The sequence below is a fragment of the Pseudomonas sp. zbq_18 genome, from assembly GCF_043102245.1.
Classification (GTDB): domain Bacteria; phylum Pseudomonadota; class Gammaproteobacteria; order Pseudomonadales; family Pseudomonadaceae; genus Aquipseudomonas.
Genome location: NZ_JBICIT010000022.1, coordinates 334,747 through 378,279, shown reverse-complemented (window position 1 = coordinate 378,279; position 43,533 = coordinate 334,747). Strand labels below are relative to the sequence as shown.

Below are 43,533 nucleotides of genomic sequence, written 5' to 3'. Positions count from 1 at the left end.
GTCATCATCCCGCGCGACCCGCAGTCCGGCCAGCCGACCGGCCAGCGCGTGCACAAGCCGCTGATGATCACCAAGGTGTTCGACAAGTCCTCGCCGCTGATCTTCAACTCCCTGACCTCCGGTGAGCGCCTGTCCAAGTGCCGCCTGGAGTGGTACCGCACCAGCTCCACCGGTACCCAGGAGCACTACTTCACCATCGAACTGGAAGACGCCGTGATCGTCGACGTGCAGTCGCGCATGCCGAACTGCCAGGACCCGAACATGGCCCACTTCACGCACCTGGAAGACGTCTACTTCACCTACCGCAAGATCGTCTGGACCCACGAAGTGTCCGGCACTTCCGGTTCGGATGACTGGCGTTCGCCGATCTCCGCCTAAGCAACGGAGATCCGGGGCGGGGCGTTTTTGCCCCCTGCGTCACGGCAACGCCGTGGCGCATCCCCGACAATGCCCGGGCTCGCAGGTACGCGAGCTGCCCCATCGGCCAGCGCGACTGGCCGATGCCCGTTCGGCAGAAGGAAACACGGATGTTCGCGCCCGCCAATCAGACCCATTTCAGCCTGAGCCTGCCTGCTGTCGAGCACGATTTGCAGGTGCTCGAATTCACCGGCCATGAAGCGCTCAGCCAGCCCTTCGTGTTCGAGCTGACCCTGGTCAGCGAACGCCCCGATCTCGACCTCGACGCCCTGCTCGGCCAGCCGGCCTTCCTGAGCCTGGATGCCCAGGGCAACGGCATCCACGCCCTGGTGCACAGCGCCGCGCAAGGCGACTCCGGCCAGCGTCTGACCCGCTACCACCTGACCCTGCGCCCGCAGCTGGCCTGGCTCGGCCACCGCACCAACCAGCGCATCTTCCAGCACCTGACGGTGCCGCAGATCGTCGCGCAAGTCTTGAGCGAGCACGGCATCCTCGACGGCAGCGGCCAGCGCTTCCAGCTCGGTGCGGTCTACCCCGAGCGCGACTACTGCGTGCAGTACGACGAGACGGACCTGCACTTCATCCAGCGCCTGTGCGAGGAAGAAGGCATTCACTACCACTTCCAGCACTCGTCCGAAGGCCATGTGCTGGTGTTCGGCGACGACCATACCGGCTTTCCCAAGCTGGCGCGCACCGCCTACCAACAGGACAGCGGCCTGGTGGCGGACGACCCGGTGATCAAGCGCTTCACCCTGCGCCTGGCCACCCGCACCAGCCGCGTCACCCGCCGCGACTACGACTTCGAGAAGCCACGCCTGCAGCTGGAGGCCGCCCACAAGGGCGACGCCAAGCCCGACCTGGAAGACTACGACTACCCCGGCCGCTTCACCGAACGCGCGCGCGGCAAGCATCTGTCCCAACGCGCCCTGGAGCGCCACCGCAGCGACCATCAGCTGGCCGAGGGCGAGAGCGACCAGCCGCTGCTGCGCACCGGCCACTTCCTCAACCTCGGCGAGCATCCGCGCAGCGACTGGAACCAGCTGTGGCTGCTCAATGAAGTGCACCACGAAGGTAAACAACCGCAGGTGCTGGAAGAGTCCATAACCAGTTTTCTCGGTGGCCGCAAGGAAGAAGGCCAAGCCGACGACGGCTTCAACCAGGGCTACCGCAACCGCTTCAGTGCCACGCCATGGGACATCCCCTACCGCCCGCCGCTCGACCACCCCAAGCCACGCATCCTCGGCAGCCAGAGCGCCGTGGTCACCGGGCCGAAGGGGGAAGAAATCCACTGCGATGAATATGGCCGCGTGAAAGTGCAGTTCCACTGGGACCGCATCGGTGCGGCCGACGACACCACCAGCTGCTGGCTGCGTGTCAGCTCCAGCTGGGCCGGCGACCGCTACGGCAGCATCGCCATCCCGCGCATCGGCATGGAAGTACTGGTCACCTTCCTCGAAGGCGACCCCGACCAGCCCCTGGTCAGCGGCTGCCTGTACCACGCCGAGCATGTGGTGCCCTACGACCTGCCGGCGAACAAGACCCGCACGGTGTTCAAGACCCTCAGCTCACCCGGCGGAGGCGGCTACAACGAACTGCGCATAGAGGACAGGAAAGGCCAGGAGCAGATCTACATCCACGCCCAGAAGGACTGGGACGAGAACGTCGAGCACGACCAGAAGATCCGCATCGGCCATGAGCGCCACGACACCGTCGAAGCCAACAGCTACACCGAGCTCAAGGCCGAGGAGCATCGCACCACCCACCTTGATCGCAAGACCGAAATCCGCGCCAACGACCACCTCACCGTGGCCACCACCCAGCACGTGAAGCTGGGTACGGGGCAGTTCGTCGAGGCGGGCAACGAGATTCACTACTACGCCGGCAGCAAAGTAGTCATCGACGCCGGCATGGAGCTCACCGCCAAGGGCGGCGGCAGCTGGCTCAAGCTCGACCCCAGCGGCGTGACCCTGAGCGGCGCGACTATCAAGATGAACTCGGGGGGCTCGCCCGGAACGGGTAGTGGCATTGCCATCCTGCGCCCCGGGGCTCTGCTGCAGGCAGATGCCGACAAGGCCGGCGCTCTACTGACCCCGGCGCAGATACAGACCCTCAAGCGCAACGCGCCCTTCTGCGAGGAGTGCGAGAAGTGCAAGGGAGGTGCCTGTGCCATCTGAAACGCTTTCCCCCCGGGACTGGCTGGAGGCGGAATGGCGGGATGGGCAGCGTCTCTATGTGGTTATGGGTAATGCCAGCGAGGCCAACCCGCTGCAGACCTATTATCAACAGGACAACGTCAACCTGCCGCTGCCGATCTGGAGCGGCACGCCCTACGCCAGCTGGCAGGAAGTCATGCCCTATCTGGGCGAGCTGGAGATCGACAGCCAGTTTCTCGACTGGGTCAATGAGGCCCCGACGAAGGACTGGGGTTGGCTGGCTCTCTCGCCTCATGAACCGAGCCTGGTCCTCGACCATCTGCGCAGCCTGACCCAGGTGTTGCTGCCCGATGGCGCCGAGGTGTTCTTTCGCCACTGGGACGGCCGCTATTTCCTGCCCACGCTGGAGCATCTGGGTGACGAGATCACCGCCATTCTGCCGGTGTTCTCGAGCTATTGGGTCAATGGCTACAGGGTTCAGGTCGCAGCGCAACTCATCCACGCAGCCAAGGCCTACCCCTGGTGGCAGGTTCCGCCAGGACTAGTCAACGCACTCATGCAGGAAGATCCCAGCACGCTGGTCGACAACCTCATGCAGTGGCTACTGGAAGAGCACCCCACGCATTACTTTTCGCTTCCCGCGGCCAACTTGAAGCACAAGGTTGAACGCCATGTGCGCAGCAACCCCATGGATGAATTAACCAAGGAGCGCCTACTGGCGCTGCTGGCAAAGGACGCCTCGTGATGATGCAAGAAACAACGATTGCCAAGTTTCTATTCACGCTCCACGGCTTGTACGCGGAGAAGCCCGATGGCAAGCGGGTGATCGATGAGTTCAGGAAGAATCTGCTCGACAACTACAAGACCTTTGCCGAGGACTGGAAGACGGCGTGGCTGCTGGATGTAGAGCAGCAACTCAAACTGACCGACAGCGCCGGCAATGAAGTCCTGTCACTCAGCCGCGACAAGGACAATAAGCAGGTGCAGCACTACGCCACCTGTCCGGTCAACGGCAAGCTCAACCTCCTGCACCGCTTCGAAACAGCCTCTTTCGTGCCGATCGGCAATACGCCCTACGAACTGGAGGAAATCACCGGCCTGTTTGGCGGCGCACCGCAGAAATTCAGCGGCAAGCTCGATGCCGACGGCAAGGCATCCATTGCCGGCTGTACGCCCAACAAGAACTACCGGGTGCGCTTCTACCCCAATGTCGGCCAGGCCGAGCTGGATGCCCTGTACAAGTCTTATGAAGGCGTGATCGGCCAGCTCCACGCCTGGCTCATGCAACAGTGGTCGAGCAGCATCGATGCGCATTGGCTGATGATGTCGCCCGTTGGCGATCCACGCCGCCTTGCCGAAATCAACCAAGCATTTCTGGCCGGCACGGGTCACGCGATGATGAACATCATCGACGACGTGAAGAACCTGATCCACATGCTCGCCAATCTGGATGAGTACAAGCAGAAGCTGCTGGAATTCATCTCCGAAGCGGACTTTCAGAAGATCAAGCAACAGGCCAAAGAGCTGCTTCATACAGCAATGCTGATGCTGCATGACGAGCCACTGCTGTTCTTCTACGCCAGCACTATCGTGTGCTGGATAAGCCTGATGCCTCCCGTTGAAGTCGCCGAAATGTATTCAACGCTGGAAAGCGGCATCCTGCTTAATGTCCTACTGGGCATCGTTCTGTCTGGCGGCATGGGCATCGCTTTCCGGCTCTCGGTCAAAGGCTTGAAAACCGCGAGCAAGGGCAGCAAAGCCCTGCTCAACAGCATGCAGGAACTGATCGACCTGAGCCGCGGTTATCCGCTCGGTGCCCATGCCCAGACGGCCAAGCCACTCATCGCCAGTGGCACGGCGGTGGTGAACAGTTCGGCCAAAATCCCCCTGCGGATACAGAGCGCCCCCCAAGGCATCGACGAGACGATTGAAGATGCAGTGAGCGTGGTTCGCGGCAAGAAGAAAGACGGTTTTCGCGTAGGCAAAAGCGAATCAGTGGACGATGCTTCCGCCCCCTCCAAGACCCCCAATGACAAGCCCGCGGACCAGGCCGACAAGACCTGCACCAACAACTGCCCGGTGTCGATGGTCACGGGCGAGGAGCTGCTCACCCTCACCGACGGCACCCTGGAAGGGTTGCTGCCTTTCGCCTGGGACAGGCTCTACCGCACCAGCGCCGCGGAGCTCGACTGCGGCCTGGGGTTCGGTTGGAGCCACAGCCTGGCCCAACGCCTCGACCTGGAAGGCGAGAGCCTGATCTGGACCGATCACGAGAATCGCCGCACCAGTTTCCCAATCCCCAGCGAACAGCGCCCAGCGATCACCAATCGCCTGTCCCGCGCGGCCATTTACCTGGGCCAAGACCCTGCTGAACTGATCCTGGCCCAGGCCGGCAAGACGCCGCGCTTCTATCACTTCCGCCGCGATGCCCAGGGTGGCTACCTGATCGCCATCAGCGACGCCTATGGCAATCGCCTCGCACTCAGTCGCGATCTGGCCGGACGCCCGCAGCGCCTCAGTGGCGCCGGGCGTGCCCTGCTGCTGCGCTACGAGGGCCGCCGCATCGTCGCCGTGGATTACCAGATCCAGCGTCCGGCGGAGAACGAGGAGGACAGCTGGCACAGCGTGCAGACCCTCAGCCGCTATCAGTACAACGAGCTGGGCCAACTCATCGCCGCCAGCAACGCCCTGGGTGAGACCGAACACTATCGCTACGACAGCGAGCACGTGATTCTCGAGCGTCGGCTGGCCGGCGGCGCGGCCTTCTACTGGGAGTGGCAGGGCCAGGGCAAGCAGGCGCGCTGCGTGCACCACTGGGCCAACTTCGGCCAGATGGACGCTCGCTATGTCTGGGGCGACCAGGGCAGCGTCACCGTCGTCAACGCCGACGGCAGCGAGGAAACCTACGTCCATGACCAGAATGCTCGCCTGGTACGTCAGGTCGATCCGGACGGCGGCGAGACGCTGCGCAGCTACGACGACAAGGGCCAGCTGGTCGCCGAGCAGAGCCCGCTTGGTGCGATCACCGAATACCGCTACAACGAAACCGGGCACCTGGAGGCCCGGATTCCCGCAGAGGGCGAGCCGGTTCACTACAGCTACTTCGACGGCCATGTGCATAGCGTGCGGCGCGGCAAGGCGGTGTGGAAATACGAGCGCAACGAGCAGGGCGATATCACCACCCAGATCGACCCGCTCGGACAGTGCACTGGCTACCGCTACGATGCCCGCGGCCGCTTGCTGGAAATCCGCCATGCAGATGGCAGCCAGCACTTGCTGGTATGGAACGCCCAGGGCGAACTGATCGAGGAACAACTGCCTGCCGGCGGCATCCGCCGCTATCGCTACGACGCCTTCGGCCGCCAGATCACCCGGCTGGACGAGCATGGCGCGCTGACCCAATACCAATGGGACGCCGTCGGCCGACTGGCCCAGGTCACCCTGCCCGGCGGCGCCAGCCGCGCCTACAGCTACAACGCCTACGGCAAGGTCACCAGCGAGCGCGACGAGCAGGGTCGGGTCACCCGTTACGAGTACGCCGACGGCCTGCACCTGGTCAGCCGCCGCATCAATCCGGACGGCAGCCAGCTGCGCTACCGCTACGACAATGCGCGCCTGCTGCTCACCGATATCGAGAACGAGCGCGGCGAACACTACCGTCTGGACTACCACCCCAACGGCCTGATCAGCCAGGAGACCGGCTTCGACGGGCGCAGGACTGCCTACCGCTACGACCTCGCCGGTCACCTGATCGAGAAGAAGGAGTTCGCCGAGGACGGCAGCGAGCGAATCACCACCTACCAGCGCGACAGCGCCGGCCGCCTGCTGGTCAAGACCCTGGCCGATGGCGAACAGATCCACTACGCCTACGACGGCCTGGGTCGCCTGATCAGTGTCGACGACGGGCAATGGCCGCTGGCCTACGCCTATGACCTGCGCGATCGCCTGGTCGAGGAGCACCAGGGCTGGGCCACCCTGCGCTACGAGTACGACGCCCTCGGCCAGCTCGGCCACTGCCGCCTGCCCGATGGCAGCCGCCTCGACTACCGCTACCGCCCGGGCGGAGAGCTGGAAGGCATCGACCTCAATGGCCAATCGCTGAGCCGTCACCAGTTCGAGCAGGGCCGCGAGCGCTATCGGCGCCAGGGCGCCCTGCTCAGCGAATACGATTACGACGAACAGGGCCGGCTGCAGGCCCATCGCCTACGCAATGAACAGCGCCAGCTGCTGCGACGCCAATACCACTACGATGCCAGCGGCAACCTGTCCGCCATCGAGGACTCAAGCAAGGGCAACCGCAGCTTCCACTACGACCCACTGGACCGCCTGGTGGTGGTGCGCGGCGACCTGCCCGAGAGCTTCGCCCACGATCCCGCCGGTACCCTGTTGGCACAGAACACGGCTACCCCTGAGGGGCTGGCCAACGTCCAGGGCAACCGCCTGCTGATGCAGGGCGACAGCCACTATAACTACGACGCCTTCGGCAATCTGGTGCGCGAACGCCGTGGAGCCGGGCAGAAGCTGGTCACCGAGTACCAGTACGACAGCCAGCATCGGCTCATCGCCGCCAACCTGCCGGATGGCCGCCGCGTGCAGTACCGCTATGACGCCTTCGGTCGACGCATCGCCAAGACGCTGGATGGCCAGACCACCGAGTTCCTCTGGCAGGGCGAGCGCCTGATCGCCGAGAGCGGCCCGGCGCACTACCGCAGCTACGTCTACGAACCCGGCACCTTCCGCCCCCTGGCATTGCTGCAGGGCGATGGAGAGTCCGCCAAGCCCATCTATTACCAACTCGACCACCTGGGCACTCCGCAGGAACTGACCAGCGCGGGGGGGCAGATTCTCTGGTCGGTGAAATACCGGGCCTACGGCAGCCTGGCCAAGGTGGAAGTCGAGGAAATCGACAATCCGCTGCGCTTCCAGGGCCAGTATTTCGATGCCGAAACGGGGCTGCACTACAATCGCCATCGGTACTACAACCCTGGTACGGGTTCGTTTTTGACTCCGGATCCGATCAAGCTGGCTGGGGGGCTGAATAACTACCAGTACGTGCCGAACCCGACAGGATGGGTTGATCCGCTGGGTTTACACACGACCCCAGGTCAATGCCCGGCGACAGATCAAAATTCGAATAGCCAACCAAACACTGAAGAACAAGTACCATCAGCTCCAACTCCTGAGCGCGGCTATCACAATGAGGTCTATGGGCCTAAGCCAGTAAAGCCTCAGGAGGCAACAGACAAGTGGGATGAGTTTCTAGGCCCCGGGCCACACACAAACATACACCCGAGGACTGGTCAGCCTGATCCTGACAGGATTGTTTCTGCAGATGGCAAACGTAGCATTCGCTATGGGGATCATGAAATGACGAGCAAACCAACAAAGCATCATTACCATGAAGAGACTTGGACTCTAGACCTGCAAAATAATGTAATGAATGTAGATAACACTGTGATTCGTGTGCCACTACCTAAGAGCCAGCCATGATAATTCAGATAAATAGTGTTCATAGCTCTGACTCTGGGCTCGTAGTCAACTTTACATCTCCAATCGGTTCCGCTTCGGCAGTTTGGGTTGGGGCTATTCCAAAAGAAAGAGAAAGCCACGATGTAGAAATCAACTTTGAAGAAGACTTCATCTGGGGGAAAAACATATGGGGAGCCGCTGCGGCGCCCAGCATAAAGCCCTTATTTGACTGTGGCGCCAGTATTACTGCGGAGCTACTGTATTACGATAGTGATGGCTGTGCCGCTATTAAGCTAGGAGGATTAGTGACCTTAATCGAAGTATCGGGAATACCCAAAGATCTACCGAAATCAATAAAATTAGAAGCTAACCTCGTAAAGATTTACCCAACAAATATATAGCTTGTGGCGGCACGCAGATATTCTGCCAGCAAAAAACTTGAGGAAAGCACCAACCATCTAACTATATGCTTAGGGTTAATGTCAGTGAATCAGAACGAACTATATGATGTAGCCGTACGCTGCGGATTTAAAATATTGCAATTTTCAGACCATCCGAATTTTTTATCCTGGTCTATTACTATCAAAAAAGATGAGAAGAATTCGACAAGAAAATCTCTCACAAAATGTCTGATCATGAGAAGCTCAAACAATGCGAGGCATGGCTGTTAGCCGTGAGGTAAATTTCACGCCAAAGACTAATGAAGCACTACTACGTCGTTGCAGAAAAAGATCCCTATCCAGCAGAGTCCCACAGTTCCGAGTGGCCAAAAGTCATAGGTTATAGCTTCGTGCATCGATCCTTCCTATTCATGGAAGGAAAAGGGCATGGCCTCATGGGGGCGGAGATTCGTCAAGACACCACAGCGCTGGCCAGATGGCGAGATATCTTCGTCGAGCTGAATGCCGAGTGGTTTCTGGACTTGCTGAAACTGAATACATTCAGCGATGAGAGCGAGTTTCTTACGAAGTTGACGCCCCTCATTAGCCACCCGCCAAAAATCATTACTTACTAGCCCATGCCGCACTTCCAAGAATGGAAACCGTGAACAAGCCCCTCATCGGCGCACTCGTCGTGTTCGCTTTTTCGATTCTCTGTTTACTGCTCGGCGGCGCGGGTGTTGCCGGGGCCGTCACGGGTGGAGGGCAGGTCAGTGGGGCGGTCGACGTGCTGTTCTTCTTCGCCAAGCTGTTGCTGGGACGGGCGCTGTTTCTCGGCCTACTCGGGTTGATTCGCTCGCCATCGCACTGAGGGCTGCGCTGGATCAACACCTGGCGGTGCGCTAGCGGGCACCATCTGCGCCCGTTTTCAGATGCCCGTGCCGCCATGCCTTTGCTCTCAGCTCCCGAACTCCTCTGCCCCGCCGGTACCCTCAAGTCCATGCGTTATGCCTTCGCCTACGGCGCCGATGCGGTGTATGCGGGGCAGCCGCGTTACAGCCTGCGGGTACGCAACAACGAATTTGATCATGCCAATCTGCAGATCGGCATCGATGAAGCGCATGCGCTGGGCAAGCGCTTCTACGTGGTGGTCAACATCGCGCCGCACAACGCCAAGCTGAAGACCTTCTTGCGCGACCTGGAGCCGGTGGTGGCGATGGGGCCGGATGCGCTGATCATGTCTGACCCTGGCCTGATCATGCTGGTGCGCGAGCATTTTCCCGAGATGCCGATCCACCTGTCGGTGCAGGCCAATGCGGTGAACTGGGCCAGCGTGGCGTTCTGGCAGCGCCAGGGCCTGACCCGGGTGATTCTGTCCCGCGAGCTGGGTTTGGAGGAGATCGAGGAGATCCGCCAGCAGGTACCGGGCATGGAGCTGGAGGTGTTCGTTCACGGCGCGCTGTGCATGGCCTATTCCGGACGCTGCCTGTTGTCCGGCTACATCAACAAGCGCGACCCCAACCAGGGCACCTGTACCAACGCCTGTCGCTGGCAGTACCAGGCGCATGAGGGCCAGGAAGACCCGCTGGGCGCCATCGTCAAAAGCTGCCAGCCCACCCTCGGTCAGGGCGCACCGACCGAGCGGATGTTCCTGCTGGAAGATCACACCCGTCCCGGCGAGCTGATGGAGGCCTTCGAGGATGAACACGGCACCTACATCATGAACTCCAAGGACCTGCGCGCCATCCAGCACGTCGAGCGGCTGACGCGCATGGGTGTGCATTCGCTGAAGATCGAGGGGCGCACCAAGAGTCACTTCTACGTGGCGCGCTGCGCCCAGGCCTATCGCCGCGCCATCGACGATGCCGTGGCCGGCCGGCCCTTCGATCCGAGCCTGATGGATGATCTCGAATCGCTGGCCAATCGTGGCTACACCGAGGGTTTCCTGCGCCGCCATGTGCATGACGCGTATCAGAACTACCAGCGCGGCAACTCAGTCTCGGAGCGCGCCCAGTTCGTTGGCGAGCTGACCGGCGCACGGCGTGGCGAGCTGGCCGAGGTGAGGGTGAAGAACCGCTTCGTTGTCGGTGACCGCCTGGAGCTGATGACGCCGCACGGCAACCTTGGCTTCATTCTCGGCGCGCTGGAAAAGGCCGACGGCAGTAGCGCCGATGTCGCCCCCGGCGATGGCCATACCGTCTACCTGCCATTACCGGCGGACATCGACCTGCAGCACGCCCTGCTGCTGCGCCAGTTGGCCTGAGATCCGGGCCTGCCTATACTGCGCGCCCTCGCAGGAGAGCGAGGCGCCGCATGCGCCTCCGCCGAAGGCGCAAACTCCCATGATCGCTCAGGCCCAGCACTGCGAGATTCCGACATAGCCGTCTGGAGAGCGGTCGCCATGCGCGACCCACCGAAGGGGCAAGCGGCCGCGCCGCGCAAACTCTCAGGTAAAGAGGACAGGGGGAGAGGCACTTACAGGCTTTTGCAAAACTGTCTGCGTTGCCTGGCCGTTGTTAAAAGCAGCCTCAAAGTGCTCATTTACAGCTCGTAAATTGCGCTTTTGACTCACTACGTTCGCCCTACGGGCCAGCCTGCGGCTGTTACTCCGCGGCGCTACGTTTCGGCTGTTTTTGCCTAGGCCAGGCTGCCTCGATAACGTTTTGCCAATGCCTGCCAACGCAGGAGTTCTGTGTGCTGCTCTACGTCTATCTGATTGCCATCACCGCCGAAGCCATGTCCGGCGCGCTCGCCGCCGGCAAGCGCAACATGGATCTGTTCGGCGTCGCCCTCATCGCCTTCATCACCGCCCTCGGCGGCGGCACCGTGCGCGACATCCTGCTGGGCAACTTCCCGGTGGGCTGGACCCAGCATCCCGGCTACATCTACCTGACCATCTGCGCCGGCCTGTTCACCATGCTCATCGCGCGCTTCATGCACCACCTGCGCCGGCTGTTTCTGCTGCTCGATGCCATGGGCCTGATCGCCTTCACGGTGATCGGCTGCAACGTCGCCCTGGAACTCGGCTATGCCCTGCCGGTGGTGGTGATGGCCGGGGTGATCACCGGCGTGTTCGGCGGCATCCTGCGCGACATCCTCTGTAACCGCCTGCCCCAGGTGCTGCGCCACGAGCTGTACGCCAGCGTTTCGCTGCTGGTCGCCCTGCTCTACCTCGGCCTGCGTCACCTCGGTGTCGACGAGGATCTCAACCTGCTGGCCTCCTTCGCCAGCGGCCTGGTCCTGCGCCTGGCGGCGATCCGCTGGCACTGGTCGCTGCCGGTGTTCTCCTACGCGCCGGGGCGCTGGAACGGCTGAGAACCTGTTCACGATCTCGCGAGCTAGAGATGAACGGTGGCGAAAACGGCCGAGGGCGCGGAGTTTACGAGTGGTAAATGAGCAGCCCGAGGCTGTTTTCAACGCCGTTTAGCCGACGCGCAGCAGATCGTGAATAGGTTCTGAGCCGGTCTCACTGCTCCAGCCCGCGCCGATGCAGGATGTCATCCAGGGTGCGGCTGACCGCCGTGCAATTGCGCACCATCTCGATGCGCTCCCAGGTGGCGCGTTCGCCCTCGCGGATCAGCCGTAGCATGGCCTGGCGTGACGGTGGCGCCAGCAGGCGCAGCGGATGGTCCCAGCGGTTGCGCAGGAAGATATTGATGTCCGCCGTGTAATCCTGGGCCAGCACGCCGTAGCTCAGGTGCTGGATCATGTTCAGCGCCGGCGACTTGAAGCGCAGGTGGTCGCGGCTGACCTTGAGCATCTCGGTGGTGGCGTTCTTGACGATCCGCCGCTGGTAGTTGAACACCTTGCGCAGCGCATTGCCCGGCGCGTCCGGGTCCGGGGTGATGGCCAGTGCCGCCGGGTTGGTCATGCTGGCGATGAAGTGGTTGACCCCGTACAGGCGGGTCAGGCGCTTGGCCGGCAGGTCGTCGACGAAGGAGCCATCGATCCAGCGCAAGTCCGGCAGATAAGGCACGGTCTCGCCCTTGGCATTGCGGCACTGCAGGGTCACCGGCGGGTAGATGCCGTAGATGGCGCAGGAGGCCATCACCGCCGAGCGGATCAGCACGTTGGGCGAGGTGATGGCGTTGAGCAGGCGCGGCGCCTGCTCCGGCGCCAGGCCGGTGACGGTGATGTTGAGCTTGCGCCCGGCCAGGGCGAAGGCTTCCTGGAAGGTCAGATCGGGAATGATCTTGCCCAGGTATTCGCGCAGGTTGTTGGCATCCATCGGCTGGTTGCGGCTGGCGAAGGGCGACAGCGTGGGGCGGATCGACGAGGTCTGGTCAACCTCGTGGTGCAGGTTGTCGATGCCCAGGCGGTGCGACAGTTCCTCGTCGGTGTGGGTACAGGCGGTGGCGGCGATGATCGAGCCGGCGCTGGAGCCGGAGATGATGTCCGGCAGCAGATCCTGCTCGAACAGTGCCTTGACCACCCCGGCGTGGAAGAAACCGAGCACCGCCCCACCGCTGAGCATCAGCGCCGAGCGGCCGTAGCAGTGACCGGCGCGGATGAAGAAATCTTCCTTGTCGTGCTGCGAGATGATCGACTCGTCGACCTCGTCGATGTCCTGCAGCGCGCCGCACAGTTCGCGAACAAACTGGTGGATCAGGTTCTTGGTGCCGAACTTGGCCTTGTTGTACAGCGCCGGCTTACCCATGCCACCGACGTTGCCGTGGATGCCCTCGTTGAGGGTGAACAGCAACTGGTGATAGTCCTGGCGAAAACGCAGGTCGCGGATCAGGTCCAGGCGCTGACGGATCGAGCGGTAGTCATAGCTCTTGCTGGCATCCGAGCTTTTCCAGTCGCTCATGCCGCTCTGCTGATCGAAGGCCGTGGCCTGCTCCACCCACTCGGCATAGTTTTTCGCGGCATCCATCTTCTTCAGCAGCTGCCGCGATTGCAGTCGTGCAAAAACCATCTCGTTCACCTCCCGGCTGGGTTCATTCACGGTGCTCACCGGCCACCGCGCCGGCGACGCTCTTGCGGCGACGGGCAGCGCTGGCGCGCGGTGCGGGCTGGCGGGTACTGGTAGCCGCTACAGGCTCAGCCCCCGCATTCAGGGCCTGCTGGGCAGCTTGCGTTTCCTGCTGCTCGGCCAGTTTCAGGTACTGCTCGGTGGAGGCTTCGATGCAGCCGATATAGAAGTCCATGTCCGCCATCACGCTGCGGTCGGCCAGCACGCCGAGGTTGATGTTGTCGTAGATGCCGGTGATGCCGTGGCTGATGGCCATGCCGTCGCACACCGGCACCAGCGGGAAGATCGACAGAATCCGCGCCCCGGCGAAGTAGCGCGGCACGGTGCCGGGGATGCCCGGCACGTTGGTGATGATGGTGTTGATGAAGGGTACACGGCTCAGCAGGCGGGTCTTGGCCTGCACCCAGGCGGCCATGGCGCGTACGGAGGGTGGCACCAGCTCACCGGCGGAGTTGCCCAGGTCATACAGCACATCCTTGGCCAGCGGGATACCGCGCAGCGTTCTGCGATGCACCGCGGCCAGCCGGGTAATCGGGTCGTCGATATCGGTGCCGATGGCGATGTACATGGCCGAGATCATGTTGCCGCCATCCTTGCGCGTCTCTTCGGCACGCAGCGATACCGGGCACATCGACACCAGCGAGCCCTCGGTCGGCAGCTTGTCGTGCTTGAGCAGGTAGCGCCGCAGGCCGCCACCGATGATGCTGATGATCACGTCATTCAGCGAGGCGTCAGGGTTGAGCTTGCGGATGCGCTTGAGGTCCTGCAGGCGCCAGACATGCCCGCCATAGGCGCGGTGCGGCGATACCGCCGTGTTGAACAGCGTCTGCGGCACGCGGCGCTGTTCCGGGCGGGCGTCGCCGCGCAGCTGGGCAAGCAGCTCGACGCTCTTCTGGGTAACACCAAGACCGGCCTTGAGGCTGCGCAGCGACTGGCCGATCAACCGCGGCGTGGTGCGCGCCCACATCTCCAGCGGCGTCGGCACACGCTCGACGTACTCGACGTTGCTGCGCTTGCCGAACTCGTGCTGCGGCGTGTCTTCCATCAGCGCGGTGCTCAGCTCCAGCGCCGACTTGCCGTCGACATAGGCGTGGTGAAAGCGGATCAGCACGGCGAAGCTGTTTTCCGGAACGCCCTTGACGTTATTCAGCCCCTCGATGATGTAGATCTCCCAGGGCGCGCGATCCATATCCAGCGTGCGCGACATGGTGCGCGCGGTGAAGATGCACAGCTGGCGCCAGTCCCCTGGCTGCGGCAGGCCGACATGGCGTACGTGGTATTCGAGGTCGAAGCTTTCGTCTTCCAGCCAGTAGGGGTCGTCGAGACGCAAGGGTGCCTGGGCCAGACGGCGGCGGAACATCGAGGTGGTGTTCAGGCGATCGCCAACGTACTGGAGGATTTCCTTGTAGCGTACGATGCCGTTGGGCGCGGCACTCTGGTCGCATAGCCAGAGGCTGCCGATGACCATCGGCTGGTTGGGCGTCTCGAAGTAGAAAAAGTGCGAGTCCATGGGGCTGAGCTGTTTCATCTGCGTTCCTTCTCACCTGATCACGACGGGAGCCATCGTTCGCGCAACGACGCGACGCGCCCGGCGGCAGGGCCAGAAAAAATGGCGCTGCGCAGGCGGCGTTCGCTCGGCAATGAAATTGTTGTTATCGATGGCAGGACAGCGCTCGACGAGTGCTGCACATTCGAGGCTAATCGGCAAAACGGCAGTCGTCAGCCCGCGCCGCTGTCAGGGCCTGAAAATAGGTATTTCGAGGGACAATTTTCGCCAGCACTCATACTCGCAGGGCCGGCATAGCCGGCTCAGCTCATCTCCACCTGGGCCTGCAGCAGCTCGGTGAATTGCGCCGCCGGTAACGGCCGGCTGATCAGGTAACCCTGGATCTCGTCACAGTGCTGCGCCTTGAGGAAATCCATCTGTGCCTGGGTTTCCACGCCTTCGGCCACCACCTTGAGCTCCAGACCGTGGGCCATGGCAATGATGGCGCGGGTGATCGCCGCGTCCTCGCCGCCGGCAGCCAGGTCGCGGACGAAGGTCTGGTCGATCTTCACGTAGTCCACCGGGAAGCGCTTGAGGTAGCTGAGCGAGGAGTAGCCGGTGCCGAAGTCGTCGATCGCCAGCTTCACCCCCAGGTCGCGCAACTGCTGGAAGGTGATGATGACGTTCTCGACGTTGTCCAGCAGCTGGCTTTCGGTCAGCTCCAGCTCCAGCAGGTGTGCCGGAAGCGCGGTTTCGTCGAGCACCTGGCGCACCAGAGCGATCAGATTGCCCTGGCGCAGTTGATGCACGGACAGGTTGACCGATACGCGCAGGTCGGCCAGGCCCTGGCACTGCCACTCACGGGCCTGGCGGCAGGCCTGGCGCAGGACGAACTCGCCGATCGGTGCGATCAGCCCGGTTTCCTCGGCCAGCGGAATGAATTCGCTGGGCGGCACCAGTCCCAGGTGCGGGTGTCGCCAGCGCACCAGCGCCTCGGCGGCATTCAGGCTGTCGTCGGCCAGGCACAGCTTGGGCTGGTAGAACACCTCCAGCTGGCCGTCGTCGATCGCCTTGCGCAGCTGGGTCTCCAGCTGCAGGCGCTCCAGGGTGCAGGCCTGCAGGTTGTCGGTATAGAACTGGAAGGTGTTGCCGCCCAGGTGCTTGGCGTGCTGCATGGCCATGCCGGCCTGGCTGATCAGCGCAGACAGCTCGCGGGCGTTGTCCGGCAGCAGGCTGATGCCGATGGAAGCGCTGACCAACAGCTCATGGCCGCCGACATCCATCGGTGTACGCAGCTTGCTCAGCAGGCGGCTGGCGGTGCGTGCCAGGGCAGAGAGGCTGCCGTGGGCGTCGAGCAGGATGGCGAATTCGTCCCCGGCCAGACGGGCCACGGTATTGGCTTCCGGCACGGCCTGATTGAGGCGCCGCGCCATCTGCCGCAGCAGCTGATCCGCCACTTCATGGCCGAGGCTATCGTTGAGCAGCTTGAAACGGTCCAGGTCGATATGCAGCAGCGCGATCTGGGTCTCGCTCTGCCGCGCCCGCTCGCAGGCTTCGTGCAGGCGCTCGCGGAACAGGCTGCGATTGGCCAGGCCGGTAAGTTCGTCGTAGTGCGACAGGTAGCGCAGGCGTTCCTCGGTCTGGCGTCGCTGCGACAGGTCGGAGAAGAAGCCGACGATATGGCTGACCCGACCCTGGCGATCATGCTCGGCATTGAGCTGCAGCCACTGCGGATACAGTTCGCCGTTCTTGCGCGACTCCAACAGCTCGCCACGCCAGCTGCCGTGCAGCGCCAGCTGCTCGCGGATCAGCTGGTACTGGCGCCGCGCCTCGCGGCTGCTGACCAGGGTCGCGACGCTGCGCCCCAGCACCTCGTCCTTGCGATAGCCAGTAACGTCGCTGAAGGCCTGGTTGACCGACAATATCAGGTAATCGGCATCGAGAATGACGATGCCCTCGCTGGCCGCCTCGAACACCGTGGCCGCCAGGCGCTGCTCCTCGTCCTGGCGCTTGCGTTCGGTGATGTCGCGGCGGGTGCCGAGCATGCGCAGCACATGACCCTGGGCATCGCGCTCCACGGCGCGGCCGCGGTCCTCAACCCAGCGCCAGCGGCCGTCGCTATGACGCACCCGGTATTCCACCGCATAGCCGTCGCTGCGCCCCTTGAGGTGCTCGACCAGGGCACGCCGCAACAGCGGCACATCGTCCGGGTGCAGGCGCGGCCTGAGGTGGCTGAGCACACCCTTCACCTCGTCCTGGCGCATGCCGAAGATGCTTTCCAGGTGGCTGTGGTGCACTTCATCGGTCTGCAGGTTCCAGTCCCACAGACCCAGTTCGCTGGCCTCCAGGGCCAGCGCCAGGCGCGCCTCGCTCTTGCCCAGGGCATGACTGGCATCATCCAGCTCCAGGGTGCGCTGGGCCACACGGATCTCCAGCTCGTCATGGGCCTGACGCAGCTCGGACTCGGCACGCCGGCGCTGCTCCACTTCACGGGCCAGCTCCAGGTTGAGACCTTCGGCACTCTCGCGGGCCTGTTCCAGGCTTTCGATCAGCGCCTGATTCTGGAAACGCTGCAGCAGGCCGCGCTGGACCAGGCGATTGACCTGCCAGGCCACCACCCACAGGCTCAGCAGCAGGATCAGGCCGAGCAGGCCCCAGCCCTGACGGCTCAGCTCATCGCCCAGCAGCAGATAGGCGATGGAAGGCAGCAGGCAGGGCAGGGAAAACGCCAGAAAGGCCGACAGGCTGACGGCGTAGGCCACGCTGGCGGACAGGATCGCTCCGGCGATCAGCCCGTAAACCACGGCCTGCAGCAGAAACTGGTCAGCCGGCACCAGGAAGATCACGGTGAAGGCCAGGCTCAAGCCAGAGAGGCCAGCACCGACCAGGAACATGCGCCGCCAGTGCGGATTGGCCTGGCGCGCAGGTGTCGCCGCATTGAAGGCGGTCATCTGGATCAGTCGCAGCACCGCCAGCAGCACCACCCAGACCAGCCAGCCGGCCAGCAGCAGACTTTGCTGACCCTGCCAAAGCAGGCCGGCACAGGCCAGGGCACCGAGCAACATGAACAGCGTAGGCACCTGGGAACCCAGGTACAGCATGCGCGTGCGCTCCACCGCGATATCGGTGGCAAAGCGCTGAAAAATGACCTGAGAGTCATCCGCCGCACTACTGGCGGGAGCCTCCCGATGTGGCTGAGTCATAGGCGGTTTTCTTGTAATGGTGTGCCTGACGTCGGCCGAGCATACCCGAGCTAGAGCGCCTGCCCAAGCCTGAAGCTGGCTTTTTAATGGCACCCCTCGACGAGCGGCGAACAGTTGTTCACTGACCAGCCAGCCATTTCCGGTCACGGTTTGCCGCCCCTCCGGCCGGCCCGTAGAATGCCGCGATGCATAACGATCCCGCCACTTTCGACCCCGAACTCCTCCTCGCCTCCCTCAACGATGCGCAGTGTCAGGCCGTGGCCGCCCCGCTCGGCCGCCAGCTGGTGCTGGCCGGCGCCGGCTCGGGCAAGACCCGCGTGCTGGTGCACCGCATCGCGTTTCTCATCCAGTTCCTCGGCGCCTCGCCCTATTCGATCCTGTCGGTGACCTTCACCAACAAGGCCGCCGCCGAGATGCGCCAGCGCATCGAGCAGCTGCTCGGGCTGAACCCGGCCGGCATGTGGGTCGGCACCTTCCACGGCCTGGCCCACCGCATCCTGCGCGCACACTGGCAGGAAGCCGGGCTCAGCGAGAACTTCCAGATCCTCGATTCCGACGACCAGCAGCGCCTGATCAAGCGGGTGATTCGCGAGCTGGGCCTGGACGAGCAGCGCTGGCCGGCTAAGCAGGCGCAGTGGTTCATCAATGGGCAGAAAGACGAGGGCCTGCGGCCGAAGAACATCCAGCACGGCGGCGACCTGTTCCTCGCCACCATGCTGAAGATCTACGAGGCCTACGAAGCGGCCTGCGCGCGCACCGGGGTGATCGACTTCGCCGAGCTGCTGCTGCGCGCCCTCGACCTGTGGCGCGACAAGCCGGATCTGCTGGCGCACTACCAAAAGCGCTTCCGCCACATCCTGGTCGACGAATTCCAGGACACCAACGCCGTGCAGTACGCCTGGCTGCGCTTCCTCGCCAAGGGTGGCGAGAGCCTGATGGTGGTGGGCGACGACGACCAGTCGATCTACGGCTGGCGCGGCGCACGGATTGAGAATATCCAGCAGTTCTCCAGCGACTTCCCCGATAGCCAGATGATCCGTCTGGAGCAGAACTACCGCTCCACCGCCGGCATTCTCAAGGCCGCCAACGCGCTGATTGCCAACAACAGCGGACGCCTGGGCAAGGAGCTGTGGACCGACGGCAGCGACGGCGAGCCGATCAGCCTGTACGCCGGCTTCAACGAACACGACGAAGCGCGCTACGTGGTCGAATCCATCGAGGACGCCCTGCGCAAGGAAGGCCTCAAGCGCAGCGAAATCGCCATTCTCTACCGCTCCAACGCTCAGTCGCGGGTGCTGGAAGAAGCGCTGCTGCGCGAGAAGATTCCCTACCGCATCTACGGCGGCCAGCGCTTCTTCGAGCGCGCCGAGATCAAGAACGCCGTGGCCTACCTGCGCCTGCTCGACGGCCGCCACAACGATGCCGCGCTGGAGCGGGTGATCAACGTACCGACCCGTGGCGTCGGCGAGAAGACCGTCGAGGCGATCCGCGAGCACGCGCGCCACAGCGAGCTGTCGATGTGGGCGGCGATGCAGCAGCTGATCGCCGGCAAGGCCCTGCCCGGCCGCGCGGCCGGCGCCTTGGCCGGCTTCGTCGAGCTGATCGAGAATCTGGCGGCGAAGGTGCTGGATATGCCGCTGCACCTGATGACCCAGACTGTCATCGAGCAGAGCGGCCTGCTGGCCTGGCACCAGGCCGAGAAGGGCGAGAAGGCCCAGGCGCGCGTGGAGAACCTGGAGGAACTGGTCAGCGCCGCGCGCAACTTCGAGAACGAGGAAGACGACGACCTCGGCCCGCTGGCCGCCTTCCTCACCCACGCCTCGCTGGAAGCCGGCGACACCCAGGCCGAGGAGCACGAGGACTGCGTGCAGCTGATGACCCTGCACAGCGCCAAGGGCCTGGAGTTCCCCCTGGTGCTCCTGGTTGGCCTGGAAGAGGGGCTGTTCCCGCACAAGATGAGCCTGGAGGAGCCCGGCCGCCTGGAAGAGGAGCGCCGCCTGGCCTACGTCGGCGTGACCCGCGCCATGCAGCGCCTGGTCATGACCTACGCCGAGACCCGCCGCCTGTACGGCAGCGAGACCTACAACAAGGTGTCGCGTTTCGTCCGCGAGATTCCCGCCGAGCTGATCCAGGAAGTGCGCCTGTCCGGCAGCGTCAGCCGCCCCTACAGCACCCCGGCACGCAGCATGAGCGGCGGCTCGATGTTCAGCGGCGCGGCCGTGCCGGAGACCCCGTTCAGTCTGGGCCAGGCCGTGCGCCACAGCCTGTTCGGCGAGGGCGTGATCCTCAATTTCGAAGGCAGCGGCGCCCAGGCCCGCGTGCAAGTGAATTTTGCCAGTGAAGGCAGCAAATGGCTGATGCTGGCCTACGCCAAGCTGGAAGCCGTTTAACCCCTGACAATCACCCAACAAGGAGCCCCCATGATCCGCCGCCCCCTGATGCTGCTCGCCGGCGTCCTCGCCGCCCTCGGCCTCGCCGCCTGCAAGGAAGAAGACAAATCCGTGCAGCAGGCTGTAGCCGCCCCTGTGCAGCAGCTGCAGTGGAAGATGGTCACCGCCTGGCCGAAGAACTACCCAGGCCTGGGCACGGCGGCCGAGCGTTTCGCCGAGCGGGTCAAGGTGATGAGCGGCGGGCGCCTGCAGATCAAGGTCTACGCCGCCGGCGAACTGGTGCCGGCGCTGGAAGTATTCGACGCGGTGTCGCAGGGCACCGCCGAACTGGGCCATGGCGCGGCTTACTACTGGAAGGGCAAGGTGCCGGCCGCGCAGTTCTTCACCGCCGTGCCGTTCGGCCTGTCCGCCAGCGAGATGAACGCCTGGCTCAGTCAGGGGGACGGCCTCAAGCTGTGGAGCGAGGCCTACGCGCCGTTCGGCGTGAAGCCCCTGGCGGTGGGCAATACCGGCATGCAGATGGGCGGCTGGTTCAATACCGAAATCGACTCGCTGGACGACCTCAAGGGCCTGAAGATCCGCATGCCGGGCCTTGGCGGCGAGGCGCTGAGCCGGCTCGGTGCGACCACCGTCAACCTGCCCGGTGGCGAGGTGTTCACCGCCCTGCAGACCGGCGCCATCGACGCCACCGACTGGGTCAGCCCCTACAACGACCTGGCCTTCGGCCTGCACAAGGCGGCCAAGTACTACTACTACCCGGCATGGCAGGAGCCGCAGGCGGCGCTGGAGCTGCTGATCAACCAGAAAGCCCTGGACGCCCTGCCGGACGACCTGGAAGCCATCGTCGAGGAAGCCGCCCGCGCCGCCAACCAGCACATGCAGGACGACTACGTGTACAACAACGCCCGCGCCCTGGAGCAGCTCAAACAGCAGGGCGTGCAGCTCAAGCGCTTCCCCGATGAGGTATTGGAAGCGCTGCGCCAGCAATCCGCCGTGGTGCTTGGCGAGCTGGCCGCGCAGAACGAGCTGAACGGCCGCATCTGGGCCTCCATGCAGGCCTTCCAGGCCCAGGTCGCGCCGATGCACGCGCTGGCCGAGAAAGAGCTGTACGACTGGCGCTAAAGCGGCAGTCTCTGGATTGAGCTGTAGGCTGGGTAGCGCCCAGCCAGTTCCCACGCTTCGTGGGAGCGGCTTTAGCCGCGATACAGGCAAGATCGCAGTCGCCCCAATCTCGGCCAAGGCCCCTCCTACGGCTCGCCCTGTGTGGTCGTAGGCCGGCCATCCGTCAGCTCCCGTCAGCCCGGCGCCTGGGCTGACCATACTGTCGAGCGGAGGTACTCACATGCCGCGCTCGACCCCATCCGCCACCCAGATTCTCGATAAAGCCCTCGACCTGGCCGACGTCTGCGGCTGGGAGCGTCTGCACCTGCACGAAGTGGCCGATGCCCTGGGCTGTGACCTGGCCGCCATCGCCCGGCACTACCGGCAGAAGGACGATCTGGTCGAAGCCTGGTTCGATCGCGCCGACCAGGCCCTGCTGGCCCGCGCCAAGGCGGCCGACCTGGCCATGCTAACGGCCGAGAAACGCCTGGAAGAGTTGCTCATCGCCTGGCTGGGCGCGCTGGCGCCCCACCGCGCGGTGACCGGGCAGATGCTGCTGTACAAGCTGGAACCCGGCCATGTGCATCTGCAGGTCGGCGGCTTGCTGCGCGTCAGCCGCACCGTGCAGTGGTGGCGGGAAGCGGCGCGCAGGCAAAACCTGCACCTGAGCCGCATCGCCGAAGAGAGTCTGCTGACCGGCGCCTACCTGCGGACCTTCGTGCACTGGCTGCGCCATGCCGAGGAAGACCCCGCCGACCTGCGCGCCCTGCTCCGCCGTCAGCTGCGTCGTGCGCCACTGGGCTGGCTTCTGCGTGGCTGACCAACAAGCCTGCACATAAATCCGGAAACATTCTGTGGCTGGTCAGGGTCACTGCTCTGCGGCAGCATGACGCGCGAACCATAACCTCAGCGGGATTGCCCCTCATGCAGCGTTTCCTCAGTATCGCCCTGGCCCTGTGCCTGGGTCTGACCTTCAGCCTCCAAGCCGACGCCAAGCGTCTGGGCGGCGGCAAGTCCTTCGGCTCCGCGCCGACTCACCAGACCCGCCAGGCCGACGCTCCCAGCGCCAGCCAACCGGCCGCCACCAGTGGCGCCGCAGCCGCAGCAGGGCGCGCTGCACCAGCCGCCAGCGGTGCCTCGCGCTGGCTCGGCCCGCTGGCCGGCATCGCCGCTGGCGGCCTGCTCGCCTCGATGTTCATGGGTGACGGCTTCGAAGGCTTCCAGTTCTTCGACTTCCTGATCCTCGGCCTGCTGGCTTTCGTCATCTTCAAGCTGTTCGCCGCCCGTCGCCAGGCGCAGAGCCAGGGTCAGCCCGCGGTAGCCGGCGGCATGCAGCGGCAGATGCCGCAGCAGCCGATCTTCGGCAGCAGTGGCGGTGCCGCCCCGCGTCCGGCGTTCAACGCCCCGGCCTGGTTCGACGAGCAGCGCTTCCTGGCCGCTGGCCGCGAACACTTCCTGGCCCTGCAGCAGCACTGGGACGCCAACGAAATGGACAAGATCGCCGAGTTCGTCACCCCGTCGATGCTCAGCTTCCTGACCAGCGAGCGCGCCGACCTGGGCGACGGCTTCCAGTCCACCTACATCGATGACCTCGACGTGCAGCTGGACGGCATCGACGAGCTGGCCGACAAGACCGTCGCCACCCTGACCTTCCGCGGCGTGGCCAAGACCTCGCGCTTCGACCAGGGCGAGTCGTTCAGCGAAAGCTGGCGCATGGAGCGCAGCAACGGCGACAACCAGCCCTGGCTGGTGGCCGGTATCCGCCAGAACGGCTGATCCTGCACACGCTGAAGAACCCGGGCCTGGCCCGGGTTTTTTATTTCCGCCCCCGGCCAGGCAAAACGTTAAGCCACTCGCATTCCATCGATTCGCCACCGCAGCGTCATCATTTCGTCGTTAACGGCCGCTAGCGTCATGGCTCCGTCGCATCTCCTCCGCAGAAGGATCCGAACGATGAGCCTTGATGACCAGAACACCGCGCTGTTTGGCAACGGCGATGAGCCGCTCAGCAACCACTCCGCCAACCCGCACATGAGCGAGCTGATCGACCAGCGCCGCCGGCAGATCCTCGCCGGTGGCGCGGCCATCGGCGCGCTGGGCTTCCTCGGCGTGCTGCCACAGGCGGTGGAGGCCGCCGAGCACGGCGCCAAGCTGCCGTTCAAGAAGCGCAACCGCCTGCCCTTCGAGGCCCTGCCGGTCAGCCGCACCGATACCATCACCGTGCCGGCCGGCTACCGCGCCAGCGTCATCCTGCCCTGGGGCACGCCGATTTCCGGCAGTTTCCCGCCCTTCCTCGAAGATGCCAGCAACAGCGCCCAGGACCAGGCCGAGCAGGTCGGCATGCACCACGACGGCATGCACTTCTTCCCCGCCGACGGTCGCCGCGGCGGTGGCCGGCACTCCAGCCACGGCCTGCTGGTGTTCAACAACGAGTACATCGACGCGCCGCTGCTGCACCCCAACGGCCCGACCGCGGTCAACGGGCTGCGCACCGTGGCCGAGGAAGTGCGCAAGGAAATCAACGCCCACGGCGTGACCATCGTCGAGATTCGTCGTGATCGCTTCGGCGACTGGCAAGTGGTGCCCGGCCGCTACAACCGCCGCATCACCGCCGCCACGCCGATGCAGATTGCCGGCCCGGCCCGCGGCCACGCCCTGCTCAAGACCCGCTACAGCCCCGACGGTACCGCCACCCGTGGCACCCAGAACAACTGCGCCAACGGCTACACGCCCTGGGGCACCTACCTGACCTGCGAAGAGAACTGGGCCGGCTATTTCGCCAGCCGCGACAGCGACCTGCCGCGCGAGCTCAAGCGCTACGGCCTGCGCAGCAGCAGCCGCTTCGGCTGGGATACCCTGCCCGGCGACGAGTTCGAGCGCTTCGACGCCACGCGCAAGGCCGCCGATGCCAGCGGCGACTACCGCAACGAGCCCAACCACTTCGGCTGGATCGTCGAGATCGACCCGTTCGACCCCACCTCCACGCCGGTCAAGCACAGCGCCCTCGGCCGCTTCGCCCACGAAGGCCTGATCTTCGCCCCGGTCAAGGCCGGTCGCCCGCTGGTGTGCTATTCCGGCGACGACTCGCAGAACGAGTACATCTACAAGTACGTCAGCCGCGGCAAATACCTGCCGATCCTGCGCCAGCCAGGCCGCCTGCTCGATGACGGCACCCTCTACGTGGCCCGCTTCAATGGCGATGGCAGCGGCGAGTGGCTGGCCCTGGACCTGCGCGACAAGGCCTTCCAGGCTGCCTGCAGCGCCGCCGGGGTGAGCTTCGCCGACCAGGGCGAAGTGCTGATCAACACCCGCCTGGCCGCCGATATCGTCGGCGCCACCAAGATGGACCGCCCGGAATGGGGCGCGGTCAACCCGGACAACGGCGAGGTCTACTTCACCCTCACCAACAACAGTTCGCGCACCGTCGCCGACGCCGCCAACCCGCGCGCCGCCAACCCCTACGGGCACATCATCCGCTGGCGTGAGAACCGCAGCGACCATGCCGGCACCCGCTTCCGCTGGGACATCTTCCTGCTCGCCGGCCCGCAGTCCGACAGCCGCGGGCCGGATGGCCAGCCGCTGGACGAGCGCAACATCCTGGCCAGCCCGGATGGCCTGTGGTTCGACCCGGACGGCCGCCTGTGGATTCAGACCGACATGAGCGGCAGCCAGCTGGCCAGCGGCCCGTTCGGCCATAACCAGATGCTGGTGGCCGACCCGCGCAGCGGCGAAGTGAAGCGCTTCCTGATCGGCCCGATCGGCGCCGAAGTCACCGGCATCAGCGCCACACCGGACTTCCGCACCCTGTTCGTCAACATCCAGCATCCGGGTGAAGGCTCCACCGCCACCAACCTGCTCAGCAGCTGGCCGGACGGCCCCGGCCGCCGCCCACGCTCGGCCACCGTGGTGGTCACCCGTGAAGATGGCAAGCGCCTGATGTAAGGCTGGAACGGCGCTAGACGACAAGGCCGCGCTCAAGCGCGGCCTTGTCATTGAAGAACGTAGCCCGGATGCAATCCGGGAAGCAGGCAGCGTTGCTCCCGGATTGCATCCGGGCTACAGCTGGCCGCTTCGCGGCCCTCGGGTCGTTGAGCAGGCCGGGAAAGCCAGACGCAGCCTTGCCCGTTCAGTCGTCCAGCACCACCTGCAGGCTGATCTCGGCATTCAACACTTTCGACACCGGGCAGCCGTTCTTGGCGGTTTCCACCGCCTGCTCGAAGGCGTCGCGGTCGGCGCCGGGAATGCGCGCCCTGAGGCTCAAATGCACGGCACTGATGACGAAGCCGTCGTCGGTCTTGTCCAGCGTCACTTCGGCTTGGGTGTCGATGCTCTCGGCGATCATCCCGGCTTCGCCCAGCTCCTTGGCCAGGGCCATGGAGAAGCAGCCGGCATGGGCCGCGCCGATCAGCTCCTCGGGGTTGGTGCCGGGCTGGCCCTCGAAGCGGGTGTTGAAGCCATAGGGCGTCTCGCTGAGGGCACCGCTCTCGGTGCTGATGCGGCCCTTGCCGTCCTTTATGCCGCCCTGCCAGTGGGCCGAAGCCGTCTTCTTGATGCTCATCGCGTGCTCCTCTCAAGCCGTGGGTGTACAGCTTGAGAGGGCATGAGCCGTGCGCAAGTTCGCTTTACTTTCCGCGCAGGTTGGCGGCGATCTCGAAACTGCGCAGGCGCTGGGCGGGGTCGTACAGGTCGCAGGTGAACATCAGCTCGTCGGCGCCGGTCTGCTCCAGCAGCACCTCCAGGCGCGCACGGATCTTCTCCGGCCCGCCGATGGCCGCCAGGCCGAGGAAGTCGCCGACCGCCTGCTGCTCGTGCGGCTGCCAACGCCCGACCATGCTGTCCACCGGCGGGCGCAGCACCAGGCTCTGCCCGCGGATCAGGGCGAGGATGCGCTGGTAGGCGCTGGTGGCGAGGAATTCGGCTTCCTCATCGGTCGGCGCGGCGATTAGCGGCACGCCGATCATGGCGTAGGGCTTGTCCAGCACGGCCGAGGGCTGGAAGTTCTCGCGGTAAATGCGCAGCGCCTGGTGCAGGTAGCGCGGCGCGAAGTGCGAGGCGAAGGCATAGGGCAGGCCCTTCTGCGCCGCCAGCTGGGCGCTGAACAGGCTGGAGCCGAGCAGCCAGATCGGCACTTGGCTGTCCACGCCGGGCACGGCGATGACGCTCTGCCCGGGCTGACGCGGGCCGAGCAGGCGCTGCAGCTCCTCGACATCCTGGGGGAAGTCGTCCGGGCCGCCGAGACGGTCGCGGCGCAGCGCGCGAGCGGTGGCCTGGTCGGCTCCCGGCGCGCGACCCAGGCCCAGCTCGATGCGGCCCGGATACAACGCGGCCAGCGTGCCGAACTGCTCGGCCACCACCAGCGGCGCGTGGTTCGGCAGCATGATGCCGCCGGAACCCAGGCGCAGCGTCGAGGTATTGGCCGCCAGGTAGCCAAGCAATACGGCGGTGGCGGAACTGGCGATGCCTTCCATGTTGTGGTGCTCGGCTACCCACATGCGCGAGAAGCCGAGCTGTTCCACGTGTCGGGCCAGGTCGAGGGAGCGCTGCAGGGCGGGCGCGGCGCCGAGATCGTCATCGCGCATGGGCGCCAGATCGAGTACGGAGAGTGGCGTAGTGGACAGCTTGCTCATCGGGAGCCTCCTCGGGTCAGACCTTGTATATGGGGGCCGGAACGCAGATGGCAAGCCGGCGTCCCTCTCAAGGCTAGCGAAAGGCGCTCAGGGCCACGGCATCTCGCCCTTGAGTACCTTGGCACTCAGCTCCAGGCTGGACTCGCCCGGCAGACGCGGATAGCGGCGCTGCATGGCTTCGATCAGCGCGGCGGCGTTCCGGGCCTTAGCCAGCTCCACTTCCAGCGTCTTGAGGTAGGCGCGGGTAAAGCGCAGGGCGGCCAGGGTGTGCGGCACCTCGCCCAGGTAATGGCCGGGTACCAGCACCTGCGGCTGTAGCGCCTCGATCTGGTCGAGGCTGGCCAGCCAGTCGCGGCGCGATTGTTCAGTCTGGGTATCGGCCGTCCAGACATGCTCGCCGGCATCCACCAGCACGCCGCCGACCACGGCCTTGAGCGAAGGAATCCACAGGCTGGTGCGCGCGGGATCGACACCGACCAGCTGCAGCTCATGGCCCTCCAGGTTCAGGCTATCGCCCTGCAACGGCTCGGGAATGATGACCCGGCTCGGCGCAGTGTCCTTGAGGATCGGCCCCCAGTAGGCCAGCTTGCCGGCCTGGGTGGCGCGGATATGTTCGACGGTGGCGGCGCTGGCCAGCACCCGTGCCTCGGGGAAGGCCTCCTTGAGAGTCTGCAGGCCGAAGTAGAAATCCGGGTCACCGTGGCTGATGTAGAGGGTGGTCAGGCGCTTGCCGCTGGCCTTGACCAGCTTCACCAGTTCGGCGGCCTCGCGGGTGGAAAACTGCGCGTCGACCAGCAGCGCTTCATGCTCGCCAGTGATCAGCGTGGAACTGACCGGAAACACTGCGGCCTCGCCCGGGTTGTACACCTGCAACTGCAGCGGCGCGGCCTGGATCAGGCTGGCGGCGCCGAGCAGGGCAACGCCGAGAAGGGAACGAAGAGACATGCGAACCTCGGGATTGAAGTGGGACGAGGCGCATCTTAGTTGCTCGAAAGCGCGCAAAAAGCCCGCTAATCTGCGCATATCTATTGCACAAATCGAGCTAATCATGGATCGACTCACCGCCGCCCGGGTTTTCGTCGAAGTGGTCGAGCGCGGCAGCCAGACGGCAGCCGCCGAGCACCTGGAGATGTCGCGGGCGATGGTATCGCGCTACCTGGGCGAACTGGAAAGCTGGATCGGCGCACGTCTGCTGCACCGCACCACACGCAAGCTAAGCCTGACCGGCCTGGGTGAGGAGCTACTGCCACGCTGTCGCGCCATGCTGGAGCTGGCCGACGAGCTACAGGATGCCGGGCAGCGCGCTAGTGACGACCTCAGTGGCACCCTGCGCATCGCCAGCAGCCAGTCGTTCGCCCAGGCCTGGCTGGCGCGGGCGGTGGCGGCGTTCGTCGAACGGCATCCGCGCGTGGCCATCGACCTGCAGGTCAGCAACCTGGCGGTCAATCTGGTGGAGGAGCGCATCGACCTGGCCGTACGCATCACCAACCAGCTCGACCCCAACCTGATCGCCCGCCGCCTGGCCACCTGCCACTCGGTGCTGTGTGCCGCGCCGAGCTATCTGGCGCGCCACGGCACACCGCAGCAGCCACAGGAACTGAGCCAGCACAACTGCCTGACCTACGCCTACTTCGGCCGCAGCCTGTGGCAGTTCGAGCGGGATGGCGAACCCCTTGGCATCGCGGTGGGCGGCACCATCAGCGCCAACGAGTCCACCGTGCTGCTGGAGGCCACCCTGGCCGGTGCCGGCATCAGCCTGCAGCCGCTGTACTCGGTCGCCCCGCTGCTGCGCGCCGGGCGGCTGCAGGCCCTGCTGCCGGACTACCGGGTGGAGGCACTGGGCATTCATGCCCTGTATGGTTCGCGCCGGCAGATGCTGCCGGCCCTGCGTGCCCTGCTGGATTTTCTCGCCGCACGGCTGCAGGCCGATCCCGAGTGGGATCAGCTGCTAACCCAGGCTTGAGAGCGAGCCTCAGCTGTTGCTGATGCGGAAGCCGACCTTGAGGTCGACCTGGTAGTGCGCCACCTTGCCGTCGACGATATGACCGCGGGTCTCGACCACCTCGAACCAGTCCATGTTGCGCACGCTCTTGGCGCATTCGGCCAGGGCGTTGGCGATGGCATCCTCGATGCTCAGCTTGGAGGTGCCGACGATTTCGATCTTCTTGTAGGTGCGGTGGTCAGACATGCGCTGTTCCTCGGGCGGATGGATGCCTGTCTGAGGCTAGTCGAGATTCAGCCGCCCAGCTCCCGACCCAGCCACTGCGCCAGGCGCTCGGCGCGGCTGTCGCGGCTGCGCCCCGGCACCCACAGCGCCAGGCGCGCCGGGCTTTCGACAAAGCCCCAGGGCGCGACCAGGCGACCGGCGGCGAGGTCGTCGGCCACCAGCGGCTGCGGCGCGATGGCCACGCCGAGCCCGGCGGCGGCGGCCTCCAGCAGGTAATACAGATGCTCAAAGCCCTGGCCCTGGCGCAGCGCCGCCGGGTCCAGGCCCTGGGCCTGGGCCCACTGCGGCCAGGCCTGCGGGCGCGAGGCGGTGTGCAACAGCGGCTCGCCGAGCAGGGCGGCGGCGGGACGCTCGGCCAGTTCGGCGAAGCGGGCGTAGCGCGGGCTCAGCACCGGGCCGATGCGCTCTCGGGTCAGCTCAAACACCTGCATGTCCGCCGGCCAGGGCGGCGTGGCGAAGCACAGGGTGGCGTCCACCCCGGGGCGGCGCGGGTCCAGCTCGCCCTCGCTGGCCGACAGCTGCAGGCGCAGCTCCGGCAGCTCGCGGTTGAGGCGATCCAGGCGCGGAATGAACCAGCGCGCCAGCAGGCTGCCGGGGCAGCCGAGCACGAAGGGCGCGTCGTCCTGGCGTTGGCGCAGCTCGGCACAGGCGCCGCGCAGGCGCTCGAAGGCATCGGAGGCGGCATCGCGCAGACGCACGCCGGCATCGGTGAGTTTTACGCCACGGCCATCCTTGACGAACAGGGCCAGGCCAAGCTGTTCCTCCAGCGCACGGATTTGCCGGCTCACCGCGCCATGGGTAACGCTCAGTTCTTCCGCCGCCTGGCTGACACTCTGCAGGCGGGCAGCGGCTTCGAAGGCACGCAGGGCATTCAGCGGGGGCAGTTCTCGGCTCATGGCATTGGTGAGTTTTTCTGACAGGTTAGCGCAATCTAATCGCTTTTCAGACCGGCAGCCAGGGGTAGAATGGCGCCATCACCCGATTAGCCACTCCCGCCAGGAGCCAGACATGACTTCATTCCGCAGCGGTCCCGACGCCAAGGGCCTGTTCGGCCGCTTCGGTGGCCAGTTCGTCGCCGAAACCCTGATGCCGCTGATCAACCAGCTGGCGGCCGAGTATGAGAAGGCCAAGACCGACCCCGCCTTCCTCGAGGAGCTGGCCTACTTCCAGCGCGACTATATCGGCCGGGCCAGCCCGTTGTACTTCGCCGAGCGCCTGACCGAGCACTTCGGCGGGGCGAAGATCTACCTCAAGCGCGAAGACCTGAACCACACCGGCGCGCACAAGATCAATAACTGCATCGGCCAGATCCTGCTGGCCAAGCGCATGGGCAAGCAGCGCATCATCGCCGAGACCGGCGCCGGCATGCACGGCGTGGCCACCGCCACCGTGGCCGCGCGCTTCGGCATGCAGTGCGTGGTCTACATGGGCACCACCGACATCGATCGCCAGCAGGCCAACGTGTTCCGCATGAAGCTCCTGGGCGCCGAGGTAATCCCGGTCACCGCCGGCACCGGCACCCTCAAGGATGCGATGAACGAAGCCCTGCGCGACTGGGTGACCAACGTCGACAACACCTTCTACCTGATCGGCACCGCCGCCGGCCCGCACCCGTACCCGGCCATGGTCCGCGACTTCCAGGCGGTGATCGGCAACGAAGTGCGTGAGCAGATCCTGCAGAAGGAAGGCCGCCTGCCCGATTCGCTGGTCGCCTGCATCGGCGGCGGCTCCAACGCCATCGGCCTGTTCCACCCCTTCCTCGATGACCACGGCGTGCAGATCGTCGGCGTCGAAGCGGCCGGCCACGGCATCGACACCGGCAAGCATGCCGCCAGCATGGCCGGCGGCGCGCCGGGCGTGCTGCACGGCAACCGCACCTTCCTGCTGCAGGACGCCGACGGCCAGATCACCGATGCCCACTCGATCTCCGCCGGCCTCGACTACCCGGGCGTCGGCCCCGAGCACGCCTGGTTGCACGAGATCAAGCGCGTCCAGTACGTCCCCTGCACCGATGACGATGCCCTGCAGGCGTTCCACCAGTGCTGCCGCCTGGAAGGCATCATCCCCGCGCTGGAGTCGGCCCACGCCCTGGCCGAAGCCTTCAAGCGCGCGGCCAAGCTGCCCAAGGAGCACCTGATGGTGGTCAACCTGTCCGGCCGCGGCGACAAGGACATGCAGACCGTGATGCACCACATGAGCGAACAGGAGAAGCACGCATGAGCCGCCTGCAGAGCCGCTTTGCCGAGCTGAAACAACAGAACCGCGCAGCGCTGGTGACCTTCGTCACCGCCGGTGACCCGGATTACGCCAGCAGCCTGGAAATCCTCAAGGGCCTGCCGGCCGCCGGCGCCGACGTGATCGAACTGGGCATGCCCTTCACCGACCCGATGGCCGACGGCCCGGCGATCCAGCTGGCCAACATCCGTGCCCTGGCGGCGAAGCAGAACCTGCCGAAGACCCTGCAGATGGTTCGCGACTTCCGCGCCACCGACAGCACCACGCCGCTGGTGCTGATGGGCTACTACAACCCGATCTTCGCCTACGGCGTCGAGCGTTTCATCGCCGACGCGAAAGAGGCCGGAGTCGACGGCCTGATCATCGTCGACCTGCCGCCGGAGCATAACGACGAGCTGTGCGAGCCGGCTCAGGCCGCCGGTCTGGACTTCATCCGCCTGACCACCCCGACCACCGACGACCAGCGCCTGCCCACCGTGCTCAACGGCAGCTCGGGCTTCGTCTACTACGTCTCGGTGGCCGGCGTGACCGGTGCCGGCGCGGCGACCATGGAGCACGTCGAACAGGCTGTCGCCCGTCTGCGCCGGCATACCGACCTGCCGCTGTGCATCGGCTTCGGCATCCGCACCCCCGAGCACGCCGCCGACGTGGCGCGCCGCGCCGATGGCGTGGTCGTGGGTTCGGCGCTGGTCGACCAGGTCGCCAAGGCGGAGTCGCCAGCCCAGGCCATCGACGGCGTGCTCAGCCTGTGCGCCCAGCTGGCCGAAGGCGTGCGCGGCGCCCGTCGCTGAGTTCGCCCCGCAACAGAAAAAGCCGCCCTCGGGCGGCTTTTTCGTTTCAGCGGCAGCTACTTTGTGTGGAAGGGGCCTTGGCCGCGACTCGGGCCGCGTTGAAGACAGTGGCTCCCGCAGAAAACAGCCCAGCACTGTCTGGAGGAGGAGTTTGGCGGCGTCGCTGCTGTGCGGCCTCAGTCGCGGCCAAGGCCCCTCCTGCAGGTGCTCGCCGCGACGCGCGGAGTCGGCCTGATAGAGACAGTCGCTAGTGCAGGTGGCCGACTCAGCGGCTGCTGACCAGTCGCAGCACCTGCCAGTAGCTCGGCGGCTCCGGGGTCAGGCCGCGCTCGCGCAATAACGCGTGCAACTGCGGCAGGCGGAAGTAGGGCACCGAGGCCATCAGGTGGTGCTCGATGTGGTAGTTGACCCGGATCGGCGCGACGAAGGCGCGGGCCAGCCAACCGGCACGGGTGGTGCGGGTGTTGCGCAGGGTGTCGCGGCTCGGTTCCAGGCAGGCATGTTCGGCCATCGAGCGGATGCGGATGAACAGCGGGAACGGCGTGACATAGGCCAGCGCCCACACGCCGTACAGCCAGGCTTCGCCGCAGGCCCACAAGGCGGCCAGCAGCAGGCCGTTGGTGATCAGCATGCCGGCGGCATTGCGCAGGAAGGTCAGCGGATAGTCCCACCAGCGGCGGCCGTCCTGGGGCAGCACCTGCACGTCGTTGGCCACCGTCCACTTGAGCACGCCAGCGTCCATCAGCACCCGACCGAGCATGAACTTGAGCCCGGTGACGCCGAACAGGTCGCGCGCCAGCTTGCGCAGCAGCGAGGTACGCGTGGTGGGAAAGCCGGCCACCAGCGACAGGTCCGGGTCCTGCTCGCTGGAAGTCTTGGCGTGGTGAACCAGGTGATAGGCGCGGTACTTGTGCAGCTCGTTCCTCACCGGTCGCGCGCATAGCCAATCGGCCAGCACGTCGTTGCCCCACTTGCTCTTGAACAGGGTGCCGTGGGCCGCATCGTGCTGCAGGATGGCCAGACACAGCTGGCGCCCGGCGATCACCGCCAGGCCGGCGAGCAGGGCAAGGGCGAAGGCCCACAGCGGCAGATGCGCCTGGGCCCAGGCCAGCGCGGCGAAGGTCAGCGCCAGCACGCCCCAGGTGGAAAACACGGCCCAGGCGCCGTGCCAGTCGCAGCGCTGGGTGAGGATGCGGATTTCCTCGCGGCTGAGGAGGTCGGCGATGCGGGTGCGGGTCTCGGACATGGCGGGACGCTCATTGTTGGGATCGCCCCGATTGCACCATCAGCGCCCGTGTATTGCAGGCGCCGGAGGTGACTGAATGCATTGCGATTCGGCCAAAGCGCTCAGCGCAGCTTGCCGGCCAGCGCCGCCAGGACAGTCAGCACATCGCCCGCCAGGCGCTTGGAACGCGCGCCGTTCCAGCCGGTGCGCGGCTGCGGGCTGTCGTCGTGGTCCTTGAACGGCATCTCCACGGTGTAGGCCAGGCAGTCGTAGGTCTGCCCGACCCAGTTGCAGGCCAGCGCCAGGTTGGCCTGGCCCGGCTGGTCGCGCGGGTAGCCTTGGGCCACCTGGAACTCGCCGATGGCCATCAGGCGCTGGCGGAATTCCTGCTCCAGCGCGTCCAGGCGCGGGGTGAAGCCGGGATTACCTTCGCAGCCGGCGGTAAACACATGGGGGATTTCCTCGTCGCCGTGGATATCGAGGAAACAGTCCACACCGATGGCTGCCATCTGCTGCTGGACGAACAGCACTTCCGGGCTGCGCTCGGCCGAGGGCGCCAGCCAGGCACGGTTGAGGTCCTGGCCGGCGGCGTTGGTGCGCAGGTTGCCGAGGAAAGCGCCGTCCGGGTTCATGTTCGGCATCAGGTACAGGTCGGCCTGGGCGAGGAGGGCGCGCAGCTCGTCGTCATCCCGGCCGAGGCGCTCGATCAGTCCTTCCATGTACCACTCGGCCATGTGCTCGCCCGGGTGTTGCTGGGCGATCAGCCAGACCTTGCGCGGCGCGGCGGCCGTGCCGCGTACGTGCAGCAGCGGCAGCTCGCGCCCCTGCAGGCTGCTGCCGCAGGCCAGCAGCTCGACGTTGGGCAGCGCCAGCGCCTTGACCAGCAGCTGGGCGTGGCGGGCGCGGGAGTAGGGCTCGAAGTAGGCGAAGCGGGCGCTGCTGTGCTCGGCCAGCAGTTCGAAATGCAGGCCGCCTTCGTCATAGGTGGTGGGCACGCGGAACCAGTCCGAGCCGTCATAGCTGGCCACCGCCCGGTAGCCGGTCCAGGCATTTTTGTAGCTGGACTGCGGAGCGTTCTCCAGGGTGAAACGGTGAGTCTGCCCCGGCGTCAGGCCCTCGGCGAGGAAGTGGAACCACTGGAAGTGATCGCTGGCGAAGTCCTTGCGAATGGCCAGGCGCACCCGGGCCGGGTCGCTGGCGTCCAGCACCTGGATATTGCCGCTGTCGAAATCGCTGCGAATCTGCATGACCTGCCCCTGACGGTGAAAATCGGCAGGATAGCCGCCCCGACCAGGCACCGCACGCCTCCGGGCCGGCAGTGTCGCATCCAGGCAAGAACCGTCGCCGAAGCGTTGCAGGCATGGGCCGGTGGGCACAGACTCGTGAATCAAGGCGAACAATCCGCTCATCATTGCTGCCGAGGAATCATCAGTGAAAACCACCCTGGACGAGCTGCTGGCCTTCACCCAAGTGGTCGACGCAGGCTCCATCAGCGCCGCCGCCGATCAGTTGGGGCAGACCGCTTCAGGCATCAGCCGCGCCCTGAGTCGGCTGGAAGACAAGCTCGGCGTCACCCTGCTGCGTCGCACTACCCGGCGCCTGGAGCTGACCGATGAGGGGGCCGCCTTCCTCACCCAGACCCGACGCATCCTCGCCGCGGTTGATGAGGCCGAAGAACAAATGGCCCTGCGCCGCCAGGTGCCGGCTGGACGCCTGCGAGTCGATGCCGCCACGCCCTTCATGCTGCACGTGCTGGTGCCGCTGGTCGCGGGATTCCGCCAGCGCTACCCGCAAATCGAGCTGGAACTGACCAGCAACGAGCAAAACATCGACCTGTTGGAGCAGCGCACCGACCTGGCCATCCGCATCGGCCCGCTGCGCGACTCCAGCCTGCATGCCCGGCCGCTGGGGCAAAGCCCGGTGCGCATACTCGCCAGCCCCGCCTACCTGGCCACCCGAGGCACACCGCAGCGGCCAGACGACCTGAGCGGTCATGATCTGCTCGGCTTCACCCAGCTGGAACACCTCAACAGCTGGCCGCTGCGCCACGCCCAGGGCGACAGCCTGGCGATCACCCCAACCCTGCGCGCCTCCAGCGGTGAGACCCTGCGCCAGCTGGCCCTGGCCGGCGCCGGACTGGTGTGCCTGTCGGACTTCATGACCGACCGGGATCGCGCCAGCGGCGCCCTGGTGGAAGTGCTGGCCGGCCACCGCAGCGAGCGGCGCCAGCCGATCAACGCGGTGTATTACCGCAACACCGCGCTGGCAGCGCGCATCACCTGCTTCCTCGACTACCTGAGCGCCAGCCTGGTAACGCACGACTGGGCAAAAAACTGACCGAGCAGTCTTGGCCTTGTGAATTTTATTGTGTATTTTTTCATGAAATTCATAAGAACAAATTTCATGAGGCCACCATGTTCAAGCAGTCCGCCCAACACATTGGCACCTACTACGCCGGCACCTACGGCCAGATTCCCCTGCGCCCGCGCCTGCAGGAGTCGCTCGACTGCGACGTGGTGATCGTCGGCGCCGGCTTCAGCGGCCTGCACACCGGCCTGCGCCTGACGCTGGCCGGCAAGAAGGTGGTGATCCTCGAAGCCAGTCGCCTGGCCTGGGCCGCTTCCGGGCGCAACGGTGGCCAGGCGCTGCCGGGTTGGTCCTGTGACATGCCGCCGCTGGAGAAGGCACTCGGCCTGGAGCGCGCCAAGCGCCTGTGGGACAGCATGACCTGGGCCGCCGACGAGATGCGCCAGCTGCCGCTGCGCCACGGTTTCGACATCGACTACCGCACCGGCGCCCTGTACACCGCCGTGCTGCCGCGCCGGGTGCGGCAGCTGCAGGAAAGCCTGGAAGAAGCCGAGCACAAGTACGGCTACCGGCAGATGAGCTTTATCGCCAAGGAACAACTGCCGGAATGGATCGCCAGCCCGCGCTACCTGGCCGCCCTGCATGACGCCGGCGCGGCCCACCTCAACCCGCTGAAGCTGGCCCAGGGCCTGGCCGCCACCCTCGAAGCCCACGGCGGGCGCATCTTCGAGCAGAGCAAGGCCACCCGCTGGCAGCAAAGCGGCGACGGCTACCGCGTCCACACCGAGCACGGCGAAGTGCGCGGCGACGTGCTGGTGCTGGCCTGCAACGCCTATGTCGACGACCTTGATCGCGGCCTGGCCAAACGCCTGCTGCCGGTCGGCTCCTACCAGGTGGCCACCGCGCCGCTCGACCCCGAACTGGCGCGCTCGCTGTTCCCCAAGGGCACCTGCGCCATCGACAACCAGTTCGTCCCCGATTACTTCCGCGTCACCCCGGACAACCGCCTGCTGTTCGGCGGCGGCTGCACCTACCTGGGCGGCATCCCCAAGGACGTGCCGGCGGCGACCCGGCCCTACTTGGAACGCGTATTCCCGCAGCTGCGCGGGGTGCAGATCGACTACGGCTGGGGCGGGCATATCGACTGCACCCTGCACCGCACCCCGGATGTCGGCCGCGACGGCCAAAAGTACTGGCTGCAGGGCTTCTCCGGCCACGGCATCCTGCCCACCCTGGCCGCCGCCCGTGCGGTCAGCGACGCCATCCTCGGCGAGGATGAGCTGCTCAACCTGTACCAGGGCCTGGACAACCCGCGCTTCCCCGGCGGCGACCTGCTGGCCGCGCCCATCGAGGCGGTGGGCAAGGCCTGGTACCGGCTGCGCGATCTCTTTTGACCCAATACCCGTAGCCCGGATGCAATCCGGGACAACCGCCCCCGGATTGCATCCGGGCTACGCCAGAAGGACATCCCCATGGAAAAACAGGACGAAATCGAAGGCCTGGCGATCCTGGTGCGCGACCTGCGCAAACACAAGAACGTCACCCTGGGCGAACTGGCCGAGCGCATCGGCCGCTCGGTGGGCTTCCTCTCCCAGGTCGAGCGCGGCCTGTCGCGCCCGACCGTGGCCGACCTCACCGCCATCAGCGAGGCGCTGGGCGTACCGACCACCTACTTCTACAACCCCGGCAAGCCGCGCGCGGTGCGCTGGGTGACCCGCCCGGACGAGCGCCGCACCCTCTACTACGCCGGCGGCATCACCGACGTGCTGGCCTCACCGGGCATGGCCGGCGGCTTTTCCATGCTGGAAAGCTTCCTCGAACCGGGCGCGACCAGCGGCGAAGGCCATCTCAACGACAGCTCGGAGCAGGGCGGCTTCGTCCTCGAAGGCGAGCTGACTGTCTGGTACGGCGACGATGCCGAACCGGTCACCCTCGGCCCGCGCGACAGCTTCCAGCTGCCACCGCACGCCCAGTTCCGCTACGCCAACCTCACCGATTCCCCCACAAGAGTGCTCTGGGTCTTCACCTGAAATGCGGCCAGAACCTACTGCGCTCGGTCAGGCGGCGTTGCACGCTGGCTCGGACGGTGGCTTGCCACCGAACGCCTGGAAGGCGGCCCGCCAGGGCGAACAAAGTGAGTGCTGCTCACTTACCACTCGTAAGCTCCGCGCCCTCGCCAGCCTGCGCCTTGCCTGCCCTTCGCTCGTGACGGTTCTGATCCGCATTTGACGGGTATTGATGAAAACAAGGACAAGAACGTGACATCTCCATTCCCCGACCTGCTCAGCGAAGTGCGCGCCTTCCGCGCCGCCCACCCCGACGTGCGCTACGTCGACCTGATCTGCCTGGACATTCCCGGGCACTTCTACGGCAAGCGCTACCCCCTCGACATGCTGGAGAAGGTCGCTGCCGGCGGCCCGCTCAAGCTGCCGCAAAACTGCGTGCTGCTCGGCGCCCAGGGCGGCCTGCACCCGATCGGCGACTACTGCTTCAATGACGGCGACCCGGATGCACCACGCCGCCTGATCCCCGGCAGCCTCAAGCCAGTGCGCTGGGAAAAGCAGCCGCTGGGGCAGATGCTGATCAGCTCCGACGGCACCGAGGCGCCCATCGAGTTCGAGCCACGCGAAGTGCTGGCCAGGGTGCTCAAACGTCTGCAGGCCAAGGGCATCCGCCCGGTGGTGGCCTTCGAGCTGGAGTTCTACCTGTTCGATCGCACGCTGGACAGCGGCCTGCCGCAGTTCCCGCGCGACCCGCTGACCGGCGACGAGGACGACCAGCCGAACATGCACATCGAGCGCCTGTCGCGCTTCTCCGAGGTGCTGCACGACATGGTCGAAGCGGCCCAGGAGCAGGGCGTGGGCGCCAACGTCATCACCGCCGAACTCGGCCCGGGCCAGTTCGAGATCAACTTCGCCCACTGCAACGATGGCCTGCACGCCGCCGACCAGGCCGCCCTGTTCTGCCGCAGCACTCGCGGCGTGGCGATGAAACATGGGTACAGGGCCAGCTTCATGAGCAAGCCCTACCTGGACGCACCGGGCAGCGGCATGCACGTGCACGTCAGCCTGTACGACCGCGACGGCCGCAACCTGCTCGACCAGGACGAGCAACGCCCGCTGCGCCATGCCGTGGCCGGCTGCCTGGAGTTGCTGCCGCACTGCATGCCGATCTTCGCCCCCAACCACAACGCCTTCCGCCGCTACGGCGCCATGGTCAACTCGGCGAGCAAGGCCAGCTGGGGCTTCGAGGACCGCGACGCGTGCATCCGCATCCCCGAGTCGGACGGCCGCAACCTGCGCATCGAACACCGCCTGGCCGGCGCCGATGCCAACCCCTACCTGGTGCTGGCGGCCATCCTCAGCGGCATGGAGCACGGCCTGGAGCAGCGCCTGGAGCCCATCGCCCCACTCAACGAAGATCGCTCAAGCGGCATCGACTTCCCCAAGGACATGCTCACCGCCGTGGCGCAGATGGCCTCCCACGAGGTGGTGAAGGAGAAGCTCGGTAGCGAGTTCGTCTTCGTCTACAGCGAGAACAAGCGCCAGGATCACCTGCAGTTCATGCACGCCATCAGCGCGCGGGAGTACCGCTGGTTCCTCTAGCCCGGCGGGCTCAGGGTAGGCTGGGTAGAGCGCCGCGAAACCCAGCGCCCCCCGCGTTCACCAGGCAATGCCCGAGCAACCGCGCAAGGCAATTGCCCGGCCCGCAACCAACTGCTAATTTGCCAGCCACGCCGGTGTAGCTCAGTCGGTAGAGCAGCGCACTCGTAACGCGAAGGTCGCAGGTTCGATTCCTGTCTCCGGCACCAGTCATCCCGTTTCAAGCAGTGCTATGCCCCCCAACAAGCCCGCGCCGTGCGGGCTTATTGTTTTATGCAGCGCCAACCCGTTGCACCTGCCGAGTCTGGGGCAAGCTGTCTCCAGATCAGGCCATGACAGCCTCGCCACAGAAGCCGGGGCGATTCAGGGTTCATCTAAGCTATTTGACTGCACCTGCCAGTAGTGGGGCTTTGAATGCGAGAGACGTCCAAACAAGAACGAACCGATGAAGCCCTTGCAGAGCAGGCAGAACGCCTCAAGTGCATCATCGACGGCACCAACATTGGTACGTGGGAGTGGAACGTTCAGACCGGGGAAACCACCTTCAATGAACGCTGGGCGGAGATCATCGGCTACCGCCTTGAAGAACTGGCCCCCGTCGACATCAACACCTGGTTGAACCACGCCCATCCCGATGACCTCACCGAGTCAGGCGCCCGCCTGGAGCGCCACTTCAGGGGCGAAACGCCCTTTTATGACTTTCAGTGCCGTATGCGCCACAAGTCGGGCCGCTGGGTGTGGGTGCATGACCGCGGGCGGGTAGTCAGCTGGACCGCTGACGGCAAGCCTTTGATGATGTATGGCACCCATGCCGACATCACCGAGATGCGCGAGCAGCAGGAGCAGGCCCATCGCACCAGTACGCAACTGCAGGCCATTCTCGACTCGGCAACCGGCGTCAGTGTCATCGCCACCAACCCTGATGGGCTGATTACGCTGTTCAACCGCGGCGCTCAACGCCTGCTGGGCTATCAGGCAGAGGAAGTGGTTGGGCTGCAGACTCCGGCCCTGATCCACCTGGGTGAAGAGGTGGAGCAACGAGGCCGCGAGCTTTCCCAGCTGGTAGGTCGCGAAATCAGCGGTTTCGAGGTTTTCGTCCATCTGGCGCGACAGGGGGAGCCCGAGACACGGCAGTGGACCTACGTACACAAGGATGGCTCCCGGCGCCGGGTAAACCTGACGGTGAGTGCCATCTTCGACCGGGAGGGCTCGCCCTCCGGTTTTCTGGGTATTGCCAGCGATATATCCGAGCTGGAGGCCACTGCTGGCGCGTTGCAGGAGAGCGAGAACCGTTTCCGGGAGCTGGTGGCCAACCTGCCCGGGGTTGTCTATCGCTGTGAAAACGATGCCGATTGGACCATGCGTTACATGAGCGATGAGGTCGCGTCCCTGACCGGCTTTCCGGCCAGTGATTTCATTGATAACCGTGTGCGCAGCTTCTCCAGTGTCGTGCACCCTGATGATCTGCACATCACCTACCAGTCGGTCGAAGCCATTGAGCGGCATGAAAAATTTGAGCTGACCTACCGGCTCCAGCATGTCGACGGTCACAGCGTCTGGGTGCGCGAGCAGGGGCGGGGCGAGTATGGCGCCAACGGTGAGCTGCTCTGGGTATCCGGCTTTATCTGGGACATCAGAGACCGCAAGGCTGCCGAGGATGCACTGAGCGTGAGCGAGCGGCGCTTCAGTGGCGCATTCAATACCGCCCCCCAGGGCATGGCCATCGTCGACCTTGACGGGCGCTGGATGGAGGTCAATGACGCCCTCTGTCGCATGCTGGGGTACAGCCGTGAGGAATTACTGCAGCTCGACTTTCAGCACATTACACATCCCGATGACCTGGCCAAGGATTTGGCGCTTCTGCAGCAGCTTGTGGAGGGCGTGATCGCCGACTACCAGCTGGAGAAGCGTTACTTCGACAAGCGCGGCAACGTGCTGTGGATTCTGCTCAGTGTTTCGTTGGTCCGCGACGCTCAGGGCTTGCCCCTGCACTTCGTGTCACAGATTCAGGACATCACGGATCGCTTCGAAGCCGATAAGCGCCTGCGCGAGCGTGAAGAGTACCTCAGCACCCTGCTGGACAACGTCATTGACGCCATCGTGACCTTCGACGAGAGCGGGCACATTGAAACCTTCAACCCGGCTGCCGAGCGGATTTTCGGCTACCGGAAAGCAGAGGTGGCAGGGCAAAACGTTAAATTGCTGATGCCCGAGCACTACCGCGATCAGCCTGATGATTTCCTATTGGCCTACCGCAAGAGTGGCGTGCCGCGCATGCTGGGCAAGGACCTGGAATTGCCTGGGCTGAGGCGCAATGGCGAGTTGTTCACCATGGAGCTCGCGGTGTCGCAGATCACCCTGCAGGGGCAGCGTCGCTTTATCGCCGTGATCCGCGACATCAGCGAGCGCAAGCGCATCGAGCGGATGAAGAACGAGTTCGTCTCCACCGTCAGCCACGAGTTGCGCACACCGCTCACCTCAATTGCCGGGGCGCTCGGTCTGATCAATGGCGGGGCCTTGGGTGAGGTCCCTGCACAGATGGGGGAAATGTTGCGTATCGCCCAGAGCAACAGCCAGCGCTTGTCAGGTTTGATCAATGACCTGCTGGACATGGACAAGCTCGTGGCCGGCAAAATGACGCTTGATCTGCACACCCTGCAACTCTGGCCGCTGCTGGAGACGGCCGTGGAACAGAACCAGCCCTATGCCGCTCAGCATTCGGTGACTCTGCAGTTGAAGCCGCCGCCACTGGATGTCGAAGTGCGGGTGGACAGGCAGCGCTTCGATCAGATCATGGCCAACCTGCTCTCCAATGCGGCCAAGTTCTCTGCGCCGGGCGCTGATGTTGAGGTTTCTGCAGCCCTGACCGAAACGCGGGTGCGCATCAGCGTGCGCGACTTTGGCGTGGGGATTCCTGAGGCCTTTCGCTCGCGCATTTTTGGCAAGTTCTCACAGGCTGATGCCACGGACACCCGGCAGAAAGGCGGGACAGGCCTGGGGCTGGCGATCACCAAGGAGCTGATTGAACGCATGGCGGGAGCCATCGGCTTTGAATCCGTCGAGGGTCAGGGCACGGTCTTCTGGGTGGAGCTGCCCGTGGAGCAAACGCCTTGATCCGGCCCAGCCACACCCCAAGCGTCATTACCTGGATATGGCTGCTGGCGACACTGCTGCTCATGGGCGGCCTGGTGGAGCTTGGGCTGTGGCGCTACAACCAGTACAGGGATCAGGAAGAGCAGCGTTTTCTACGTGCCCAGGGCTACGAAATGAGGGCGGTTCTGCTGGCCGAACTCAATGCCACGCTGCACCTCGCCAGCGGCTTGGCCAGTTACATACCGGCCAAGCAGGGCCGCCTGGACGCGACCGAACTGCAACCCTGGCTGCGTGGACTGCTCACCCAGGGACGCTATATCCGCAATATCGGCTTGGCGCCGGATAACCGGATTGCTTACCTCTACCCGCTTGCAGGAAACGAGTCCGCGCTGGGGCTTTACTACCCCGACCTTGCCGAGCAGTGGCCGCAGGTTCAGCAGATCATCGCAAACAGAGCGCCGCAGCTGGATGGCCCCCTGAATCTGGTGCAGGGCGGTAGGGGTCTTGTCTACAGGGTGCCGGTGTATTTGCAGGATCAACGCTACTGGGGGCTGATCAGCACGGTGATTGATTACGACCGGCTCATGGCTTACCTGGACGCCTTGGCACGTCGGCGTGATCTCGCGATTGCCCTGCTACCCTTCGATGCCCCGCCAGCAGCCTCGGCCGGCAAGGTTCGCCTGCCGGTATCGCTGGCCGGAGCGCAATGGCAACTGCAGGTTTCGAGTACATCCCAACCGCGGGTTGCTTTAGGCCTGGCCAGGGCTTTGGGCTGGAGCATGGCCCTGCTCATCACCTGCCTGGCAGCCTGGATGATGCACCTGCACCGTCGCAGAGCAAGCCTGGCTCAGG

At 65.1% G+C, this 43,533-nt stretch carries 33 protein-coding genes, 1 tRNA gene and 2 riboswitches (1 of these 36 only partly in view); of the genes, 24 read left to right on the top strand and 10 right to left on the bottom strand.

Annotated features, from left to right (window positions below):
* The 9 genes from ACF8C6_RS18325 to ACF8C6_RS18285 all read left to right on the top strand — a co-directional run.
* Positions 1-378 (top strand): Hcp family type VI secretion system effector (locus ACF8C6_RS18325; RefSeq protein WP_392499952.1); only part of this gene is annotated, 378 nt, incomplete at its 5' end.
* Between the two features lie 149 nt (positions 379-527).
* A complete protein-coding gene (locus tag ACF8C6_RS18320) occupies positions 528-2,591 on the top strand; it encodes a type VI secretion system tip protein VgrG (RefSeq protein ID WP_392500606.1) in 2,064 nt (687 codons plus the stop codon).
* Positions 2,581-3,315, top strand: a complete 735-nt coding sequence (locus tag ACF8C6_RS18315; protein WP_392500605.1) for a DUF4123 domain-containing protein — start codon at positions 2,581-2,583, stop codon at positions 3,313-3,315. Before ACF8C6_RS18320 ends, ACF8C6_RS18315 begins: the two co-directional genes overlap by 11 nt.
* A complete protein-coding gene (locus tag ACF8C6_RS18310; protein ID WP_392500604.1) occupies positions 3,315-8,060 on the top strand; it encodes an RHS repeat-associated core domain-containing protein in 4,746 nt (1,581 codons plus the stop codon). The genes ACF8C6_RS18315 and ACF8C6_RS18310 overlap by 1 nt, the downstream gene beginning before the upstream one ends.
* On the top strand, positions 8,057-8,440 hold the full coding sequence (locus tag ACF8C6_RS18305; RefSeq protein WP_392500603.1) for a hypothetical protein: 384 nt from the start codon (positions 8,057-8,059) through the stop codon (positions 8,438-8,440). Before ACF8C6_RS18310 ends, ACF8C6_RS18305 begins: the two co-directional genes overlap by 4 nt.
* A gap of 299 nt (positions 8,441-8,739) precedes the next feature.
* Entirely contained in the window at positions 8,740-9,054 is a 315-nt protein-coding gene (locus ACF8C6_RS18300; protein ID WP_392500602.1) for a hypothetical protein, read from the top strand.
* Between the two features lie 29 nt (positions 9,055-9,083).
* The gene (locus tag ACF8C6_RS18295; protein WP_392500600.1) at positions 9,084-9,290 is read left to right on the top strand and encodes a hypothetical protein; all 207 of its coding nucleotides are present in this window, start codon (positions 9,084-9,086) and stop codon (positions 9,288-9,290) included.
* Between the two features lie 75 nt (positions 9,291-9,365).
* Positions 9,366-10,682: a tRNA 5-hydroxyuridine modification protein YegQ gene (gene yegQ, locus ACF8C6_RS18290; protein WP_392500599.1), complete on the top strand. Its 1,317-nt coding sequence runs from the start codon at positions 9,366-9,368 to the stop codon at positions 10,680-10,682.
* Between the two features lie 21 nt (positions 10,683-10,703).
* A riboswitch (glycine riboswitch) is annotated at positions 10,704-10,794 on the top strand.
* Positions 10,795-10,892: riboswitch (glycine riboswitch) on the top strand.
* A 263-nt stretch (positions 10,893-11,155) separates the two neighbouring features.
* Positions 11,156-11,734: a trimeric intracellular cation channel family protein gene (locus tag ACF8C6_RS18285; RefSeq protein WP_392500620.1), complete on the top strand. Its 579-nt coding sequence runs from the start codon at positions 11,156-11,158 to the stop codon at positions 11,732-11,734.
* A gap of 151 nt (positions 11,735-11,885) precedes the next feature.
* Here ACF8C6_RS18285 and ACF8C6_RS18280 read toward each other — a convergent pair whose 3' ends face one another.
* The 3 genes from ACF8C6_RS18280 to ACF8C6_RS18270 form a co-directional block, all read right to left on the bottom strand.
* Positions 11,886-13,337: a DUF3336 domain-containing protein gene (locus ACF8C6_RS18280; RefSeq protein WP_392500598.1), complete on the bottom strand. Its 1,452-nt coding sequence runs from the start codon at positions 13,335-13,337 to the stop codon at positions 11,886-11,888.
* A gap of 22 nt (positions 13,338-13,359) precedes the next feature.
* The gene (locus ACF8C6_RS18275; RefSeq protein ID WP_392500596.1) at positions 13,360-14,922 is read right to left on the bottom strand and encodes a wax ester/triacylglycerol synthase family O-acyltransferase; all 1,563 of its coding nucleotides are present in this window, start codon (positions 14,920-14,922) and stop codon (positions 13,360-13,362) included.
* A gap of 281 nt (positions 14,923-15,203) precedes the next feature.
* Entirely contained in the window at positions 15,204-18,083 is a 2,880-nt protein-coding gene (locus tag ACF8C6_RS18270; RefSeq protein WP_392500595.1) for an EAL domain-containing protein, read from the bottom strand.
* A 185-nt stretch (positions 18,084-18,268) separates the two neighbouring features.
* Here ACF8C6_RS18270 and uvrD point away from each other — a divergent pair, with 185 nt between their 5' ends.
* The 5 genes from uvrD (at position 18,269) to ACF8C6_RS18245 (ending at position 25,516) form a co-directional block, all read left to right on the top strand.
* Positions 18,269-20,473: a DNA helicase II gene (uvrD, locus tag ACF8C6_RS18265; protein ID WP_392500594.1), complete on the top strand. Its 2,205-nt coding sequence runs from the start codon at positions 18,269-18,271 to the stop codon at positions 20,471-20,473.
* A 30-nt stretch (positions 20,474-20,503) separates the two neighbouring features.
* Positions 20,504-21,595, top strand: coding sequence for a TRAP transporter substrate-binding protein (locus ACF8C6_RS18260; protein WP_392500592.1), 1,092 nt, complete (start codon positions 20,504-20,506; stop codon positions 21,593-21,595).
* A 220-nt stretch (positions 21,596-21,815) separates the two neighbouring features.
* Positions 21,816-22,394 carry a TetR/AcrR family transcriptional regulator gene (locus tag ACF8C6_RS18255; RefSeq protein WP_392500590.1) on the top strand — a complete coding sequence of 193 codons (579 nt, stop codon included), beginning with the start codon at positions 21,816-21,818 and terminating at the stop codon, positions 22,392-22,394.
* A gap of 104 nt (positions 22,395-22,498) precedes the next feature.
* Positions 22,499-23,350, top strand: coding sequence for a Tim44 domain-containing protein (locus tag ACF8C6_RS18250; protein WP_392500589.1), 852 nt, complete (start codon positions 22,499-22,501; stop codon positions 23,348-23,350).
* 177 nt (positions 23,351-23,527) lie between these two features.
* Positions 23,528-25,516 (top strand): PhoX family protein, encoded by a 1,989-nt coding sequence (locus ACF8C6_RS18245; RefSeq protein WP_392500587.1) that lies wholly within the window; start codon positions 23,528-23,530, stop codon positions 25,514-25,516.
* Positions 25,517-25,700: 184 nt separating this feature from the next.
* Here the strand turns inward: ACF8C6_RS18245 and ACF8C6_RS18240 are convergent, their stop codons facing one another.
* From ACF8C6_RS18240 to ACF8C6_RS18230, 3 genes are all read right to left on the bottom strand, one after another.
* On the bottom strand, positions 25,701-26,126 hold the full coding sequence (locus ACF8C6_RS18240) for an OsmC family protein (protein WP_392500618.1): 426 nt from the start codon (positions 26,124-26,126) through the stop codon (positions 25,701-25,703).
* A 70-nt stretch (positions 26,127-26,196) separates the two neighbouring features.
* The gene (locus tag ACF8C6_RS18235; RefSeq protein WP_392500585.1) at positions 26,197-27,201 is read right to left on the bottom strand and encodes an LLM class flavin-dependent oxidoreductase; all 1,005 of its coding nucleotides are present in this window, start codon (positions 27,199-27,201) and stop codon (positions 26,197-26,199) included.
* An 87-nt stretch (positions 27,202-27,288) separates the two neighbouring features.
* Positions 27,289-28,146 (bottom strand): MBL fold metallo-hydrolase, encoded by an 858-nt coding sequence (locus ACF8C6_RS18230; protein WP_392500583.1) that lies wholly within the window; start codon positions 28,144-28,146, stop codon positions 27,289-27,291.
* A 103-nt stretch (positions 28,147-28,249) separates the two neighbouring features.
* Here ACF8C6_RS18230 and ACF8C6_RS18225 point away from each other — a divergent pair, with 103 nt between their 5' ends.
* Entirely contained in the window at positions 28,250-29,164 is a 915-nt protein-coding gene (locus ACF8C6_RS18225; RefSeq protein ID WP_392500582.1) for a LysR substrate-binding domain-containing protein, read from the top strand.
* A 9-nt stretch (positions 29,165-29,173) separates the two neighbouring features.
* Here the strand turns inward: ACF8C6_RS18225 and ACF8C6_RS18220 are convergent, their stop codons facing one another.
* Together ACF8C6_RS18220 and ACF8C6_RS18215 are read right to left on the bottom strand one after the other, a co-directional pair.
* Entirely contained in the window at positions 29,174-29,389 is a 216-nt protein-coding gene (locus ACF8C6_RS18220; RefSeq protein WP_076423465.1) for a dodecin, read from the bottom strand.
* Between the two features lie 47 nt (positions 29,390-29,436).
* A complete protein-coding gene (locus ACF8C6_RS18215) occupies positions 29,437-30,324 on the bottom strand; it encodes a LysR family transcriptional regulator (RefSeq protein WP_392500579.1) in 888 nt (295 codons plus the stop codon).
* 112 nt (positions 30,325-30,436) lie between these two features.
* On the opposite strand from ACF8C6_RS18215, the gene trpB reads away from it, so the two are divergent.
* A complete protein-coding gene (gene trpB, locus ACF8C6_RS18210) occupies positions 30,437-31,648 on the top strand; it encodes a tryptophan synthase subunit beta (RefSeq protein WP_392500578.1) in 1,212 nt (403 codons plus the stop codon).
* Positions 31,645-32,454 carry a tryptophan synthase subunit alpha gene (trpA, locus tag ACF8C6_RS18205; protein ID WP_392500577.1) on the top strand — a complete coding sequence of 270 codons (810 nt, stop codon included), beginning with the start codon at positions 31,645-31,647 and terminating at the stop codon, positions 32,452-32,454. Before trpB ends, trpA begins: the two co-directional genes overlap by 4 nt.
* A 265-nt stretch (positions 32,455-32,719) precedes the next feature.
* On the opposite strand, the gene ACF8C6_RS18200 is transcribed toward trpA, so the two are convergent.
* Both ACF8C6_RS18200 and ACF8C6_RS18195 read right to left on the bottom strand, forming a co-directional pair.
* On the bottom strand, positions 32,720-33,700 hold the full coding sequence (locus ACF8C6_RS18200; protein ID WP_392500575.1) for a fatty acid desaturase: 981 nt from the start codon (positions 33,698-33,700) through the stop codon (positions 32,720-32,722).
* Positions 33,701-33,801: 101 nt separating this feature from the next.
* On the bottom strand, positions 33,802-34,926 hold the full coding sequence (locus ACF8C6_RS18195) for a M14-type cytosolic carboxypeptidase (protein WP_392500573.1): 1,125 nt from the start codon (positions 34,924-34,926) through the stop codon (positions 33,802-33,804).
* A gap of 184 nt (positions 34,927-35,110) precedes the next feature.
* On the opposite strand from ACF8C6_RS18195, the gene ACF8C6_RS18190 reads away from it, so the two are divergent.
* From ACF8C6_RS18190 to ACF8C6_RS18160, 7 genes are all read left to right on the top strand, one after another.
* On the top strand, positions 35,111-36,016 hold the full coding sequence (locus ACF8C6_RS18190) for a LysR substrate-binding domain-containing protein (protein WP_392500572.1): 906 nt from the start codon (positions 35,111-35,113) through the stop codon (positions 36,014-36,016).
* Positions 36,017-36,093: 77 nt separating this feature from the next.
* Positions 36,094-37,380 (top strand): NAD(P)/FAD-dependent oxidoreductase, encoded by a 1,287-nt coding sequence (locus ACF8C6_RS18185; RefSeq protein ID WP_392500570.1) that lies wholly within the window; start codon positions 36,094-36,096, stop codon positions 37,378-37,380.
* A gap of 78 nt (positions 37,381-37,458) precedes the next feature.
* Complete coding sequence (locus ACF8C6_RS18180) at positions 37,459-38,016, top strand: helix-turn-helix domain-containing protein (RefSeq protein WP_392500568.1); 558 nt, start codon at positions 37,459-37,461, stop codon at positions 38,014-38,016.
* 228 nt (positions 38,017-38,244) lie between these two features.
* Positions 38,245-39,591, top strand: coding sequence for a glutamine synthetase family protein (locus ACF8C6_RS18175; protein ID WP_392500566.1), 1,347 nt, complete (start codon positions 38,245-38,247; stop codon positions 39,589-39,591).
* 130 nt (positions 39,592-39,721) lie between these two features.
* Positions 39,722-39,797 (top strand) — tRNA-Thr (locus ACF8C6_RS18170).
* Positions 39,798-40,002: 205 nt separating this feature from the next.
* Positions 40,003-42,702, top strand: coding sequence for a PAS domain S-box protein (locus tag ACF8C6_RS18165; RefSeq protein ID WP_392500564.1), 2,700 nt, complete (start codon positions 40,003-40,005; stop codon positions 42,700-42,702).
* Positions 42,699-43,533 carry the 5' end (the start) of an ATP-binding protein gene (locus ACF8C6_RS18160; RefSeq protein ID WP_392500562.1) on the top strand. Its footprint extends 1,073 nt past the window's final position, so the window shows 835 of its 1,908 coding nt (coding positions 1-835); the start codon lies at positions 42,699-42,701; the stop codon falls past the right edge of the window. Before ACF8C6_RS18165 ends, ACF8C6_RS18160 begins: the two co-directional genes overlap by 4 nt.

Excerpts from the sequence above, each read along its gene's own strand:
- ACF8C6_RS18245 (WP_392500587.1), top strand. The coding sequence starts at position 23,528 with ATGAGCCTTGATGACCAGAACACCGCGCTGTTTGGCAACGGCGATGAG.
- ACF8C6_RS18220 (WP_076423465.1), bottom strand. The coding sequence starts at position 29,389 with ATGTCTGACCACCGCACCTACAAGAAGATCGAAATCGTCGGCACCTCC.
- ACF8C6_RS18310 (WP_392500604.1), top strand. The coding sequence starts at position 3,315 with ATGATGCAAGAAACAACGATTGCCAAGTTTCTATTCACGCTCCACGGC.
- ACF8C6_RS18235 (WP_392500585.1), bottom strand. The coding sequence starts at position 27,201 with ATGAGCAAGCTGTCCACTACGCCACTCTCCGTACTCGATCTGGCGCCC.
- ACF8C6_RS18320 (WP_392500606.1), top strand. The coding sequence starts at position 528 with ATGTTCGCGCCCGCCAATCAGACCCATTTCAGCCTGAGCCTGCCTGCT.
- trpA (WP_392500577.1), top strand. The coding sequence starts at position 31,645 with ATGAGCCGCCTGCAGAGCCGCTTTGCCGAGCTGAAACAACAGAACCGC.
- ACF8C6_RS18180 (WP_392500568.1), top strand. The coding sequence starts at position 37,459 with ATGGAAAAACAGGACGAAATCGAAGGCCTGGCGATCCTGGTGCGCGAC.
- ACF8C6_RS18230 (WP_392500583.1), bottom strand. The coding sequence starts at position 28,146 with ATGTCTCTTCGTTCCCTTCTCGGCGTTGCCCTGCTCGGCGCCGCCAGC.
- yegQ (WP_392500599.1), top strand. The coding sequence starts at position 9,366 with ATGCCTTTGCTCTCAGCTCCCGAACTCCTCTGCCCCGCCGGTACCCTC.
- uvrD (WP_392500594.1), top strand. The coding sequence starts at position 18,269 with ATGCATAACGATCCCGCCACTTTCGACCCCGAACTCCTCCTCGCCTCC.
- ACF8C6_RS18225 (WP_392500582.1), top strand. The coding sequence starts at position 28,250 with ATGGATCGACTCACCGCCGCCCGGGTTTTCGTCGAAGTGGTCGAGCGC.
- ACF8C6_RS18280 (WP_392500598.1), bottom strand. The coding sequence starts at position 13,337 with ATGGTTTTTGCACGACTGCAATCGCGGCAGCTGCTGAAGAAGATGGAT.
- ACF8C6_RS18270 (WP_392500595.1), bottom strand. The coding sequence starts at position 18,083 with ATGACTCAGCCACATCGGGAGGCTCCCGCCAGTAGTGCGGCGGATGAC.
- ACF8C6_RS18285 (WP_392500620.1), top strand. The coding sequence starts at position 11,156 with ATGTCCGGCGCGCTCGCCGCCGGCAAGCGCAACATGGATCTGTTCGGC.
- ACF8C6_RS18255 (WP_392500590.1), top strand. The coding sequence starts at position 21,816 with ATGCCGCGCTCGACCCCATCCGCCACCCAGATTCTCGATAAAGCCCTC.
- trpB (WP_392500578.1), top strand. The coding sequence starts at position 30,437 with ATGACTTCATTCCGCAGCGGTCCCGACGCCAAGGGCCTGTTCGGCCGC.
- ACF8C6_RS18260 (WP_392500592.1), top strand. The coding sequence starts at position 20,504 with ATGATCCGCCGCCCCCTGATGCTGCTCGCCGGCGTCCTCGCCGCCCTC.
- ACF8C6_RS18305 (WP_392500603.1), top strand. The coding sequence starts at position 8,057 with ATGATAATTCAGATAAATAGTGTTCATAGCTCTGACTCTGGGCTCGTA.
- ACF8C6_RS18195 (WP_392500573.1), bottom strand. The coding sequence starts at position 34,926 with ATGCAGATTCGCAGCGATTTCGACAGCGGCAATATCCAGGTGCTGGAC.
- ACF8C6_RS18215 (WP_392500579.1), bottom strand. The coding sequence starts at position 30,324 with ATGAGCCGAGAACTGCCCCCGCTGAATGCCCTGCGTGCCTTCGAAGCC.
- ACF8C6_RS18200 (WP_392500575.1), bottom strand. The coding sequence starts at position 33,700 with ATGTCCGAGACCCGCACCCGCATCGCCGACCTCCTCAGCCGCGAGGAA.
- ACF8C6_RS18185 (WP_392500570.1), top strand. The coding sequence starts at position 36,094 with ATGTTCAAGCAGTCCGCCCAACACATTGGCACCTACTACGCCGGCACC.
- ACF8C6_RS18165 (WP_392500564.1), top strand. The coding sequence starts at position 40,003 with ATGCGAGAGACGTCCAAACAAGAACGAACCGATGAAGCCCTTGCAGAG.
- ACF8C6_RS18275 (WP_392500596.1), bottom strand. The coding sequence starts at position 14,922 with ATGAAACAGCTCAGCCCCATGGACTCGCACTTTTTCTACTTCGAGACG.
- ACF8C6_RS18300 (WP_392500602.1), top strand. The coding sequence starts at position 8,740 with ATGAAGCACTACTACGTCGTTGCAGAAAAAGATCCCTATCCAGCAGAG.
- ACF8C6_RS18250 (WP_392500589.1), top strand. The coding sequence starts at position 22,499 with ATGCAGCGTTTCCTCAGTATCGCCCTGGCCCTGTGCCTGGGTCTGACC.